The organism is Roseobacter sp. HKCCA0434, assembly GCF_032464675.1.
In the GTDB taxonomy this organism is placed as follows: Bacteria; Pseudomonadota; Alphaproteobacteria; order Rhodobacterales; family Rhodobacteraceae; genus Pontivivens.
Window position 1 is genome coordinate 109,127 of the sequence record NZ_JAWDKL010000001.1, and the last position, 56,011, is coordinate 165,137.

A 56,011-nucleotide genomic window follows, 5' to 3' on the forward strand; every position below is an offset into this window, starting at 1 on the left:
GGCGTGGAGATCACGCCCGAGACGCTGATGATCGCGGAGAACACCCCGCTGATCCTGCCGTTGCATGGCGAGCTCGACCGCGCGCGCGAGGAGGCGGCGTCGAAGGGCACCAAGATCGGCACGACGGGGCGCGGCATCGGCCCGGCCTACGAGGACAAGGTTGGCCGTCGTGCGATCCGTGTCGCGGACCTCGCGGATGAGGCGACGCTGGAGGCGCGGGTGGACCGCGCGTTGCAGCATCACGACCCGCTGCGCCGTGGCCTCGGCGTCGACCCGGTGGACCGCGACGCCCTGCTGGCCGCCTTGCGCGAGATCGCGACGCAGATTCTGCCCTTCGCCGCCCCGGTCTGGAAGGTGCTGAACGAGCGGCGCCGCGCCGGTCATCGCATCCTGTTCGAGGGCGCGCAGGGCGCGCTGCTCGACATCGACTTCGGCACCTATCCCTTCGTCACCTCCTCGAACGTCATCGCAGGGCAGGCGGCGACGGGCTCAGGGATCGGGCCGGGCTCCATCGACTTCGTGCTGGGCATCGTCAAGGCCTATACCACCCGCGTTGGCGAGGGGCCGTTCCCGACCGAGCTCGACGATGCAGACGGGCAGCGCCTGGGCGAGCGCGGGCACGAGTTCGGCACCACCACGGGCCGCAAGCGCCGCTGCGGCTGGTTCGATGCGTGCCTCGTGCGCCAGACCTGCGCGACCAGCGGCGTGAACGGTATCTCGCTGACCAAGCTTGACGTGCTCGACGGCTTCGAGACCCTGCGCATCTGCACCGGCTACGAGTTGGACGGAGAGCGGCTCGACTACCTGCCAACGGCTGCCGACCAGCAGGCCCGCTGCACGCCGGTCTACGAGGAGATGCCGGGTTGGTCGGAATCGACCGAAGGTGCGCGGTCCTGGGCCGATCTGCCCGCCAACGCGATCAAATACGTGCGTCGCGTCGAGGAACTGATCGGCTGCCCCGTGGCGCTGCTGTCGACCTCGCCCGAACGGGACGACACGATCCTGGTCACGGACCCCTTCTCGGATTGAGGCACCAAGGCCCGGCCTCGCGCCGGGACCCCGCCGAGGACGCCGGCGAGAGGCGTCCGAGGCACCTCACCGCTCGGGGAAAGACCGGCTGCCCTTGATCTGGTCCCAGGCCCAGACAACCTCCTGCAGCTTCTCCTCGTCGTCCCGCTTGCCGCCGTTCATGTCGGGGTGCAGATCCTTGACGAGACTCTTGTAAACCTTCCTTAACTCCGCCTTGCTAAGACTGTCCTCGGCGCCAAGGATATCGAGCGCCTTGCGCTCGGTCGGCGGCAACTTGCGCCGTCTCGGCCGGTCGGGGGAGGCGGCGGGATTGCGCGTGGCATTCTCACCGAGCACCTGCATCGGATCGTCGAAGCCGAAGCGGGCCCAGGCTCTTCCTTCGGCGTGGGAGGTGGTTTTGGCCTTCTCGGCGCCGGTCTTGAAGGACCAGGTGGGGCGTTCGCCGACGCGGTCCTTTTCCAGCTGGGCGTCGAATTCTTCCTCGGAGTGATACTCGAAGAAGTTCCACTTCTGGTTATACTCGCGGATATGCTCCTTGCAGAACCAGTAATACTCGTCGAGCCGGTCGCGTGACTTGGGCGCGCGGTAGAGGCCGGGCTTGTCGCAGCCCTCGTGATCGCACACGCGCGTGGAGGTGTGGACGGCGCCGCTCTGGCCGCGCGATTTCGCTCGTCTGCGCTTGTCGGCGGAGACGGAGATGTCGAAATCGAACGGGTTCTTGCGGGTCATGGCAACCTCTTGAAGCGGGGCTTTCCGAGTCGGAGCGCAGCAGTTTAGACTTCCTGTGCCCGAGGTGAAGGGCCAAAGGATAAAAGGAGCGGGGCCATGCGCGTTGCCAAGCAGATCGAACTGAAATTACAGGAGAATTTCGACCCGCGTGAACTGGAGGTCGTCGACGAGTCGCATCTTCACGTGGGCCATGCGGGCGCGCCCGAGGGGGGGCAGAGCCATTTTCGTGTCCGCATGAGATCGCAGGCGCTCGCAGGGATGTCGCGGGTTGCGCAGCATCGCAAGGTGAACGCGGCGCTGAGCGACGAGCTGGCGACGCAGGTGCATGCCCTCGCGCTCGACCTGGGCGCGTGAGGCGGCAAGAGGAACATGGTTAACATCGCAAGTCGCGACATTAATCTTTCAGCCGCGGCAGGGCCGAGAACGGCGGTCTGCGATGCGTATGCACCCCGTATGGCATGCGTATGGCGACTGAATGGCTCGGGTATTGGGCGAACGAACCGCCATCCGTCAACTTCGCGAGATGTTGGCGCGATCTGGAATTACTTGGCAAGCCCGGTCAGGCGGGCACAGTTGGCCCGGTTTGCGGTTCTCATGTCACTGGTAGTGTCCTCTCAATAATTGAAAGCGGACCGCCGGAAAGCGGCGAATATTGACACAGTCCGATCGAGTCCGACACCCTGAAGAAGGGGGCGCTTGGATGAAGAGGACGACTAACGATGTCACCCAATGAAGCAGAGACCCTCGAATGGCTTGGCACCAGCTACAAGACGATCCTGAAACCGGAGGACAGCGGCGGCGCGATCAGTATCGTGGACAGCACCTCGCCACCGCAGAGCGGCCCGCCGCGCCATATCCATCATGCGGAGGACGAGACCTTCGTGATCCTGACGGGCGAGTGTCGCGTCTGGATGGAGGGCAAGGAACGAACGTTGCAGGCCGGGCGAAGCGTCTTCATTCCGCGCGGCACGGAGCATACGTTCAAGGTCGGAGGGTCGGAGCCCTGCCGCCATCTGGTCATCCTGACACCCGGCGGTTTCGAGGGATTCTTCGCCGACATGGCGGCGGGTGCCTTCGCGATACCCGATCACATGCCGCAGATCGAGGACTCGGCCAAGCGTCACAAGATGTCCTTCACCGGACCGCCTCTCGACTGAGCAGCGGCGATCGGCGGGCGCGGCCATGAAGCCCGCGCTTCCCGCGACGATCCCCGTCTGGCTGCTGGTCGGGGCGCAGGGCGTGGTCAGTGCGGCGTCGCTGGTGGTGGAGATCGTGGCGGGGCGGATGCTGGCGCCGCATGTCGGGATGTCGCTCTATACCTGGACGGCGATCATCGCGGTGGTGCTGGCGGGCTTCTCGGTCGGGCACTGGTGGGGCGGGCGGCTGGCGGAGAAGACGCCTGCCGCCGCATTGCGCTGGACCGGTGGCGCGCTGCTGGCGGCGGCGATCACCACGGCGGGCGCGGTGCCGCTGCTGCCGCTGGTGGCGGGGCCAGTGCTGGGGGCAATCATCGCCCCGGTCTGGAGCATCACGGCGCTGACGCTGATCGTCTTCTTCCTGCCGTCCTTCTTCGCCGGAGTGCCCGCGCCGGTGCTGACGAAGATCGCGATCACGTCGGCCGATCGGACCGGACCCGCGCTCGGCGCGATGTTCGCCGCCGGGGCCATCGGCGCGATCGCGGGCACGTTGCTGGCGGGGTTCGTGTTCATCTCGTGGCTCGGATCGGCGCTGACGCTGGTCGTGGTGACGGTCGTGTACCTTGCTTGCGCGGCGCTGTTCGTGCGGCTGGGAGGGCAGGGCGCGCGGGCGGTGGGCGGTGCGGCGGTCCTGGGGCTCGGGCTCGCGGTGCTGGCGCTGGCCACGCCGAACCCCTGCGACCGGGAGAGCCAGTATTTCTGCCTGCGGGTCGAGGACGTGTCGGCAGATCCGGCGGAGCCGGTGCATCTGATGGTGATCGACCACCTCGCGCACGGGATCAGCGCGCAGAGCCTGCCGACGGTGCAGTTCACCGAGCATACCGCAATGCTCGACCACCTGTCGCGGCTGCGGGCGGTTCGGGACGATTTTACCAGCTTCCATATCGGTGGGGGCAACTTCGCGGTGCCGCGTGCCTTCGCCGCGCATGGCACGGGCGCGATCACGGTGGCGGAGATCGATCCGGCGGTCACGCAGATGGCGGCGGAGGCGTTCTGGTTCGACCCGGAGACGGCCACGGTGCTGCACGAGGACGGGCGGCGGGCGTTGCTGACCCGGCCCGAGGCGCTTTACGACATCATCCTCGGCGATGCGTTCACGGACGTGGTGGTGCCGGTGCACCTGGTCACGCGGGAGTTCTTCGCGCTGGCCGCCGGGCGGCTGGAACCCGGCGGCAGCTTCCTGATGAACGTGATCGACCACGAGGACCGGCTCTACGCGCTCGGCTCGATCGTCGCGACGATGGGGGAGGTGTTCGAGGTGGTGGAGGTCTGGACCCAGCAGGCGCAGCCCGATCCGGGGCAGCGCATGGTCTTCGTCGTGGTGGGGGGCGATGCGCCGACGCCCGTGGACAGCTTCACCGTGCCGGCCCCCGACGAGACGCGGTTCGGCGCGCTGTCGCCCCGGCTGGTCGAGGGATTGGCCGCGGGGCGCGGGACGGTGCTGACCGATGATTACGCGCCTATCGACCGGCTGATGGGGCTGAGCCTCTAGGCGCTTAGCTCCGCGATCAGGCGCTGCATGAAGCGCTCGCCCTCCGCCAGTTGCGAGGTCGCGAGATATTCGTCGGGCTGGTGGGCCTGCTCGATGGAGCCGGGGCCGCAGATGACGGCGGAAAAGCCGCCCTCCTGGAACTGCCCGCCCTCGGTGCCGTAGGAGACGCGGCCCGAGGCATTGTCGCCGGTCAGGCGGCGGACCAGCGCCTCGGCCGGGCCGTCCGGTTCGGGTTGCAGGCCGGGGACGCGGCCGCGCAGGTGCACGTCGATCCCGGCCTCGGGACGGATGGCCTGAATCTCGGCCTCCAGCCGCGCGGCCTCGGCACGGAAGCGGGTGTCCCAGTCGTCGACGCTCTCATGCGGAGCGACGCGGATGTCGGCGGTGAAGCGGCAATCCTTGGCGGTGATGTTGTGGGCGGTGCCGCCGTGGATGACGCCGGAATGGAGCGTGGTCCAGGCAGGCTCGAACCCGGTGCCCTCAGGGGCATTGCGCCGGTTCTCGGCCATCGTGTCGTGCATCCAGGTGATGAGGCGCGCGGCGGTCATCACGGCGGAGACGCCGGTGTGGACGAGGGAAGAATGCACCTCGAAGCCGCGGACATGCACCTCGAACCCGACCGAGCCCTTGTGGCCGCTGACGATCTTCATCAGCGAGGGCTCACCGACGATGCAGGCGGCGGCGGGGGGCAGCTCGGCGGCGATGCGGGCGATCATGGGGGGCGCGCCCAGGCAGCCGATCTCCTCGTCATAGCTCAGCGCGAGGAGGATGGGGCGTTTGAGATCGGCGGCGAGCATGTCGGGGACGGCGGCGAGGGCGAGGGCGATGAACCCCTTCATGTCGCAAGTGCCGCGCCCGTAGAGGCGGCCGTCGCGCTCGGTCAGGGTCCAGGGGTCGGTGGTCCAATCCTGGCCGTCCACGGGGACCACGTCGGTATGGCCCGAGAGGATGACCCCGCCCGCGACTTCGGGTCCGATCAGGGCGTGCAGGCTCGCCTTGGTGCCGGTGGCGTCGGGGGTGCGGATGGCAGTGACGCCGTGCCCGGCGAGGTAGTCCTCGACGAAGTCGATCAGGGGCAAGTTGCTGTCGCGGCTGACGCTGGGGAAGGCCACGAGCCGGGCCAGCATCTCCTGCGCGGTGTAGCGGTCGGGCATCGGTGTCTCCTGTCGAGCGGGGCGGCTGGCTCGACAGTCGCCGCGCGGGGCACGAGCGTCAAGCGGCGGAACATCCTCTTGCAAGCGGGGCGGAATCAGAGTCTTATTTTCTCCAGAAGCAGCGGGAATGGGGCCGTCAGAGCCGTTCAACCCGTCTGCACAGGGAAGATAGATGCGAGATGACAAGGCACCGCTGCTGGACGTGGCGGACCTCAAGACCGTGTTCCATACGCGATCGGGCGATGTGCACGCGGTCAATTCGGTTTCCTTCGAGGTTGCACCGGGTGAACTGGTCGGCGTCGTGGGGGAGAGCGGCTCGGGCAAGTCGGTGACGATGATGAGCCTGATGAACCTGCTGCCCCGCGCGGCGGAGGTCGTGTCGGGCGAGGTGCTGTTCGAGGGGCGCGACGTGCGCGCCATGTCCCGGCGGGAGCTGTTGCGGCTGAGGGGCCGCGACGTGGGCTTCGTCTTCCAGGACCCGATGACCTCGCTCAACCCGGTCTTCACCGTCGGCCGCCAGATCACCGAGCGGTTGCGCAAGCACATGGGCATGGGCAAGCGGGCGGCGCGCAAGCGGGCGGCGGAGCTGATCGCGCTCGTCGGCATCCCGGATGCGGAGCGGCGGCTGGGCGACTATCCGCACCAGTTCTCGGGCGGGATGCGCCAGCGGGTGATGATCGCGATGGCGCTGGCCTGCGATCCGAAGCTGCTGATCGCGGACGAGCCGACCACCGCGCTCGACGTGACGATCCAGGCGCAGATCATCGAGCTGGTGCGCAAGCTGCGCCATGAATTCGAGACCGGCATCGTCTGGATCACGCACGACCTTGGCGTCGTGGCGGGCATCGCGGACCGGGTGATCGTGATGTATGCGGGTCAGATCGTCGAGCAGGCGCCGGTGCGCGAGTTGTTCGCGCGGCCGCAGCATCCCTATACACGCGCGCTGCTGGAGACGCTGCCGCAGGTGACGGGGGAGCGGTCGGAGCGGCTGCGCACGATCGAGGGTCAGCCGCCACAGCTCGACGCGCATCCGACGTCCTGCCCCTTCGCGCCGCGCTGCGCCCACGCCTTCGGGCGCTGCCTGACGGAGAACCCGGTGCGCATCGACGTCGGCCACCGGCACGACGTCGCCTGCTGGTGGGATCCCGAGACGGGGGAGGCGCGCTTCCATGACTAGACCGCTGGTGGAGATCCGCGATCTGAAGATGTATTTCGACATCCACAAGGGTGTCCTGCGCCGCAAGGTGGGCGAGGTGAAGGCGGTCGACGACCTGAGCTTCGACATCCACGAGGGCGAGACGCTGGGCCTGGTGGGCGAGAGCGGCTGCGGCAAGTCCACGACGGGCCGGGCGATCCTGCGGCTCTACGACCCGACCGCCGGATCGGTGCGGATCGGCGGCGTGGACGTGGCGGGGCTGGGGCCGAAGGCGCTGCGAAAGGCGCGACCGCAGATGCAGATGATCTTTCAGGATCCGCAGGCGAGCCTGAACCCGCGCATGACGGTGGGGGAGATCATCTCCGAACCGCTGCGCGAGCACACGGACATGGACCGCAAGGCGCGCAATGCCCGCGTGCGCGAGCTGATGGACGCGGTGGGGTTGAACCGGCGCTATGCCGACCGCTATCCGCATGAGTTCTCGGGCGGGCAGCGGCAGCGGATCGGCATCGCGCGGGCGCTGGCGCTGAACCCCAAGTTCATCGTCTGCGACGAGCCGATCGCGGCGCTCGACGTGTCGATCCAGGCGCAGGTGGTCAACCTGCTCGAAGACCTTCAGCGCGATCTGGGCCTGACCTATCTGTTCATCAGCCACGATCTGAGCATGGTGCGCCACCTCGCGACGCGGGTCGCGGTGATGTATCTGGGCAAGATCGTCGAACTGGCGCCGCGCGACGCGCTCTATTCCGAACCGCGGCATCCCTACACGCAGGCGCTGCTGAGCGCCGTGCCGGTCGCCGACCCCGAGGTCGAGGCGACGCGCGAGCAGATCATCCTGACCGGCGACGTGCCGAGCCCGGCCAACCCGCCCAAGGGCTGCAATTTCTGCACGCGCTGCCCGAAGGTGATGGAGATCTGCCGCGAGGTGGTGCCGGAGTTTCGCGAACATACACCGGGGCGGTTCACCGCCTGTCATCTGGTGGATGAAGAACAAGACGCAAACCAATTGCGCGGCAACGATAAAATCATAATCCAACAAGGAGAGATCATATGAAACGCTTCGGTCTTCTGATGGGGGCGACCGCCCTCGTGACCGCGGGCATGGCTCATGCGGATGCGCATACCGAGCGCGGCGCGGACGGTCAGCTCAACATCATCTACTGGCAGGCGCCCTCGACGCTGAACCCGTATCTGTCGGGCGGCACCAAGGAGATCGAGGCCGCCTCGCTGATCCTGGAGCCTCTGGCCCGCTATGACGAAACGGGGACCATGGTGCCCTGGCTGGTCGACGAGATCCCCACGGTCGAGAACGGTGGCGTGTCCGAGGACCTGACCACGATCACCTGGACCATCTCGGACGGTGTGATGTGGTCGGACGGCACGCCGCTGACCGCCGCGGACGCGGTGTTCACTTGGGAGTACTGCACCGACCCCGAGGGCGGCTGCGCGCAGGTCTCGAACTACACCGATGTCGAGAGTGTCGAGGCGGTGGACGACCAGACCATCCGCATCACCTTCTCGGTCCCCAAGCCCTTCCCCTACGGGCCCTTCGTCGGCGCGCAGTCGCCAATCCTTCAGGCTGCGCAGTTCGCCGACTGCATGGGCACCAACGCGCCGACCTGCACGGACCAGAACTTCGGCCCGATCGGGACCGGCCCGTTCATGGTCAGCGATTTCCGCGCCAATGACGTGATCACCTACGAGGCGAACCCGAACTATCGCGACGCGGCCAAGCCGGCCTTCGCGACCGTCACGCTGAAAGGCGGCGGCGACGCGGCCTCCGCCGCGCGGTCGGTGCTGGAGACGGGCGAGTTCGACTATGCCTGGAACCTGCAGGTCGAGCCCGAGATCCTAAGCCAGATGCAGGCCGCGGGGCAGGGCATGGTCGTGTCCTCCTTCGGCACGAGCGTCGAGCGTCTGCACATGAACCAGACCGATCCCGACCCCTCGCTGGGCGAGGAGCGCTCGACGGTCGCCCATCCGCACCCGTTCCTGACCGATCCGATGGTCAACCGGGCGCTGTCGATCGCGATCGACCGCGAGATCCTGGTCGAGGCGGGCTACGGCGAGGCGGGTCAGCCGACCTGCAACGTGCTGCCCGCACCCGAGGTCTATGCCTCCACCAACAACGACTGGTGCCTGGAATACGACCCCGACGAGGCGAACCGCATCCTCGACGAGGCCGGCTGGGAGATGGGCGACGACGGCGTGCGCACCAAGGATGGCGAGCGTCTGAGCGTGCTGTTCCAGACCTCGACCAACTCGGTCCGTCAGGGCACGCAGGCCTTCATCAAGCAGATGTGGGAAGCGATCGGCGTCGAGACGGAGCTGCGCAATATCGACGCGTCGGTCTTCTTCGGCGGCGATCCGTCGAGCCCGGACACGTTCCAGAAGTTCTATGCCGATATCGAGATGTACACCAACAACTTCGACGGCACGGACCCGGAGCGGTACATGGCCAACTGGCTGTGCTCGGACATCCCGTCGCCCGACAGCGGCTGGCAGGGCTCGAACATCCAGCGCTTCTGCTCAGAGGAGTATGACGCGCTGGTCGCCCAGATGGCGAACACCGCGGCCATCGAGGACCGGGCGGCGCTCGCCATCCAGATGAACGACATGATCATGGAGTCGGGGTCGATCATCCCGCTGATCCACCGGGGTGGCGTCTCCGCCCATGCCAACAGCCTGGAAGGCGTGCGCATGAACGAGTGGGACAGCGAGCTGTGGAACGCGGCCGACTGGACCCGCGCCGAGTGAGGCGTGGCGGGGCGGCGAGGCGTGTCCTGCCGCTTCGTTCGGTCGAGGTTCCGGGTCTTCGCCCGGAACGGCGAGGTCTATAGCTTCGCCGTTCCCGCGAACGCGGGAACCTCGACGAAGATAGAGATCCGGGGCGGCGGGTGGCCGCCGTCCCGACACCAAGACAAGGCCACGAATGGCCGATGACCAGAGGCGTCCCATGTTCGCATTCACCATCAGACGATTGCTGTTCGCGATCCCGACGCTTCTGGCCATCAGCTTCATCATCTTCGCGATCCTCGACCTCGCGCCCAGCGATCCGACCGGCAACCTGCCGCTGACGATCCCGCCCGAGGTGCGCCAGCAGATCCGCGACAGCCTCGGGCTCGACGAGCCGTTCCCGGTCCGCTACGCGCTGTGGCTCAAGCAGTTCTTCATCAACGAGCCCATCAACCTGATCGAGGGCTGGACCGGCTGGACGATCGGCGAGGGCGATCGGCTGCGGGTGACGAGCTGGGCCACACGATCCCCGGTCGTGGACCTGATCATCGAGCGGATGCCGCAGACGCTGTGGGTCGTGGGCATGAGCCAAGTGATCGCCGTGCTGATCGCGGTGCCGATCGGCGTGATCTCGGCCTATCGGCAATATTCCTGGTTCGACCAGATCGGCACCTTCGTGTCGATGGTCGGCTTCTCTATCCCGACCTTCTTCACCGGGCTGGTGTTCATCGTCTTCTTCTCGGTCGAGTTGCAGTGGTTCCCGTCGATCTACGACACCAACCACCGGGTGACGGACTGGGAGAGCTTCGTCTTTCAGATCAAGCAGATGATCATGCCGACGATGGTGCTGGCGCTGGCGACGGCGGCGCAGCTGAGCCGCTACATGCGGGCCTCGATGCTCGACAATCTCAGCCAGGACTACGTGCGCACCGCGCGGGCCAAGGGGATGACCGAGCGGGTGGTGGTCTGGATCCACGTGCTGAGAAACTCGATGATCCCGGTGGTCACGGTGATCGCGCTCAACATTCCCACGATCTTCGGCGGGGCGATCATCACTGAGCAGATCTTCCGCGTGAACGGGATCGGACAGCTGCTGATCGTCGGCATCCAGGGGGCGGATATCCCGCTGGTGCAGACGCTGACCTTCATCTTCGCGGTGCTGATCGTGCTGTTCAACCTGATCGCCGACATCCTGTACGGCATTCTCGATCCGAGGATCCGCTATGAGTGACCAGGACCGCATCATGAAGGAAGCCGTCGTCGAGACGGTGGAGGATCGCCCGCGCACGCTGGCGCGCGACGTGTGGAGCCAGTTCACCTCGCACAAGGGGGCGATGGCGGGGCTGATCGTGTTCAGCTTCATCGTGCTGGCCGTGATCTTCGGCCCGTTCATCCACACGATCGACCCGACCTATAACGACTTCCGCGCGCGCAACCAGGGCATGAGCCTCGCGCATCCGATGGGGACGGACAACCTGGGCCGGGACATGTTCGCGCAGGTGCTGCAGGGCGGGCGCGTGTCGCTGCTGGTGGGCGTGACGGCGATGGCGATCGCCATGTTCTTCGGCACGCTGATCGGGGTGCTTGCGGGCTATTTCAGGCGGCTCGACGGCATCCTGATGCGGCTGACGGATCTGTTCCTGGCGCTGCCGATCCTGCCGCTTTTGCTTGTCATCATCATGCTGTTCCGCGATACGCTGCGTCAGGCCTTCGGGCCGGAGGCGGGGATCTTCCTGCTGATCGTGTTCATCATCGGGATCACGTCGTGGATGCAGACCGCCCGGATCGTGCGCGGGGACGTGCTGGCGCTGAAGGAGCGCGAATTCGTGCTGGCCGCGCGCTCGATCGGCACGCCGGCCTGGCGGATCATCCTGCGCCACATCCTGCCCAACGTGCTGAGCCCGATCATGGTGTCGGCGACGCTGGGCATCGCGACCGCCATCATCACGGAAAGCGCGCTGAGCTTCCTCGGGCTTGGCTTTCCGTCGGATTTCCCGACCTGGGGTCGGCTGCTCTACGACGGGGCGAACTTCATGACGCTGACGCCGAGCCGGGTGTTCTGGCCGGGGCTGGTGCTGTCGCTGACGGTCTTGAGCGTCAACTATATCGGAGACGGACTTCGCGACGCGCTCGACCCGCATATTCGCGGGCGCTGATCCTGATCGCGTGCCTGCTGGCGGGGCCGGTCCCCGCCCAGCAGATCGGGCTGTCGGTGGTCAATGCCGAACTGCGCCAGGAGCCCGAGGGCTGGACCTTCTACGGGATCGTCTACAATGTCGGGGACGTGCCCGTCACGCTCTACGGCATGGACGGGCCGGATGGCGAGGACGGCTATATCTACGCGCAGGCCGAGGCCGAGGTGGTCGAGCTGTTCGAAGTGGAGATCGCGCCGGGCAACGCGCTCGACCTCGTGCCCGCGACGCTGTTCCTGCGGTTCGAGGAGCTGGACGCGGTGCCGCCCGACGGGGTGGAGATCCGGCTCTATTTCGACGATTTCGAGATGCCGGTCGAGACGTTCGTGCCCGGCTAGGCCGGGCGTGGGTGGGCGGCGAGGGGCATCCCGCGCTTGTTGGCGACGAGCAGGGCGATCGCGACCAGTGCGCCGATCAGGTTGACGGCGAGGCCTGCGGGCCAGAGGCAGGCGAGGCCGGCGGCCCCCGCCACGATCCGCGCGGGCCAGCCCATCGGGCGTTCCATGCAGCCTTGCAGCGCGCCGGCCAAGGCGTAGGTGCCCACGACGCCGAACAGGAACACGACGAATGCGTCGCCCCAGTTGCCCGACAGGAAATCGGTATAGGCGAAGAGCACCGGCACGATGTAGAGGCCCTTGGCCAGTTTCCACGACGCCACGCCGGTCGCCATCGGCGGCGATTTCGCGATGGTCGCGGCGGTGAAGGCGGCCAGCGCCACGGGCGGGGTTACGTTCGAATCCTGGCTGAGCCAGAAGATGATCATGTGTGCGGAAAGCAGGGCGGCGAGCGCCGTCTCGGCCGGAACGACGGTGTCGCGCAGGGGGGCCGCGACCTCCAGCGGGAGGCTTCCGACGATGGCGCGCGCCTCGGCCACGGGCATGGGGGCGGAGAGCAGCGGCATGATGTCGGGGGCCGACAGCATGAACAGCGCCTGCGCGCCCATCGGCAGTTCTCCGTTCGCGATCATGTCGACGATGAAGCGGTCGGAGATCATGCCCGCGATGGCGGGGGCGGAGAGGGTGGCGAGCACGATATAGGCCGCCGTCACCGGCAGACCCATGCCGAGCACGAGGCTTGCCAACGCGACCAGCACGATGGCGAGCAGCAGGTTGCCCTGGCTCCAATCCGCGATCATCAGGCTGAACGTGTTGCCGACGCCGGCGGTGGCGATGACGTTGACGACGAGGCCGACGGCGCAGAGCAGGACGGCGGTCATCACCATCGAGCGCGCGCCCATGACGAGCGCCTCGAAGATCGCCTTCGGGCCCATCGGGTTCTGCGTGAGCCAGCTCGACACGATCACCGCGCCGATGCCGATCACGGCGGCATAGGTGGGGGTGAAGCCCGAGACGAGCAGGAAGATGAGCGTGGCGATGGGCAGGATGAAGCTGGCCCCGCCGGCCTTCACCGCGCTCCACAGCGTCGTGCCCTGCGCCTCCATCGGGGCGAGGTTCTGCCGCTTCGCCTCGATCCGCACGAAGAAGGCGACGGTGAGGAAGTAGAGCAGGGCGGGCAGGGCCGCGACGGCGACGATGGTCTCGTAGGGGATCTGGGTAAAGCTCGCCATGACGAAGGCACCGGCACCCATGATGGGCGGCATCAGCTGCCCGCCGGTGGAGGACGCGGCCTCGACCCCGCCCGCGAACTTGGCCGGGAAGCCCGCGCGCTTCATCAGCGGGATGGTGATCACGCCGGTGGAGGCGGTGTTGGCGATGGCGGAGCCAGAGATGGTGCCGGTCAGGCCGCTCGCGATCACGGCGACGAGGCCGGGGCCGCCCACGAGCTTGCCCGCGATGGCGCGCGCGAGGTCGATCACGAACTCCCCCGCGCCCGAGCGGATCAGGAAGCTGCCGAAAATGATGAAGAGGAACACATAGGTCGAGGAGATCGACGCGATGGTCCCGAACATGGCGTCGTCGCCATAGATCGAGCGGAAGAGCACGGTCTCCCAGCTGAGGCCGCGGAAGGCGAAGACGCCGCCGACCCACTGGCCCCAGAGGCCGACATAGGTCAGCGACAGGACGATGAGCACCGGGATCACAAGACCCGAGACGCGGCGCGTCAGCTCGGTCGCCGCGAGGATGGCGGCGATGGCGGCGATCCAGTCCATAGGCGCGAGGTTCACGCCCCGGTCGTAGATCGCGTCCTCGGCCAGCGCCATCCAGGTGGCGCCGCCCACGGCGATCAGTCCCAGCGCGATGTCGGAGGCGAGCGACGCGCGGCTGCGCTTCAACCGCTCGCGCGGCAGCACGGGATAGAGCAGCGCGGCGAGGAAGGCGAAGCCGGAGAAGTGGAAGACGTTGCGCTCGAATTCCGAGAGGACGGGGAAGAGCGCGAGGTAGAGGTGCCCGCAGGACAGGATCAGACAGACGGCGATGGACAGCCAGTGCAGCGGGCCGGTCAGCTCCCGCGTGGGGCTTTCGGTGACGATCTCGTCTGCAGCCGGGGTGGGGGCCTGGGTGGCGGCCTGGTCGGTCTCGGTCATGGCGTCGGCACTCTGTCAGATGCAAGCAGGGACGGGCCGATGACCCGGCGCCGCGCGGGCGCCGGGGGCAAGGGCCGTAAGGGCGGCCCCGGTCGGGAGACCGGGCCTTCTCAAGCAGGAAAGCGGCCCCGACGCGAGGTCGGGGCCGGATCCGTCACTCCGCGGGACGCAGGCGGTCGGGGATCTCGACGCCGACTTCCTCGTAGTAGCGGATCGCGCCGGGATGCAGCGGCAGCGGCAGGCCGGCGATGGCCTTCTCGATCGCCATCGCCTGCGTGGCCGGGTGGATCGCCTGCAGGAAGGGCAGGTTCTCGTAGATCGTCTTGGTGATCAGGTAGACGTTCTCATCCGGCAGGTCGGCCTGCGTGGCGAGGAAGTTGGGCTGCGCGATGGTGGTCACGGCCTCTTCCTGGCCGGGATAGGTGCCCGCCTCGATGGTGTACTCGGTCCACAGCTCACGCCCGCCATCGGCCTGCGCGATCTGGTCGGCATCGAAGTTCAGGAGGGTCACGCTGTCACCCGCCGCGGCGAAGAGCTGGCTGATCGCGCCGACCGGCACGCCCGCGGGGGTGGAGATGCCCGCGACCTGACCGTTCTGCAGCGCCTCGGCGGACGGGCCGTAGCCGCCTTCGACCAGTTCGTAATCCTCGTAGATGTCGACATCGAAGCCGTCGAGGATCGCGGCGTTGGAGCCGATGGTGCCCGAGTTGCGGCGGCCGAGCGCCATTGCCTGACCGGTCTGGCCGACGAAATCGGAGATCGTGCCGGTCTCGGCCAGGTCGCTGTCGATCACGAAATGCTCGACGTTCTGCCAGAGCATCGAGACGGAGCGCATGTTCTCCTGCGCGCCGGCTTCCTCCAGCGGGCCGGTGCCGGTCGCCGCGTAGTAGCCGTAGAGTCCCTGCATGATGGCGAACTGCGCCTCGTCCTCGCGCAGCAGGCGCACGTTCTCGCCCGAGCCGGCGGAGGAGATGGCGGACATGCCGATGCCGTCGCCCGGCTGCAGCTTGACCTTGACGAGCGTCGCGAGGGCGACGCCGACGGGGTAGTAGGTGCCGCCGGTCGAGGCGGTGGCGAGGATGTAGTCCGCGGCCTCCGCCTGCGCGGTCGCGGCGCCCGAGGACAGGCCGAGCGCGGTGGTCGCGGCGAGGATCAGCTTCATGCTGTGAAGGGTCATTTGGATGTCACTCCCTGTGCGTTGGATTTCGTCGGGCCGTCTTGCGGGCCCGCACCGGGATCATTGCAAGCATCGTGCCAGCCTGCATAGGGTTGATATGGCCGCTCACAGCACTATGGGTCTGCGGATTTCCGCAGGATGGGGCGGCTTGCCTGCGACGGCCCGCAGGGATCAGGGCCGGAAGGCGGCGCTGTCGAGGCCATGGCGCACCAGCTTCTCGTTCAGGGTGCGGCGGCCGATGCCGAGATCCTCGGCCACGTCGTCCATGCGCCCGTGGTGCCGCTCCAGCGCGGCGGCGATCAGGTTGCGCTCGTAGGCGGCCATCGCGTCGCGCAAGGTGGCGGCGGGGGCGTCGGGCTGGCGCAGCGCCGTTGCCATCGAGCCGCGGCCGCGACGGGCAGAGAGGATGCGCCGCTCGGCGATCTGGCGCAGTTCGCGGACGTTGCCGGGCCAGTCATGGGCGGTGAGGGCCGCGACCTCGTCGGGGTCGAGATCGGGCGCATCGACGCGGTATTCGGTGGCGAGCCGTTCGAGGAAATGGGTGGCCAGCAGCGCGATATCCTCGCGCCGCGACCGCAAGGGGGGCAAGCGCAGCTCGACGGTGTTGAGACGGTAGAGCAGGTCCTCGCGGAAGCGGCCTTCGGGGATGGCGGCGGCAAGATCCTCGTTGGTGGCGGAGACGACGCGCAGGTCGACGTCCACGGGCTTGGTGCCGCCGACCGGGACGACCTGCTGGGTTTCGAGCGCGCGCAGCAGCTTGGCCTGATGCTCGACCGGGCAGGCGCCGATCTCGTCGAGGAAGAGCGTGCCCCCCGAGGAGGCGCGGAAATAGCCCTCGGCCCCCTTCGCGGCCCCGGTGAAGGCGCCGGCGACATGACCGAACATGGAGGCCTCGAACAGTTCTCCCGGCACGGCGGCGCAGTTGACGGCGATGAAGGGCCCGTCCGCGCGGTCTGACATGTCGTGGAGCGCGCGGGCGACGACCTCCTTGCCGGTACCGGTCTCGCCCAGCACCAGCACGGGGGCGCGGGTGTCGGCGACGTCGAGGATGTCCTCGCGCAGTTCGGCGATGGCGGCGCTGCGGCCGATCAGGGTGCGGTCGAGGCCGGAGAGCCGCCCGAGCCGCCCGCGCAGGCGCGCGTTCTCGGCCCTCAGCTCCGCCTGTTCGAGTGCGTGGGAGAGGGCGGCGAGCAGGCGCGGGGTTTCGAAGGGCTTTTCGATCAGGGTATAGGCCCCTGCCTGCATCGCCTCCACCGCGAGCGGCACGTCGGCATGGGCCGAGAGCAGCAGCACGGGGGGCGGATCGGGCCGCGCAAGTACGGCGCGCATCAGTTCGATCCCGTCCATGACGGGCATGCGGATGTCGGTCAGCAGCGCGTCGCAGGGTCCAGCGTCGAGCGCGGCGAGCGCGGCGCGCCCGTCCGCGACCGTGCGGGTCTCGTAGCCCGCGCGGCCCAGCAGATGATCGAGCGCCGCGCGCATGTCGGCATCGTCTTCGGCGATCAGGATGTGCTTGGTCATGGCGAGCTCCTTCCTCCGGTCGTCTCGGCTGTCATGCACGGGCCGTGCCAGCGATCAGCGGCAGGCTTGCGATGAAGCGGGTGCCGCCGCCCTCGGCCGCCTCGGCGCGCAGGGTGCCACCATGCTCGGCCATGATGGTCGCGGAGATCGCGAGGCCGAGGCCCATGCCGCCGCCCGAGGGCTTGGTGGTGAAGAACGGCTCGAACACGCGGTCGGGCTGGTCGAGTCCGCGCCCGTGGTCGCGCACCTGAAGGAGCGCGGAAACGTCGGTCGTCTCGATCCGCAGCGTGACGGGCCGGTCGGTATGGCCCGCGCTCGCCTCGCGCGCGTTGCGCAGCAGGTTGATGAGCACCTGTTCGAGCCGCGCCGCGTCCGCGCGCGACAGGACCGGTGCGTCGGGCAGGTCGAGCGTGATCGCTTCGGGTGTGCCGGGGGCCGCGACCTCCGCCGCGCGGGTGGCGACGAGGCGCAGGTCGACCGGGCGCAGATCCGGCTTCTGCGGCTGCGCGAAATGGCGCAGCTGGCGCACGATGCCCTGCATCCGGTCGGTGATCGCGCCGAGCCGGTCGAGCAGCGCGCGCGTGTCGGGATCGTGCCCGCTGCCGGGCATGTCCGCCGCCCCGAGCCAGGTGCGCATCGCGGCGATGGGCTGGCCCAGCTCATGCGTGACGGAGGCGGAGAGCTGGCCGAGCGCCGCGAGACGGCTGGAGCGTTCGAGATCGGCCTGTGCCGCGGCGAGGGCGAGCTGGGCCTCGCGCCGCTCCTCGATCTCGGCGGCGAGGGCGGCGTTGGCGCGACTCAGCGCGCGGCGGGCCTCCTGCGAGATGCCGAGCGCGCGGCGCACCCGGCGTCCGCGCAGGATCAGCCACAGCGCGAAGCCCGACAGCGCAGCAAGGGCGAAGAGCCCCAGCGCGGTGTTCGCCCGCGCCAGGACACGGGCGCGCGGGGTGAAGTAGTGCAGCTGCCAGCCCAGCCGACCGACGGGCCGGGTCACGTGCAGCATCTCCTGCCCAGACAGGCGCGTCGTGGCCCCTCCGGTGAAGTCGTCGAGCGGGGTCAGGGGCTCGGTCCCGAACTGGCGCGCGAAGGCGAGGCGGTCGCGGTCGCGGGGGCCGAGCGGGCGCAGGGTGCGGTAGGTCAGCTCCGGCAGGGCGGAGAGCACGATGACCCCGCTCTCGTCGCTGACGAAGACCTGCTCGCCGCCCGCGATCCAGGCCTCGGTCAGGTCGGTCAGGTCCCGCTTCAGCGCGACGACGCCCAGCGGCAGCGGGTCGGCGCCGATCGGGGCGGAGAGGAAGAAGCCGGGGGCATTGGTGGTCGCGCCGATGGCGAAATAGGCGCCGCGCCCGCCCGCCAGCGCCTCGATGAAATAGGGGCGGAAGCCGTAGTTCTGTCCCTCGAAGCTGCCCGGCGTCCCCGCGTTCGAGGCGGCGATCGTCAGGCCGCTGCGGTCCATGAGGTAGAGCGCGTCGAGCCCGGCCTCCGCCGCGAAACGCGTCAGGCGCGCATTGGCAGCGGGGCGGGCCGCGGGATCGCTCAGCGCGCGGGTCAGCAGCGGGTCTTCGGACAGCACCGGCGGGAGGTGATCGAACTGTTCGAGCGCCGCGATGAGCGAGGCGCGGTAGAGCTCCGCCCGCTGGGCGGCGGCCTCCAGCGCCGCGTCGCGGGTCAAGAGGCGCGTGCCGTGCCAGACCGCGAAGGCCGTGACGAGCAGGACGAGGCCGATCAGGACGGCGCGCAGATCCGGGCGGGTGAAGGTCATGCGCCCATCCGCGCGGCGCGCCCGCGTCTTGTCAAGCGGGGCGCGGGGCGGCGCATGTCGGGATCGCGTATTTGAGGGAAGATGAAGGCCGGGGGTCAGCCCGCGGCCTCGGCCCGGATCGCGAGTGCCTCGGCCTGCGTGAGGCGGCTGCGGGTGGCCTGTGCGGGATCGGTGTCGGGCAGGTCGTCGCGGTAGTGGCCGCCGCGGCTTTCGGTGCGGATCAGCGCGGCGGCGGCGATCAGGGTGGCGGCGGTGGTCATGTTGAGAAGCGCGCGCGAGCCGGGAGCGTTGTCCGCCTCGATCCGGGCGAGGGTGGCGAGCGCCTCGGTCAGGCCGGCGCGGTTGCGCACGACGCCGACATGGCGGTCCATCACGGCGCGCAACTCGGCGATGGCGGTTTCCGGCTCCTGCCGGGGGGCGGGGCCGTGGGCGGGTGGCGGCAGGGCGATGCGGCGCGCGGCCGGGCGCGGGTCCCGGCCGGCGATGTCCTCGGCGATGCGGGCGGCGAAGACCACGGCCTCCAGCAGCGAGTTGGAGGCGAGGCGGTTCGCGCCGTGCAGGCCCGTGGACGTGACCTCGCCGCAGGCCCAGAGGCCGGGAAGCGTGGCGCGGCCGACCGCGTCGGTGAGGATGCCGCCCATGTGGTAGTGCTGCGCGGGGCGCACGGGGATCGGCTGCGTCACCGGATCGATGCCCGCGGCGATGCAGTAGCCCGCGACGGTCGGGAATTCCTCGAGGATCGCGGGGCCGATCGCCTCGCGCGTGTCGAGGAAGACGGGCTGCCCCGCGGCCACGCGCGCGTGGATGGCGCGGGCGACGATGTCGCGGGGTGCGAGCTCGCCCGCCGGGTCGACGTCGAACATGAAGCGGTGGCCGTCCGCGTCGATCAGGGTCGCGCCGTGGCCGCGCAGCGCCTCGGTGGCGAGCGGGCAGGGGTCGCGGTCGACGGCGATGCCGGTGGGATGGAACTGCACGAATTCGCTGTCGGCGATCACGGCGCCTGCACGCGCGGCCATGCCGACGCCCTGTCCGCGCACGCGGGCGGGATTGGTGGAGACGGCGTAGAGCCCGCCGATGCCGCCGGTGGCGAGCACGACCTGATCGGCGCGGAAATGGATCGGGCTCGCCATCGGGTCGGCGACGAGCCGCCCGAAGGCGCCAACGCAGATGCCTTCGGCCACGGCGAGATCGTCGACGACCACGCCTTCGAGCAGGGTGATGGAGGGCGTGTCGCGCACGGTTCGGATCAGCGCGTCCATGATGGCGCGGCCCGCGCCGTCGCCCGAGACGCGGACCACGCGGTTGGTGGAGTGGGCGGCCTCCTTCGATTGCAGCAGACGGCCTTCCTCGTCGCGGTCGAAGGGCGCGCCGTAGTCCAGCAGGTCGAAGATGCGCGCGGCCCCTTCGGAGGTGACGCCGAGGGCGATGTCCGCGTCGACGAGGCCCGCCCCTGCGGCAACCGTGTCGGCGGCGTGCGCCTCCGCCGTATCGCCGAGGCCCACCGCCGCCGCGATGCCGCCCTGTGCCCATGCCGAGGACGCGCCGACGCCGATCGGTTCGGGCGAGAGCACGGTGCAGGGGCGCGGTGCGAGCTTGAGCGCGGTGAACAGGCCCGCGAGGCCCGCCCCGACGATCAGGGTGCCGCCGGTGTCGAACTGGTTGTCGGGCATCGAGCCGCTCCTACTGGATCAGGACCTGCGTGACGAAGAGCCGTCCGCAGAGTTGGCCGCGATCGCCGGTGGCGAAGCCCGCGCCGTGGCGGGTCAGGTCCGGTGCCATGATGTTGGCGCGATGGCCGGGGGAGGCGAGCCAGTTGCCGACGATGCGCGCGCCCGCGCTGTCGTAGCTGTGGCGCGGGATGGGCTCCGCCGCGCGGCCCACGACCGAGCCGAGCGCGTCGCCGACCGGGGTGCCGCCCTCGTAGGTGAACTGGCAGTTGGCCGCATCGAGCGCGCGGTAGCGGCGTCCCGGCTCGTAATCCACGCCGAAGATCTGGCCGATATTCTCCGCCACCCGCGCCAGCGACAGGCCGGTCGGACGGACGCGGTCGACCAGCGTCTCGCGCCCCGCGACGGGCGAGATGTGATCGAAGAAGTCGAGGCGCACCATGTCCTGCGAATGGGCGGTCGCCACCGCGCTGAGCACGGGGAGCGGGGCGAGGGCGGTCAGCCCCGCCTCGCAGCGTGCGCGGTTGACGTGGTGCAGCACCGCCTGCCCGAAGAGCTGCGTGTCATGCGTGCCGTCGACGGGCAATTCGGCCTGGGCCGATTGCGGCAGCGGCTGCGCGGGGCAGGCCAGCGCCGCGCCCGGCAGGGCGAGGGCGGCGAGCAGGGTCAGGGTCCGCAGCATCAGCTGTTCGTGACCTCGATCATGCGCTGGACCGCGCGGGCCGCGGGTTCGAGATATTCCTCGGGCACGGTCACTTCCTCGGTGCCCGAATGCAGCGACCAGAGGATGTTCTCCAGGCTGATGCGTTTCATGTGCGGGCAGATGTTGCAGGGGCGCACGAACTCCACGTCCGGCGTCTCGGCCGCGACGTTGTCGGACATGGAGCATTCGGTGACCATCACGACCTTGGCGGGGCGGTTGGTCTTGACCCACTGGATCATCCCGGCGGTGGAGCCGGTGAAATCGGCCTCCTCCACCACCTCGACCGGGCATTCGGGATGGGCGATGATCGCCACGCCCGGATGCGCCTCGCGATAGGCGCGCAGCTCCTCCGCCGTGAACTGCTCGTGCACGATGCAGGCGCCTTCCCAGTAGACGATGCGCTTCTTCGCCTGGTTGGCGACGTTCTGCGCGAGGTAGCCGTCGGGGGTCATGATGACGGTGTCGCCCGGCTGCGCCTCGACGATGGCGAGCGCGTTGGACGAGGTGCAGCAGATGTCGGAGGCTGCCTTCACCTCGGCAGTGGTGTTGACGTAGCTGACGACCTGCGCGCCAGGATAGTCGGCGCGCATCCGCTCGATATCGGCGGCGGTGATCGAGGAGGCGAGCGAACAGCCCGCGCGGCTGTCGGGGATCAGCACGGTCTTTTGCGGGTTCAGGATCTTAGACGTCTCGGCCATGAAGTGCACGCCGCACTGGATGATGGTCTGCTGACGGACCTTCGTCGCCTCGATGGCGAGCTGGAGGCTGTCGCCTGCCACGTCCGACACACCGTGGAAGATCTCGGGCGTCATGTAGTTGTGGGCGAGGACGACGGCGTCCTTCTCCCCCTTCAGCTTGTTGATGGCGCGCACGTATGGGGCGAAGCGCATCCAGTCGGGCTCGGGGATCACGTCCTTCACGCGGGCGTAGAGATCCGCGGTGTCGCGCATCGCCGCCTCGGACACTTCGAGGTCGTAATGCGCCTCCATCTCGGCGCGGGCGGTGTCGGCCTTGGTCTGGGCATTGAGAAACATGGGTTTCTCCTTCCGGGCGTTATACTCACAGTGAGTATATATGGGCTCTCAAAAAAGGCGCAAGGGATGCGCCGTCGGGCGCGAATCTGTGGCGGTGCCCCGGTTTTGTCAAGGTCGCGGGCGGAGGCCCGCCTGCCGCTTGCGGACTTGTCGTGCAGGGGCGGGCAGGGTAGCGAGGCGTCGAGCATCCGGGTGGAGGGACCCATGACCGACGAGACCGCCATCGCCTTCGAACTGCCGCATGTGCGCGCGGCGGCCACTGCGGGCGGCGTGCCGCATGACCGCATCTCGGTCCGCGACTACGTGCGCGAGGTCGAGATCGGCGCATTTCTCAGCGAGCGGGGCGTCAAGCAGCGCATCCGGTTCAACGTCGTGCTGGAGGTGACGCCGCATGTCGCCGCACAGGACGACGACGTGGACAAGGTCATCAGCTACGACACGATCATCCACGCGATCGAGGCGCAGCTGAGCGCCGGGCGGATCAACCTGCTGGAGACGCTGGCAGAGCGTGTCGCGGAGCGGTGCCTGTCGGATGCGCGCTCGATCCGGGTCTTCGTGCGGATCGAGAAGCTCGACCGGATTCCCGGCGCGCTGGGGGTGGAGATCGTGCGGATGCGCAAGGGCGCGGAGGCCGTGGCGCTGCGCCCCGCCGAGCCGCTGCCCGACGAGGCGGTGCGGCCCGAGGTGCGGGTGGCCGGGGATCGGGCGGTGCTGGACGCGGTTGCGGGTCCGACCGTGCTGGTGGTGCCGCCGCTGGGCGAGATCGCGGAGCCCTTCGCGGATGAGGCGGCGCGGCGCATCGCGCTGCTGTCGCTCGATCAGGGGGCATGGGCCTTCGCGGGCAGCTACCCGCGCTGTACCGTGGTCGCGACGCGGACCGAGATGGACTGGGCGCTGCGGCAAGGGCTGATCTGCATCTGGGCGCCCTCGAAGATCGTGCTCGATGCGGTCGAGGGGCCGGAGGCGCTGACGCAAGGCGCGCTGGCGGAGTGGTTCGCGCGACAGGTCGGCTGAGGCGCCCGGAGGCGGGCCTGCGCCTCCGGCGGGGATATTTCGCGGAAGTGAAATCCGGGGCCTAGCGCCCGACGGGGAAGACGTGGGCGTGGTCGCGGCGCAGGCTCATCACGAGCTTGGTGCCCTGCGGCGGCATGAAGATGCCTGGCACGATCGCCTTCAGCCGCGCGTCGCCATCGTCCATCGCCAGCTCCACAAGGCTTTGATTGCCCATGAAGCGGGCGCGGGTGACGGTGCCGCGCGCGGGGATGCCATGCTCGACCGTGGGGCGCACGGGCGCATTGGGGCGGTCGAAGTCGAGGCGGCAATGCTGCGGGCGGAAGACGATCTCGACCTGCGTGCCGTCTACCATGTTCGGCGCGAGGAACGGGCCGAAGGGCGTGTCGGTCTGCCCGTCCTCGACCCGACCGGCGAGCACGTTGACATCCGAGAAGAAGGCGGCGGCGGCGGTGTCCGCGGGCTTGGTGTAGAGTGTGTAGGGCGCGCCGATCTGGACGATCCGGCCCGCGCGCATCAGCGCGATCTTGTCGGCCATGCGCATGGCCTCGTCCGGCTCATGCGTGACGAGGAGAACGGCGGTGCCTTCCTCGCGCAGGATGTCGAGGGTGGCGTCGCGGATCTCGTCGCGGAGGCGGTTGTCGAGGCCGGAAAACGGCTCGTCCATCAGCATGATCGCGGGGCGCGGGGCGAGCGCGCGAGCCAGCGCCACGCGTTGCTGCTCTCCCCCTGACAGCTCGTGCGGATATTTCGCGTGATGCGCGCCGAGGCCGACCCGGTCGAGCAGCTCGCCCACGCGGGCCTCCTCGCGCCGCGACAGGCCGAAGCCGACATTGCGCGCGACGTCGAGATGTGGGAACAGCGCGAAATCCTGGAACATCAGCCCGACCGAGCGTTTCTCGGGCGGCAGGGCGAAGCCGGGATCGGCCACGGGTGCGCCATCGATGGCGATGGTGCCTTCGCTGGGACGCTCCACCCCCGCGGCCATGCGCAGGGTCGTGGACTTGCCGCAGCCGGAGGGGCCGAGCAGGCAGGTGACCTCGCCCGCCGTGAGGTCGAGCGAGACGTCGTCCACCACCCGTCGCCCGCCATAGTCGCGGGCGATTCCGGTCATCTGGAGGCGGGGGGGCGGCAGGCTCACGCGAAATCCTTAGCGAAACGGTCGGATGCGCAGATAACCGTTCCCGCCGCCGGTCACAAGCCTCGGGCCACGACCCGCTGCCGCGCGGTGCCCGCGAGCGTGGCGGCGAAGCCGACGACCAGCACCATGATGCAGATGTAGAGCAGGCGCTCGTATTTATGGCCGTCGCCCAGCAGCGCCACGACCGGCGCGCTAGATTGGAAGAAATAGGTGACGGCACCGAGGATCGCGGCGGCGAAGCTGGTGAGGTAGGACCAGAGCGGGATGGGATGCCCGCCGAACAGCCCCACGACCAGCACCGGCACGAGGAACATCGAGGCGGTGCCCGAGATCGCGACGGCGGCGTAGAGGTCGGTCGTGTCGCCCAGCAGGAACGCGACGCCGCCCAGCATGAAGAGCGCCATCGCCGTGCGGCCCGACGCGACGGTGCGCTGGCCGAAGCCCATCTCGACCACCGCGAGGCGCGCGGCGCTCGCCAGCGCGCTGTCGAGCGTGGAGACGGCGGAGACGATCAGCGACAGCGAGATGCAGAACAGGATCGCGGGGCCGAACATGCGCGACCAGACGGCCTCCATCGCCTCGCCCTCGGCCGCCATGATGCCCGCCTGGATGCCGAAGAGGCCGAAGCCGAGAATGCACAGCGCCGAGATCCAGAACGCGTGGACGAAGCTGAGCGCGGTGGTGCGCCGGTCGGCGAGGAAGCCGCGATCCATCATCACCGGGTCATGCGCGGGGTAGGAGATCACCTGCAGGAAGGCGACGGCGAGCAGCAGCCAGCCCGGCCCGGTGCCCGACACGCCCTCGGCGGTCAGCAGCGCCCCGACCTCCAGCCCCGGCAGGGTGAAGAGCGCGATCAGCGCGACGGCGAAGACCAGGAGGAACAGCGCCATCTGCGCCACATCCGTGCGCAGGCTGGCGCGCAGGCCGCCCATCATGGAATAGCCCAGGCCTCCGAGGGCGAGCAGGACCATCGCCACGTCACCCGCGAATTCCGATCCGCCATAGGCGGCGGCGAAGACGATGCCGACCACCAGCAGGTTGGCGAAGACCTCGGACATCAGGCGCAGCGCGATCACCGCGTTGTAGGTCGTGGTGCCTGCCCGGCCGAAGCGGTCGCGCAGCCAGTCCTGCACCGAGCCCGCGCCGCCCGCGCGCAGCCGGGCGATGATGGCGCCGCCGGTCAGGAAGCTGAGGTAGTAGGCGGCATAGGCGAGCGTGCCGGGAAAGCCGTAATAGAAGCCCAGCACCGCCGCGTTCATCAGCGAGCGGGCGAAGATCCAGGTCGTCACCTGGCTGAAGACCAGCGTCCACAGTCCCGGCGCGCCGCCCGTGCGGTCCGCCCCGGCGAAGAACCCGTCCGCATCGGTCCCGCGCGGCGACAGGGCGAAGGCGAGGAAGGTCACGAGCAGCGTCGCCGCGACGAGGGCGAGCGGATCGGCGAGGAAGGACATGGGGCAGGCTCCGGGCAAGGGTGTCGCCCGATGGCTACATCATCGCCGCCCGCGCGCAAGTGTCGCGGCAGGTGACCTGACGCAAGCGTGATGCGGGTTGACAGCGACGCCCGATGTCGCCTCGGGGACAGAACGGGTCGCAAGCCGTTGACAGGCTTGGCGAAAGATCGGGAGGACCGCGATGTACGGCATGTCGATGGGAACGCGCATTCGCCGCAGCCCCTATTTCGAGGCGACCAAGGCGGCGGGCGTCACCAGCTTCACCACCTACAACCAGATGCTGATGCCCACGAGCTATGGCGACCCGCAAGCCGAATACCGGCGGCTGACGCAAGGGGTGGCGATGTGGGATGTGGCGGTCGAGCGGCAGATCGCGCTGACGGGACCGGACGCGCTGCGGCTGGCGCAGGCGATCTGCGTGCGCGACATGGGCAAGGTCGTGCCGGGGCAGGGCAAATACGTCGCGATGTGCGACCATCGCGGCGTGCTGATCAACGATCCGGTGCTGCTGTTGCACGAGGACGGGGAGGTCTGGCTGTCGATCGCCGACAGCGACGTGGTGCTGTGGGCGCGGGCGGTGGCGGCGGAGCGGTATTTCGACGTCGAGGTCCGCGAGGCCCGGATCGCGCCGCTCGCCATCCAGGGGCCGAAGGCGATGGAGGTGGCGGAGGCACTGCTGGGTGCTTGGGTGCGCGAGCTCAAGCATTTCGCCTTCCGGCCCGCGCGCGTGGACGGGATCGAGGTGATCGTCGCCCGTTCGGGCTGGTCGAAGCAGGGCGGGGTGGAGCTGTACCTCGCCGATCCTGACCGGGGCACGGACCTGTGGAACCGGGTGGCGGAGGCGGGCGCGCCCTTCGAGATCGGGCCGGGGGCGCCGAACCCGTCGGAGCGGATCGAGAGCGGCCTGCTGTCCTATGGGGCGGACACGGACGATGCGACCACGCCGCACGAGGTGCGCATGGGGAAGTTCCTCGATCTGGAGGTCGAGGCGGACGTGATCGGGCTCGCCGCGTTGCAGCGCGAGGCGCGGGAGGGCGCCCGGCGTCACCAGATCGGGGTGGTCTTCGCCTCGGGCGGGCCGGAGCATCACGACCGCTGGCTGCGGCTGTTCAATGATGCGGGCAAGGTCGGGCACGTGACGTCGAGCGCGCCGTCGCCGAAGATGGGCTGCGCCATCGGGCTCGCGCTGGTGCGGCGGGACGTCGAGCCGGGGACGGAGCTGCACGTGGAGCTGGAAGATGGCCGCCGCGTCCCGGTGGCGACGCGGGAGCTGCCTTTCTTCTGAGCCGCCCCGCTTCACTTCCTGCAAATATCCCCGCCGGAGGCTCCGACGGGGATGCCGCGCTCAGATGGTCGCGTTGGTGCCGCCACCGTCGTGCAGAATGTTCTGCCCGACGATGAAGCCCGCGTGGACCGAGCAGAGGAAGGCGCAGGTCGCGCCGAACTCGTCGGGCGTGCCGTAGCGGCGGGCGGGGATGGTGGCCTCGCGCCGCTTCTTCGCCTCCTCCATCGTGATGCCCTCGGCCTTCACCACGCCGCCGTCGAGCGATTTGGCCCGGTCCGTCGCGTGGATGCCGGGCAGCAGGTTGTTGATGGTCACGCCATACTCGGCCACCTGGCGCGAGGTGCCGGCGACATAGCCGGTCAGGCCCGCGCGGGCGGAGTTGGACAGGCCCAGCACCGGGATCGGGGCCTTCACGCTTTGCGAGGTGATGTTCACCACGCGGCCCCAGCCGCGATCGATCATCCTGGGCAGCGTGTGCTTCATCAGCATGATCGGGGTCAGCATGTTGGCGTGCAGCGCCGCCTCGAAATCGGCGATCTCCCAGTCCGACCATTTGCCCGGCGGCGGACCGCCCGCATTGGTGACGAGGATGTCGGGATCGGGCAGCTTGGCCAGCACCTCGGCGCGGCCCTCCTCGGTGGTGATGTCGCAGGCCACGGCCTCGACCTTCACGCCGTAGGCATCGCGGATTTCCTGCGCCGTCTGTTCCAGCGTCTCGGCCGTGCGGGCATTGAGGACGAGGTCCACGCCCGCCGCCGCCAGCGCCTCGGCGCAGCCGCGGCCGAGGCCCTTGGAGCTGGCGCAGACGATGGCGCGTTTTCCCTTGATTCCCAGATCCATGACGATCTCCTTTCAGGTGAATGTTCAGCCCGCGACGGCGCGGGCGATGCCGTCCACGACCTCGTCGAGAAGGCCGGGGTCCTCATGCTCGCCCATCACGCGGATGACGGGTTCGGTGCCGCTGGCGCGGATGACGAGGCGACCGTCCTTGCCGAACCGCTCCTCGCCCTCGGCGATGGCCTCCTTGACCGGGTCGGTCTTCAGTGGCTCGGTCCCGGCGGTGAAACGGACATTGGTCAGCTTCTGCGGCACCGGCTCGAAGACGCGGAGCATCTCGCTCGCCTTCCCGCCGGTCTCCTTGAGTGCCGCGAGCACCTGGAGGCCCGCCAGCAGGCCGTCGCCGGTCGTGACGTGGTCGAGCAGGACGATATGGCCCGACTGCTCCCCGCCCACAGTGGCACCCGAGCGGCGCATCTCCTCGACCACGTAGCGGTCGCCGACCTTGGTGCGGGTGGTGCCGATGCCGAGTTTGCCCAGATGCCGTTCCAGCCCGAGATTGGACATCACGGTGGTGACGAGGTTCTGGCCCTTCGACAGCCGCCGCGCGGCGATCAGCGCCATCAGCTGATCGCCATCGGCGACCTCGCCATTCTCGTCGAGCACGATGATCCGGTCCGCGTCGCCGTCGAGGCACAGGCCGATATCGGCGCGGGTGTCGCGCACTGCCTTGGCCGCCGCGCGGGTGTCGGTCGAGCCGCATTCGAGGTTGATGTTGAAGCCGTTGGGCGAGACGCCGAGCGGGATGACCTCCGCCCCCAGCTCCCACAGCACCTGCGGGGCGACCTTGTAGGCGGCGCCGTTCGCGCAGTCGAGCACGATGCGCAGGCCCGACAGGCGCAGGTCGCGCGGCAGCGAGGTCTTCACGAATTCGGCATAGCGCCCGATGCCGTCATCGACGCGGCGGGAGCGGCCGATTCCTTTGGGCTCTGCCAGCGGCGGAAGGTCGGCGACCAGGCGCTCGATCGCCATTTCGTCCTCGTCCGACAGCTTGAAGCCGTCGGGGCCGAAGAACTTGATGCCATTGTCCTCGAACGGGTTGTGGCTGGCGGAGATCATCACGCCGAGATCGGCGCGCATGGATCGGGTCAGCATCCCCACGGCGGGCGTCGGCAGCGGGCCCAGCATCAGCGTGGACATGCCCACGGCCGCGAAACCGGCGGTCATCGCGGTTTCCAGCATGTAGCCCGAGCGTCGGGTGTCCTTGCCGATGACGATCTGGTGCTGGTGATCGCCATTGCGGAAATAGGCGCCGGCGGCCATGCCGAGCTTCATCGCCATCTCGGCCGTCATCTTGCCTTCGTTGGCGCGGCCGCGCACGCCGTCGGTGCCGAAGAGGGTACGGGTCATGGGGACTCCTGTTCGAGGGTGAGGGCGCGCCACAGCGCGAGCGATTGCGCCGCCCCGGCGGTGTCGTGGACGCGCAGGATCTGGGCGCCCTGCCGTGCGGCGTCGAGCATGACGGCGTGGGAGCCGGGATCGCGGGCATCCGCCGCGTCGGCCCCGCCGATCGTGCCGATGAACCGTTTGCGCGAGGCACCGAGCAGGATCGGACAGCCGAGCCCGTGGAACAGCGACAGCCCGCGCAGGAGCGCGAGGTTGTGGGCCAGCGTCTTGCCGAAGCCGATGCCGGGATCGACCACGATGCGCGACCGGGGCAGGCCCGCGGCCTCGCAATTCGCGATCCGGTCGGCGAGCCAGTCATAGACGTCGAGCAGGACGTCGTCGTAGCGCGGCGCGTCCTGCATGGTGCGGGGGTCGCCCTGCGCATGCATCAGGCAGACCGGTGCGCCGGAGGCGACGGCGACATCGAGGCTGGCAACATCGTAGGACAGGGCGCTGACATCGTTGAACAAGTCCGCGCCTGCGTCGAGGGCGCGGCGGGCGATCTCGGCCTTGCGGGTGTCGATGCTGATCGGCGTTTTCAGGCCCGCGCCGCGCACGGCCTCGATCACCGGCAGGACGCGGGCGATCTCGGCCTTTTCGGGGACGGTGGCGGCGCCGGGGCGCGTGCTCTCGCCGCCGATATCGAGGATGGCGGCGCCGTCGGCGACCATCTGCCGGGCACGGGCCAGCGCGGCCTCGCCCTCGTGACGGCCGCCATCGGAGAAGCTGTCGGGCGTGACGTTGAGGATGCCCATGATCTGCGGACGGTCCATCGGCAGGCCCGCGATATCGGTGCGCGGGGACGTCAGCCGGTCGAGGAGGTCGTCAGGCAGATCGCGGGCGGGCACGATCCGGGAGGGGGCGTCGCGGTGCAGCAGTTCCGCCTGCGCGAACCACAGCGCGCCACCAGCTAGGGGCAGCGCCTCGGGCGGGCGGGGGCCGGACTGGACGAGGGGGCGGGCGCGGGTCATGCGGCGAGGCTCAGGGAGGCGAGGGCAGCGGGGAAGTCGCGCCAGTGGGCGAAGCGAGCGGCGACGGGCTCGGTCAGGGTCTCGCCGGTCGGGGCGAAGTGGAGGAAGGGCACGTCCGCGGCCGCCGCCGTCTGCGCATCGACGTCGCGGTCGCCGACCATGACGATGGGTGCATCGCCGGGCAACTGGCTTGCCGCGTGGCGCAGCATGGCGGGATCGGGCTTGAGCACGTCGAGCGTGTCGCCGCCGGTCAGGCCGGTGACGGGCGGCATCAGCGCAAGCCCTGCGAGCAGGGTGCGGGCCTGCGCTTCGGGCTTTTGCGTGCAGACGGCGAGGCCGTGACCCTCGGCGGCGAGCATGTCGAGCGTCTCGCGCACGCAGTCGAACGGTTCGGTGCCGGTGACGGGATCGGCACCGTAGATCTCGATCATGCGCGCCAAGTGCGGGCGCAGGTCGCCACCGGGGATGCCGCCGGTCGCCTCCAGCACGCGCTTGACCTGCTGACGCATGCCGTGGCCGACGAAATGCTTGTAGGTCTCGGGTGTTACGGGACCGCGTTCAAGCTCCGCCAGCATCCGGTTCGCCGCCGCCGCGAGGCTCGGTACGCTGTCGACCAGCGTCTCGTCGAGGTCGAAGACCAGGCGCATCAGCGCCACTTGATCGAGCAGCCGATGGAGGGGTGCTGCACCTCGGGCCCGCGTCCCGTCAGCGCCACCTGCTGCATGGCGAGCAGCAGCTCGGGCACGGTGTCGGCATCCGCCGCGCCTCGCCCCGCGCTGTCGAGCCGCCCGCGATAGCGCAGGTCGAGCATGGCGTCGAAGCCGAAGATGTCGGGGGTGCAGACGGCGCCGTAAGCCTTCGCGACCTCCTGCGTCTCGTCGTGCAGATAGGGGAAGGGGAAGGCGTGTTCGCGGGCGAAGGAGGCCATGTTCTCGAAGTTGTCGGCAGGATAGGCCTCGGCATCGTTGGAGCAGATCGCGGCGACGCCGTAGCCCCGCTCGGCCAACTCCGCCCCGGTGGCGGCGAGCCGGTCCGCGACGGCGATCACGTAGGGGCAGTGGTTGCAGATGAACATGAGCACCAGCCCGCGCACCCCGCGGAGGTCGCCCAGCGACCAGAGCCGCCCGTCCACGCCCTTCAGGCCGAATTCGGCGGCGGGCCAGCCCAGTTCGCCCTGCGGTGTTTCGAGTGCCGGCATGTCGCGGTCCCTTGTTCACGTCACAAGGGCGATATAGAAGCACCGGGCGGGGAGGGCAACGTGGGCGGATGTGCTTCGCGCCGCCGCATACCCAATCGCCGCAGCCGCGATTAAGGGGTTTGAACGGGTCCGCGAAACCTCATACATAAGGGTCAACGCACCGACCGGGGGCAAACCCGGCGCCGAGAACCAACGCTATGGAGGGGTCAACCCATGCTCAACAATATCGGTATTCCGGGCCTTTTGCTCATCGCCGTCGTCGTGCTCGTCCTGTTCGGGCGCGGCAAGATCAGCCAGCTGATGGGCGATGTCGGCAAGGGCATCACCTCGTTCAAGCGCGGCATGGCCGAGGGGCAGGAAGAGGACAAGCAGCTCGAGGAGCCGCGCGACGTGACCCCGGCGGAGGCCGCGACCACCCGCACGGCGGAGACCGCGCCCGCGGATGCGCGCGACCGGACCTGATCGCCTCTCCCTGACGACGTGACGGGGCGCAGCACGCGTCCCGACTGCCCCGGAAAGGCCGCGCATGTTCGATATCGGTTTCGCGGAAATGATGGTGATCGGCGTCGTCGCCCTCATCGTCGTCGGCCCCAAGGATCTGCCCAGGATGTTCCGCACCGTGGGCAAGTTCGTCGGGCAGGCGCGCGGCATGGCGCGGCAGTTCCAGTCCGCGATGAATGACGCGGCGCGCCAGTCCGAGCTGCAGGACGTGAAGAAGGCGATGGACGGCGTCGGCCAGACCATGCGCTCGGCCACGAACCCGATCGGCGAGGCGGCGAAATCGGCGCGGAAATACTCGCAGGACTGGATGAAGGATTTCGAGGAGAAGCCGGAGGGCGAGCGCCCGGCGCGCGACCCTGCCGAGGCGGCGCGCGAGGCCGCGGCCCAGGCGGAGGAGCCGCATTTCGACGAGATGCCCGATCCCGAGCCGGTGGATGCCCCGCGCGAGATGGACAATTCCATGATGCCGCCTGGCGCGGACGATCGCCGCCGGGACGAGGACTGACGCGATGGCCGAGCCGGAGAGCAACGACGTCGCCATGCCGCTGATCGAGCATCTCGCCGAGCTGCGGACCCGGCTGATCCGGGCCGTGGTGGCGCTGGTGATCGGGATCATCGTCACCTTCTATTTCGCGCCCGCCGTGATGCAGTTCATCTTCCACCCGGTGTCCGAGGTTTTGGCCGCGCGCGGTCTGCCGAACCAGTTGATCACTCTGTCGCCGCAGGAACAGTTCTTCGCCATGTTCCGGGTCTCGCTGCTGACGGGCCTCGCCGTGGCGTTTCCGGTGATCGCCTATCAGGTCTGGGCCTTCATCGGGCCGGGGCTCTATTCCAACGAGAAGGGGGCGTTCCTGCCCTTTATGATCGCCTCGCCCGCGCTGTTCGTGGCCGGGGCGGCCTTCGCACATTACGTCGTGACGCCGCTGGCGCTCGATTTCTTCATCAGCTTCTCGGACCTGCCGCGCCTGCTGGGTGCGCTGTTCGGAGAGGTGGAGACGGTCACCGAGGCGGCGGAGGAGGAGGGGATCAGCCTCGTATTCTCCGGTTCGGTGAAGGAGACGCTGGACCTCAGCCTCAAATTCATCTTCGCCTTCGGCATCTGCTTCCAGTTACCGGTGCTGCTGACGCTGATGGGCCTCGCCGGGCTGGTGTCCGCCGAGGGGCTTAAGGCCGTGCGGAAATATGCCGTGGTGGGCATTCTGGTGGTAGCGGCCCTCGTCACGCCGCCAGATGTCATCACGCAGGTGATCCTGTTCACCGTGGTCTACGCGCTCTACGAAGTGTCGATCTGGCTGGTCTGGATGGTGGAGCGCCGCCGCGCGCGCGAAGAGGCCGAGGAGGCGTGAGCGACCCGCTCGCCCGGATCGCGGCGGCGCTGGAGCGGATCAGCCCGCCGCCCGCCGATGCCCCGGACTGGCAGGCCGACGCCTATCTCTGGCAGGTCGAGCCGGACCGGCTGGTCGCGGTCGAGGAGGTCTCGCGCGTGCCGCTCGACCTGCTGGTCGGGGTGGGGCGTTCGCGCGATACGCTGGTCGCCAACACGCGGCAATTCGCGAGCGGTCTGCCCGCGAACAACGTCTTGCTGTGGGGCGCACGCGGGATGGGGAAATCGAGCCTCGTCAAGGCCGCCCATGCCGAGGCGGGGCAGGGCACCGTCCTCATCGAGATCCTGCGCGAGGACCTGCCGTCGATCGGGCGGCTGTTGCGGTTGCTGCGGGGGTCGGAGCGACGCTTCATCCTGTTTTGCGACGACCTGTCGTTCAGCCATGACGACGCGCATTACAAGTCGTTGAAGGCGGTGCTGGACGGCGGGATCGAGGGGCGGCCCGAGAACGTGATCTTCTATGCCACGTCCAACCGGCGGCACCTGATGCCGCGCGACATGATCGAGAACGAGCGCGGCTCGGCCATCAATCCGGCGGAGGCGGTGGAGGAGAAGGTGAGCCTGAGCGACCGGTTCGGGCTGTGGCTGGGCTTCCACCCATGCTCGCAGGACGAGTATCTGGAGATGATCCGTGGTTATTGCGATCGCTACGGGCTGGAGATCGACGACGAGACCCTGCGGGCCGAGGCGATCGAATGGCAGCAGACGCGCGGGGCGCGCTCTGGCCGGGTGGCGTGGCAATATGTGACCGATCTGGCGGGGCGGTTGGGGACGCGGCTCAAGTAGGCCCTGTTGGGCAAGCGCGGGATCAAGGGCGAAGCCCGCCGCGCATCGGTCGTGCCGCAGGCACGCTTCCAGCGTGACCCGCCCCCCGGCACGGCGATTTGGTTGATCTAGCGCGCCGCGGTTAGTTCACACGGATTTGGCTGGCATAAAGCGCCATGCTCGACCCGTGGATCGCCGCACCGCGGCCCGACGCTGCGCGGCTCCTGAAACAAAGAAGTTCCGACTAGAAGAAATCCGCGGGATCGGTCGGGTTCATGCCGCGGCGGACCTGGAACTGCACCGACGGCTCGTCGCGGCTGGCCACGACACCGATCTGCTGGCCCTGGCGCACACGGTCGTTCGCGCTGACCGTGACGCCGGTCAGGCGACCGTAGACCGTGGTGATCCCGTCCGGGTGGCCGATCATCACGATGGTGTCGAGATCGCCGATGGAGCGGGAGACGAGCCGCACCTCGCCATCCGCCGAGGCGACGACGGGGGTGCCCGCGGGTGCACCGAATTCCATGCCCTTGTCCACGGCCGAGCCGCTGGCGGAGAAGGGGCGCAGGACGGGGCCGCTGACCGGCGGGATGAAGGCCGCGCTGCTGGCCGGGGCAGGCGTCTGGAACTGGCCGAGATCCGGTCCCTCGGGCGTCGCAACGTCGAGCGTCGTGTCCTCGGGCAGCGGCTCGGCGGAGGAGGGCGGCGGGGTCAGGGTCGCACCGACGCCCGGCACGACATCGGCGAGGCCGGGGATCGGATCGCTCGTCGCCGTGGTCGTGGTGCCGGGCAGCGGGTCGGCCGCGATGGTGGCCGTAGGCGGCGTAGTGGGGGCCGCGGCGGGCGTCACCATACCGAAGGGGATCTCGATGCGCTGACCTGCCGAAAGGGCGAAATCGGCGCCGAGCCCGTTCCAGTCGGCGATGGAGGTGACGGGAATGTCATATTGCCGCGCAATGGAGAACAGCGTCTCCCCCGGCTCGACCACATGGACGAGCGGCTGCGCCTGACCGGCGGGTTGCACGGCGGGCGCAGGCTCGGCACCGAGACCCGGAAGGTTCGACCGTTCGATGGCGGCGGCGGCGATGTCGGGCGTCCAGCCGCCCGGCCGGGTGCCGGCATAGCGGTCGGGACGGGGCGGCAGGACCAGCTCCTCGTTCTGGTCGGGCTCGTAGGTCACGGGCACGCCGTTGTAGTTGGCGAGCTCCGCCGGGGAGAGGCCGACGCGCGTCGCCATGTCGATCAGGTTGTCGTCGGGCGAGGTCGGCGCGATGGCCTGGTAGCTGCCCCGATCGATGATGCCGCGCGCGTCGGCTTGCGGTGCGACGGGCGTGACGGGCGCAGGCGCCGGTGCGGCCGCCACGACCGCAGGGCGTTCGGCCGTCGGCTCACGAAAGATGACGGGGGCTGCGGTGTCCTGCAACGGCGTGCAGGCGGATACGAGAAGCGCGCCCCCCAGCGTCAGCCGGAAAAGGGGGGACCACGGGATAAGCGACGCGGACATGGGCTGGTCTCTCTACTTGGTGCTCGATCTTTCACGCGGTCTCGTGGCGGACCACTGTTTCTCTGCCTTGGGGTCTATCCGTCCGCGAGATCGTCCGCTATCCCTTCCAGAAGCGGTACGAAACGGACGTCGCCGAGTTCAGTATAGTCCAGACCGTGCGGCGTTTTCACGACTTTTATGATCTGCTGCACGGTGTCGGACTGCCCCACCGGGGTGATCATGATGCCGCCCTCACGCAATTGTGACAGCAGGATCGCGGGCGGGTCCTCCGCCGCGGCGGTCACGATGATGCGGTCGAACGGGGCCTGCTCGGGCAGGCCGGAGGTGCCGTCGCCGGTCACGACCGTCACGTTCGCCGCCCCGATGGAGGCGAGCGCCGCGCGGGCCTGCCGCGCCAGCGGGCGGTGCCGCTCGATCGTGTAGACGCGGCGGGCGAGATGGCTGAGCACCCCGGCCTGGTAGCCGGAGCCTGCGCCGATCTCCAGCACCTTGCAGCGATTGTCGACCTCCAGCGCCTCGGTCATCAGGCCGACGACCGATGGCTGGCTGATCGTCTGCCCGCAGGAGATCGGCAGCGCGATATCCTCGTAGGCGCGCGCACGGAAGATGCCGTCGAGAAAGGCCGCGCGCGGTGTCGCCTCGATGGCGTCGAGCACGCGCTTGTCACGGATGCCCGCCTGCTGAAGCTGCCAGACCAGCGACCAGCGGGCTTCGTCCTCCGACAGGTCGGGGCCCTCGTTCATGCCAGGATCGCGCCCAGATCGTTCACCAGATCGCGCGCGGTCAGATCGGCGCGCAGCGGCGTGACGGTGATATTGCCTTCGGACGCCTCGCGCGCATCGGTGCCGGGCGCGCAGGTCTGGTTGCCCATGCCGTGCTTGATCCACAGGTAGCGCCGCCCGTTCGGGGCGTCCTGTGGCGAAATCCCGAAGGGCGAGCCGCCGCGTTCGCCCTGCAACGTCGCGACGGTGGCCTTGACCTCCGCTGCCGGAACGGCCGGGAAATTGACGTTGTAAAAGACGCCGTAGCGGCCCTCCGTCTCCCACGTCGCGCGGTCGAGCAGCTTGCGCACCACGCCCGCGCCATGCGCGCGCGCTGCCTCGAACGTGTCGGCGAGGTCGACATTGCCCGGCCCGTAATATTGCGACATCGCGATGGCGCGCGTGCGGTGCAGCGCCGCCTCCATCGCGCCGCCGATCGTGCCGGAATAGAGCGTGTCCTCCGCCACGTTGTGACCGCGGTTGACGCCCGAGAGCACGAGATCGGGCGGCGTGTCCTTGAGGATGTCGAAGAGCCCGGCCATCACGCAGTCGGCGGGCGAGCCAGCAACGGCGAACCGCCGCTCGCCGTACCGCTCCACCCGCATCGGTGTCACGTAGCTGATGCAGTGCCCGACGCCCGATTGCTCGGTCGCGGGGGCGACGGTCCAGACCTCGCCGTCGGGGCCGGCCAACTCGCCTGCGATGGCCTCCGCCACGGCGAGGCCGGGGGCCATGATGCCGTCGTCATTGGTGATGAGAATGCGCATGACCGTCCCCGCCGCTATCGTCCCGCGCCCTGTCTAGAATCGCGCGTGCATCTGGTCCAGCGGTCAGGCGGATTTCCGCGACCGCGTTGCGACAATGACACCCGCGACCACGACGATGCCGAGGATCGCCGCCGCGGCCAGCAGGGGTGCGGGGCCGAGATTGCGCGCCGAGATGCCGAACAGGCCCCAGGCGACCGCAATCCCGTAGAAGGGCGAGACGCCGACCCGCCACTGCACGAAGGCGGCGAAGGCCACCGCGAGCGGCAGCATGATCCACGCCCAGCCGGTCGCACCCGGCCCGATGCCCCAACCCGCGCCGAGCAGGGCGAGGCTGACGAAGCTCGCCGCACTGAGCCACCCGGCATAGAGGCCGACGGGCAGGTCGAAGGACCACAGATCGCCGCGCCCGCCGTCGCGCAGCAGGGCAGCGACAGCGCCGATCAGCATGACCCAGATCAGGATCGTCGCCCAGACCGGGCTGCCCCCCGCCACCGGCAGCCAGATCACGCCCACGGCGAGACTGATCGCGAGGGGCAGGCGGCTCGCCTGCCACCGCTCGTGACGCAGGCCGAGGAGGCCGTGGACGATGAGGGCGAGATAGATCACGCCCCAGATCGAGAAGGCCCAGCCCGCGGGCTGGATCGGCGGGTTCTCCTGCGGCACGGGGTAAAGGTCGGGATCGAAGCCGTTGAAATCCGAGAAGAACGGCGACACGGCGAAGGCGATCGCGAGGAGGAGGATGGCGAGGCGCATGGTTCGAGGCTCCCTTTGCCTGCTGGACATGCGCCGCCGCCGTGCGTGGTCAATGCTCAGGCCCGGGTGATGCGGGTCTGGAAGCAATTGTTGCGGGCGGAACGGACATCGACGAAGGCGATCTCCGGGTCGGCCAGGAGAGCCTCGGCCCGCGCGGGAATTTCCGGCGTCGGCACGATCGCTCCAGTGCCGTAGCGGATGCGGTGATCGGCGGTGTAGCCTTTCAGAAGGTATTCGGGACTGGCCAGGAAAGACGGAATCGCGTCCGTAGCCTCGGGCGCGGCGCATTCGTCGGCGCAGAGGAAGATCGGCCCGACCTCGGCATAGGGCTGGTCGGCGGGGAAGGGCCGCCAGGCGAGGATCAGGTAGTCCCGACCCGCGGGCACGGTGCGCAGGCAGTGGCGGCAGGGGATGCCCGCGCCGTCGCTGGTCGCGCGCTCGGGGCTGTGGCCGTAGAAATCGGGGCCGCCGCGCTGGACGGCGCGGACGGCTTCGGTGGGCAGGGGGTGGAAGGCGATGGGCATGGTTGGTCTCCTCTCCCGCCCATCGCTATCGCGCCTCATTTCACGCCGACACCCGGATCCTGCGGTCGCGCCGGAGTATTTGCGCCAATCCGAAGCTCAGGCGAAGGCGCCCTCCGCCGTGATCCGCGTCTTGCCGCCCAGATAGGATGCCAGCACCTCGGGCAGCACGACCGAGCCGTCCGCCTGCTGGCCGTTCTCCAGCACCGCGATCAGGCAGCGGCCCACGGCGAGGCCGGAGCCGTTGAGCGTGTGGACGAACTCGGGCTTGCCGCCGCCCGCGGGCTTGAACCGCGCGTTCATGCGGCGCGCCTGGAAGGCCCCGGTGGTCGAGCAGGAGGATATCTCGCGATAGGTGTCCTGACCGGGCAGCCAGACCTCGATGTCGTAGGTACGCCGCGCGCCGAAGCCCATGTCGCCGGTGCAGAGCGCCATCGTGCGGTAGGGCAGGCCGAGCCGTTCGAGGATGCCCTCGGCGCATCTGGTCATGCGCTCCAACTCCGCATCGCTTTCGTCCGGGTGGGTGATCGAGACCATCTCGACCTTCTCGAACTGGTGCTGGCGCAGCATCCCGGCGGTGTCGCGGCCCGCGCTGCCGGCCTCCGAGCGGAAGCAGAGCGTGTGCGCGGTCATGCGGCGGGGCAGGCTCGCCTCCTCCAGCACCTCGCCCGCGACGGAATAGGTCAGCGTGACCTCCGAGGTCGGGATCAGCCACCAGCCATTGGTGGTCTGGTAGCTGTCATCGCCGAATTTCGGCAGCTTGTCGGTGCCGGTCATCGCGTCGTCGCGCACGAGGACGGGGGTGGCGGTCTCCTCCAGCCCGTTCTCGGTCGTGTGCACGTCCAGCATGAATTGCGCGAGCGCCCGGTGCAGCCTGGCCATCGCGCCGCGCAAGACGACGAAGCGCGCGCCCGAGAGCTTGGCCGCCGTCTCGAAGTCGAGGCCGGTGGCGGCGGGAAGCTCGTAATGCTCCTTCGGGGTGAAGTCGAAGGCGGGGGGCGTGCCCCAGCTGCGCAGCTCCACGTTGTCCGCCTCGTCCGCGCCGTCGGGCACGTCCGCGTAGGGGAGGTTCGGCAGGCGCATCAGCCGGTCGTCGAGTTCCTCCTGCGCGGATTTCGCCTCCGCCTCCAGCCGGGCGATCTCGTCCTTCTTGGCAGCCACGAGGGCGCGCAGGCGCTCGAATTCGGCGTCGTCGCCCTTGGCCTTGGCGGCGCCCACCTGCTTGGAGGCGGCGTTGCGCTCCTGCAAGGCGGCCTCGGCGGCGGTGATGGCGGCCCGGCGGCGGGCGTCGATGTCGAGAAGCTCGGCGGAGACGGCCTGCTCCCCCCGGCGCGCGAGGGCGGCATCGAACGCGGCGGGATCGTCGCGGATGAGGCGGATGTCGTGCATGGGGAAGGGCCTCTTGCTGATTGCGAGGGCGTTATGGGGGATGGGGGGGATTAGCGCAATCCGGCTTCTTCGAGGGCGGCGTGCCAAGCGACGTAAAATGCTTGATGAGTTTTGTAGCTTTGCCAATGTGCCGGGATGGGCATGTCGTCTGGTAAGATCGTTGTGTCATCTCCAAATGCTGTCTCGATTTTTTCAATGCTCAAATTTTTGGCGCTATTTAGTTGCGTATGCCTCATCGCAGATAGAAAAATTATGCAAAAATTCATATCTGATTTTGAGAAGTTTGTTCTATTTAGCTTTGCCGCAGTTAAGTCCGCTTTAAATAAATTCGCTCTCACTAATTTTGCAGAGTATAGATTGGCATTATAAAATTTTGTTTGTAGCAATCGGGCCTCTGTAAGGTTCGCTCTGTCTAAGTGTGCCGACGTGAAATTTGTTGAAAACATATTAGATTTTTGAAGATCTGCTCCAAGCAAAAGAGCTGATGTGAAGTCTGCATCTCCCAGTTTGCTGTTTATTAAGCAGGCTTCCCGAAGGTCTGCTTGAATGAGTATAGAGTTTTCGAGCCTAACGTTTCCAAGCTCGGAGCGTCTCAGATCTGCTCGCGCCAACCAGCATTCTCGAAGATCAAGTATGTATGAGGCTTTGTCTCCCGATAGTTTCATTTCGTATGCAATGCGATCCCTTGGACGCCGACCAATGACGGTGAGAGCGGCTTGAATATCGACCCGAGGCGGCAACAGAACGTCGTTGCCATCCTCATCCTTCATGAACGTATCCGGCTTCTTCGCGTTCTCCCGCAGGTAAGCACACAGCACCTCCATCACCGTGATGTGGTCGCGCAGACTGTCCTGCGAGATGCGTTCCAGCGCGTAGATGCCGCCGAGGCGAACTTCGAGGTTAGGTTCTGTTTTCTCGACTTCTTTACCGTCCACTACGGTCTTGATGGTGCGTTCCGCGCCGAGCTGCTCCACGGCCTTGGTGAAGCGGTCCGTCAGCAGGCCCTGTTCCGCCGTCGTAGCCTGTTTCTGTGCAACGACCGCGCGCCAGATGACGAAGGGCAGGCCGATCAGGGCGATAAGGAAGTAGAGGTAGCTGCGCAGGTCTCCGGTGCCGCTGAGCAAGGCGTCGAATGTGCGCAAGAGCACAGCGATCAGCAGCGCTGCGCCGATAAGGACAACGAGGACTAACAGGATAGGCCCCAGCCAGCGCGCGTCTTCGTAGCGGGGGTACGCCTTCAGCCCGATCCATTCCCTGAACGTCATTCCGCCCCTCACCTGCTTGCGTGGCTCCGACCCAAGCTATAGGTATCGCCGGACTTCGCAATTCCGGACCCGGAGAGACCCATGTTCGTGACGCCCGCCTATGCGCAGGCCGCCGGTGGCGGCGGTGCCGCCATCGCGCAGTTCCTGCCCATTATCCTGATCTTCGCCATCGTCTATTTCCTGATGATCCGCCCGCAGCAAAAGCGCGTGCGCGAGCATGCCGCGATGGTCGAGGCGCTGCGCCGGGGCGACCAGGTGGTCACCGCGGGCGGGCTGATCGGCAAGATCTCGAAGGTCATGGAGGACAACGAGGTGCAGGTCGAACTGGCCGAGGGCGTCAAGGTGCGCGTGGTCAAGTCGACCATCACCCAGGTGCTCAGCAAGACCGAACCGGCCAAGGACTGATCCCGACATGTTGTCCTTTCCGCTCTGGAAGAAGCTCGCGGTGCTGGGGGTCTGCCTGCTGGCGATCCTCTTCGCCGCGCCCAACCTGTTCTATGGCCGGGTCGAGGCGTCGAACGACGCGGTGGCCGCTGGCGAGGCGGGCGACTGGCCGGGGGTGCTGCCCTCGGGCCTCGTCAATCTCGGGCTCGATCTGAGGGGCGGTGTGCACCTGCTGGTCGAGGTGCAGGTCGAGGACGTCTACCAGGAGCGGATGGAGGGGCTGTTCCCCGAGACGCTGCGCGTGCTGCGCGCCGAGCGGGACACGGTCGGCACGGTGCGCCGGGTCGAAACGGAGACGGGCGAGCTGCTGCTGCGCATCGGCGAGCCGTCGGGCCAGCAGGCCGCGGTCGCGGCGCTGCGCGAACTGGCGCGGCCCCTGCAGACGCTGACCGATGTCGGCTCCACCGATATCGAGGTGGTGGCCGAGGGCGACGATCGCGTGCGTCTTCGACTGAGCGAGGCGGAGAAGGCTGCGACGGACGACCGCACCGTCGCGCAGGCGGTCGAGATCGTGCGCCGCCGCATCGACGAAAGCGGCACGCGCGAGCCGACGATCCAGCGGCAGGGCGCGGACCGCATCCTGATCCAGGTGCCGGGCGCGGGCTCGACGCAGGAGGTGCTGGACCTGATCGGCACCACGGCGCAGCTGAGCTTCCATCACGTTGTCAGCGTGACCTCCGATCCCGACGCGCGGGCCGGGGCAGGCAACATGGTGCTGCCTTCGCGCGACAATCCCGGGGAGTTCCTGATCGTGGAGCGGCGGGCCATCGTATCGGGCGACCAGCTGGTCGATGCGCAGGGCGCCTTCGACCAGAACAACAACCCGGCGGTGAACTTCCGCTTCAACGCGCAGGGCGGGCGGCTGTTCGGAGAGCATACGCGTACGAATGTCGGCAATCCCTTCGCCATCGTGCTCGACGACGAGGTGATCTCGGCCCCGACGATCCAGAGCTACATTCCCGGCGGCTCGGGCATCATCACCGGGCGCTTCACCACCGAGGAGACCAACAACCTCGCCATCCTGCTGCGCGCGGGTGCGCTGCCGGCGGAGATCGTGGTGCTGGAGGAGCGGACGATCGGGCCTGAGCTGGGGGCGGATTCGATCTCGGCGGGCAAGATCGCGACCATCGTCGCCTTCGTTGCGGTGCTGGTCTTCATGGCGCTGAGCTACGGGCTGTTCGGGATCTTCGCCAATATCGCGCTGATCGTGAACGTCGCGATGATCTTCGCCGTGCTCTCGGCGCTGGGAGCGACGCTGACGCTGCCGGGCATCGCGGGCATCGTGCTGACCGTCGGCATGGCGGTGGACGCCAACGTGCTGGTCTTCGAGCGGATCCGCGAGGAGCTGAAATCGGCCAAGGGCCCGGCGCGCGCCATCGAGCTGGGCTACGAGAAGGCGGTGTCGGCGATCATCGACGCCAACATCACCACCTTCATCGCCGCGGTGATCCTGTTCGCCATCGGATCCGGCCCCGTGCGCGGCTTCGCCGTGACGCTGGGGATCGGCATCGTCACCTCGGTCTTCGCCGCGCTGCTGATCACGCGCCTGCTGGTGGTAGCCTGGTACGACCGGGCCCGCCCCAAGACGATCGAATTGTGAGGCTGCCATGCGTCTGAAACTGGTTCCGAGCGAGACCTCGTTCGATTTCTTCAAGCTGCAGAACCTGACATTCGGGCTGTCGCTGCTGGGCGTCATCGCCTCCATCGTGCTGTTCGCGCTGGTCGGGCTCAATTACGGGATCGATTTCCGCGGCGGCTCGGTCATCATGGTCGAGACGCCCGAGCCCGTGGCGACCGAGGAGTACCGCACGCTGATCGGCACGCTCGACGTGGGCGATGCCACCGTGACGGAGATCAGCGATCCGGCGGCCGAGCTGACGGGGGCCGCGCAGAATGCCGCGCTGATCCGCATCGAGCAGCAGGGCGAGGGCGATGCGAGCCAGACCGAGATGCTGCAGGGCGTCCGCGCGGCGCTGGAGGCCGAGTTCGAGGGGCTGGAAGTGCTGTCGACCGAGAGCGTCGGGGCCAAGGTCTCGGGCGAGCTGGTGCAGGCGGGCATCCTCGCCGTCGCGCTCGCCGTGGCGGCGGTGCTGTTCTACATCTGGCTGCGCTTCGAATGGCAGTTCTCGGTCGCTGCGGTGGCGGCGCTGGTGCACGATGTGATCCTGACGATCGGGGTGTTCAGCCTGATCGGGCTGGAATTCAACCTCGCCATCATCGCGGCGATCCTGACGATCGTGGGTTATTCGCTCAACGATACCGTGGTCGTGTTCGACCGGGTGCGCGAGAACCTGCGCCGCTACAAGCAGCTTCCCTTGCGCGAGGTCTTGAACCTGTCGCTGAACGAGACGCTAAGCCGGACGATCATGACCTCGGTCACGACGCTGATCGCGCTGGTCTCGCTCTACGTGCTGGGCGGCGAGGTGATCCGCGGCTTCACCTTCGCGATGATCTGGGGCATCGTGATCGGGACCTATTCCTCGGTCTTCGTTGCGGCGCCGATCCTGCTGCGCCTCGGGGTGAAGCGGGACTGGTCGACGACGGACGAGGACGGCAAGCCCAAGCGGACCGGGACCGGCAAGTACGCACATATCGACGCGTGATCCGGTGCGGGCGCGGGCGATCGACATCGCGATCTGCGTCCTCGCCACCTTGCTGATCTGGGCGATCGCCGAACGGTGGGGCAACCCGGATCCGTTCGTGGTGCCTTCGGATGTGGCGGAATAGGAGCGCGTCATGGAACTGAACGAATTGACCTTCGCCAGCGCGCAGCCCGTGGACGGCTACGGTCCCGGATTCTTCCGCGTCGGGGGCGAGGTGATCGAGGGGGCTGCGTTCCTGCTGCCCGAGCGGGCACGCCGCTGGGACGGGGACAGCGCCGCCATCGTCGCGGCGGCGGGGGAGATGGACGTGCTGCTGCTGGGGATGGGGGCCGACGTCGCCGTGCCCGACGACGATTTCGTCGCTGCGATCGAGGCTGCCGGCATCGGGGTGGAGATCATGTCCTCACCCTCGGCCTGCCGCACCTACAACGTGCTGCTGAGCGAGGGGCGCCGGATCGGGGCTGCGCTGCATCCGGTCACGGAATGATCTGCGCCTATTGCGCATCGCGCATCCCGGACGGCTCCGTCCGCTGTCCGTCCTGCGGTGCGGCGCTTCCGGCTCCTGCCAGCGTCGAAGCCATCGAATCGAAGCCTGCGCAGGCCAGCGCTCCGGACACGGGCTCGCCCGGTGGGGGCGGTTCGGACGTTGTCGCCGTTCGTCGCCGGTTCCGCCGGTCGCTGCTGAAGATCCTCGCGATCAGCGCGGTCTGCGGCGGGATCGGGGCGCTCGGCGGGGCTTCGCGGGACGAGGTTCCCATTCTCACGGCCCTGATCCTGGTGGGCTGGAGCTTCCTGGGCTTGCCGATCGCGATCGTCAGGGCCGTAGTGAAGTACGGGCCGCGACCGGGGCAGGGCTTGCTGGTCGGCCTGCTGCTTGCGCTCGCCACGTTCCCGCTGGGCTTTCTGCTGTCCTTCATCGGTGCGGTGGCGGGCGACGGCGGAAACTGACGCGCGCCCCCCTTTCCGTCGGGCGATGCCATTACATATGTGGTGGGACGGCGGACGTATTTTCCGCACTTGACGCATTCGAGCAAAGGAGCCCGATCATGGCATTCGAACTTCCCGATCTTCCCTATTCCCACGACGCGCTGGCCGACAAGGGCATGAGCCGCGAGACGCTGGAATACCACCACGACATCCACCACAACGCTTACGTCACCAATGGCAACAAGGCCATCGAGGGCACCGAGTGGGAAGGCAAGTCGCTGGAGGAGATCATCAAGGGCACCTATGACCCGAACGCGGTCGCGCAGTCGGGGATCTTCAACAACATCTCGCAGCTGTGGAACCACAACCAGTTCTGGGAGATGATGGGTCCGGGCGAGAACCCGATGCCGTCCGAGCTGGAGAACGCGATCAAGGAGAACTTCGACTCGGTCGAGGAATTCAAGACGCAGTTCGCCTCCGCCGGCGGCGGTCAGTTCGGCTCCGGCTGGGCGTGGCTCGTCAAGGATACCGATGGCAGCCTCAAGATCACCTCGACCGAGAACGGTGTGAACCCGGTCTGCTTCGACCAGACGGCGCTTCTGGGCTGCGACGTGTGGGAGCATTCCTACTATATCGACTTCCGCAACAAGCGTCCCGACTACCTCAAGAACTTCCTGGACAAGCTGGTGAACTGGGAAAACGTCGCCTCGCGCATGTGATGCGGAGACGTTTGCTGAAAGCCTATGCCAAGGGCACCCGACCGGGTGCCCTTCGGCGTTTCGCCCGCTGGGCCGTCGATCCGTCGATCCGGCTGGAGGTCGCGAAATACGAAGTTTCGGCGCCGCGCTGGACGGGCGCGCCGCTGCGCATCGCGATGGCCTCGGACCTGCATGTGATCGAGCCCTTCGTGCGCCTCGACTACCTCAAGCGGGTGGTGGCGCGTCTGAATGCGCAGGGCGCCGACATCATCCTGTTGCCGGGCGATTTCACCTATGGTGTCCGGCTGATGCCGCACCGCCCCTCGCGCGATGCGATTGCGGAGGTTCTGGGCGGGCTGCATGCGCCGCTCGGGGTCTGGGCCGTCATGGGCAACCACGACTGGAACGAGGACGAGGAGGCGATGCGCGACGCGCCACCGCTGCCGCGGATCGGCGAAGCACTGAGGCGTGTAGGCATCCGCGTGATGGAGAACGAGGCGGTCTGGATCGACCGCCCCGAGGGCGGCTTCTGGCTGGGCGGGGTTGGCGACCGCCGCGTCTTCGGCGACGGGCGGCTGAACCCGGGGACCGGCGACATCGCCGAGACCATGCGCCAGATCGGCCCGGAGGGTCCGGCGCTTTTGATGATGCACGAGCCCGACGAGATCGAGACGGTGCCCGAGCGGATCGCCCTGACGGTCTGCGGCCATACGCATGGCGGGCAGGTCACCTTCTTCGGCTGGGTGCCGGGGACATCCTCGCCCGCCGGACGGCGCTACGCGCGCGGGCTGGTCGCGGATGGTGACGCGCGGACGCTCGTGTCCTCCGGCATCGGGTTCGCGACCATTCCGTTGCGCCTCGGCGTGATCCCGGAGATCCTGCGGATCAATTTAAGCGGCTAGGCCGACGGGGCGGGAAGCCGCGCGCGCAGGACGTCCATCGCCGCGGCGGGTGTCTCGACCACGGTCAGGAATCCCAGGAAAGGCGCGTCGGCGAAGCCGCGCGCGACGATCTGATCGAGCAGCGCGATCAGCGGATCCCAATAGCCGTTTGTGTTCAGCAGCACGACCGGCTTCGCGTGCAGGCCAAGCTGGCGCCAGGTCAGCACCTCGAACAACTCGTCCAGCGTACCCGGGCCGCCGGGCAGCGCGACGACGGCGTCGGAATTGGCGAACATCACAGTTTTGCGCGTATGCATGTTGTCGGTGACGACGAAGCGGTGCGCGTCCTGCCGCCCGACCTCGAGGTCGACCAGATGCTGCGGGATGACGCCGAACAACTCGCCCCCGGCCTGCTGCGCCGCGTCCGCCACGGTTCCCATCAGGCCGATATCGCCCGCGCCCCAAACCACGCGCCAGCCTTCCTGCGCGATCGCGCGGCCCAGTGTCGTCGCATCCTCGGCGAAAGCCGGGTCGTCGCCAGGGCGCGACCCGCAGAAGACGCAGATACCCGTCATTCGGTCCGTTCCTTGCATGTGACCTGCATGCCGCAGGTCGGTTGCGGATCGCGATGATCCATCGGCAAGAATTTGCCTATCGGGGTCTCTCGTATAACAGTGGTGGGGGAATGCAAACCGAAGGCGCGCGCGATCCTTCGGGCACGGGAGAGAGTGCAGATGCGTGGTGTTCGAGTCGTGGCGGGAGCGATCGCCGTCCTCGTGATCGTCGGGGGGGCATATTGGGCCGTGCAGCCGGACCGGACCGTGCCCGCTCGCCAGTCCACGGAGCAGGTTTCGGCAGAGCAAGACACCGCGGAGCAAAGCGTATCGCAGGAAACACGCGAGGCGGCCTTCGAGCCTTCGCGCTCCACCATCGCCGCGGAGGACGCGCCGCGTGTCGCGGGCTCGGCCCCGGAAGTATCGGCCCCCGATCCGGACGGTCTGGCGTCGCCGAACGTGTCGGCCGGTCCGCAGGCCGCGCCCGACGCACCTGCAAGACCGGCGGCGATCGACCGGCAGGGTGGCGCGACGACGGCGGCACCGCAGGTGGACACGGCCGCGCTCGATCCCACGGCGATCTCGGGCACCCCCGATGTCGCATCCTCGACCCCGGCGCCGGCCGATCGGCCCGCGGACCTCGCCGAAACCGCCGATGCGGCGCCGCCAAGCCCGCAGCGCAGGCCCAGCTTCGATTTGGTGAGGATCGAACCCGATGGCGCGACCCTGGTGGCCGGGCGGGCCGCGCCCGGCGCCGATGTCGAGATCACCGCGGACGGAGAGGTCATCGGCTCGGCCATCGCGGGGCCATCGGGTGAGTTCGTGGCGATGCTCGAAACCCCGCGGACCGGGGAGGCGCAGGAATTGCGCCTGCGCGAACCGGTGACGAATACCGTGTCCGAGGAAACCGTGATCGTGCTGGTGGAGCCCGACCGGACCGAAGCGCCGCGAACCGGCAACGTCGCGGAACCCCAGGCGGAGGAGACGGCGGCCGCCCCCGTGGTCCTCGTCAGCACGCCGGATGCGGTGGACCTCGTGCAACCGGCCGAAACGGCGGCAACGGATCAGGTCGTGCTCGACGCGATCAGCTATTCCGATGTCGGCGACGTGAAGGTGGAGGGGCGCGGCGAGCCGGGGCGCACCGCACGCGTCTATGCCGACCAGTCACCAGTGGCGGAGGCCGATATCCGGCCCGACGGCAACTGGTCCGCCTTCCTCGACGACATGCCGGCCGGCGACTACACGTTGCGCGTGGACGAGCTGGACGCGGAGGGCGTCGTCACCAGCCGCGCGGAAAGCCCGTTCCGGCGCGAGGAGCCGGAATTCGTCATCGCCACCGTTGACCAGGCCGACCCGCTGGACCAGATCGTCGTCCAGCCGGGAAACAACCTGTGGACCATCGCGCGCGAGCGATATGGCGAGGGCACATTGTTCACGCAGATCTTCACGGCGAACGCAGATCAGATACGCAATCCGGACCTGATCTATCCGGGTCAGATCTTCTCCCTGCCGGGTCAGTGATGAAAGTGCCGCGATGTCTTCACAGGAAATAGAGAAACTGATCGCGCGACTGACGCTTCGCGACCGGGCGGCGTTCGACGAGCTGTTCGAACGCTGCTCCGCGAAACTCTTCGGCACCTGTCTCCGTGTCTTGCAGGACAGGGCAGAGGCCGAAGAGGCAACGCAGGAGGCATTCGTGAAGATCTGGCGCAACGCAGACAAGTATCGCAGCGGGGGATATTCCCCGATCAGCTGGATGGTGGCGATCGCGCGCAACACCGCGATCGACCGTCTGCGGCGTCAGCGCGGCGGCCATGTCGAGATCGACGAGGCCGTGCAGATTCCCGACGGGCATCCGGGACCGGAGGCACAACTGCTCGCCGGTGACACCGCGCGCCAGATTTCCGACTGCCTTGGCAAGCTGCCCGAGGAGCGGGCGGATGCGGTCAGGCGGGCCTATCTCGAAGGTTACAGCTACGCCGAGCTGGCCGAGCGTCATTCCGTTCCGCTCAACACGATGCGGACGTGGCTGCGGCGCAGCCTGATCGCCCTGCGAGAGTGCATGGGCGGCGCGGCCGAGACGGAGGGCGCATGACCGATCGCGACGACATCAATGTGCCGGGCGAGCGGAACTGGCGTGCGGGAGAATTCGCGCTCGGCCTGCTCGACGGCGACGAACTGGTGCAGGCGGCCGAGGACATGCGCCGCGATCCCGCCTTCGCGTCGGAGGTCGCCGCCTGGCGGATGCGTTTCGCAGGGTTCGACGATGAATTCGCCGAGGAGACCGTGCCGAGCGGGCTGCACGCCGCGGTCAACCGCGAATTGTTCGGCCCGCCCCCCAGCCTCGCGCAGCGGCTGTGGACGAGCACGCCGTTCTGGCGCGGTGCAACCGCGGCGGGTGTCGCCGCCGCGGCGGTCTTCGCCGTCATCGGCCTGACCAGCGCGCCCCCCGCCGGGCCGGTATCGACCTCCGACATGCAGCTGATTACCGCACTCGTCTCGGAACTGGAGGAGCTGTCGGTCATCACGCGCTACGACGCGCAGAACGCGGTGCTGCACGTCAACCGTATCGCGGGCGAGGCACCCGAGGGCGGGGATCTGGAGCTGTGGTTCGCCCCGACGGCCGATGGCGCGCCCACGTCGCTGGGGGTCATGCCGACGGACACGCAGAGCTTCCAGGTGCCGCTGTCGCCCGATCTGGCCGAACAGATCTCGACCGAGGGACATTTCGGCATCTCGCAAGAGCCGGCCGGAGGGTCGCCGACCGGGGCACCGACCGGGCCTGTCATCGCCGTCGCGGACATCTACGAGATCTGACGCGGGGCGACCGCAAGGCGGCGCGAGGGCGGCCTCGGCCCGCATCTGGATTTATTTCGCAAATGCGTCGGTTGCGTGGAACCCGTGCGGCTCGCCATCCGTTTCGAGAGCAGGTGAAAGCCGAAAGTTCGACATCTTGTTCGCAAGGTGTCGCCAGAGGTGAGGCGGCTACGTTGCGTTCTGTGCTGCCTCGGCGGCGGCCCGATTGACAGTTTCATCCCCGATCGGGCCGTCGCCCACCCATATCTCGCCCATGCGAGTGGTATTCCCCCGCGACCGTGGCTATCTGTGACGCTCACGAACGAGCGAGCGAAGATGCCAGCAGACCAGGTCGACACCCCTCCCGACAATATCAGCGAACGTGCGGTGCTGCCGAAGGTGGTCCCCTATCTCTGGCCCGATGGCGAACCTGCGCTGAAGGCGCGCGTGGTACTGGCGATCGTCCTCCTGGTGCTGGCCAAGATCGTCACGCTGGTCACGCCGCTGTTCTTCGCGGCGAGCGTCGATGCGCTCGCCCCGCCGCAGGAGCAGGAGAGCGCCGCCTGGCTGCTGGCGCTCGGTCCGGTGGCGCTGGTGATCGGCTATGGCCTTGCGCGGTCGGGTCAGGTGCTGTTCGCGCAGCTGCGCGACGCGGTCTTCGCGCGTGTCGGTCAGCGCGCGCTGCGCAAGCTGGCGCTGGAGACCTTCGAGCACATCCATGCGCTGTCGCTGCGCTATCACATCAGCCGCAAGACCGGCGGGTTGAGCCGCATCATCGAGCGCGGCGTGAAGGGCGTCGATTTCCTGCTGCGCTTCGTGCTGTTCTCCATCGGGCCGCTGATCGTCGAGCTGACGCTGATGGCGGGGATCTTCTGGTGGTTGTTCGGGTTCTGGTATGCCGTGATCGTGGTCGCCACCATCGTCGTCTACACAGTCTTCACCTTCAAGGTCACCGAGTGGCGCGTCGCCATACGTCGTCGCATGAACGAGCGCGACACTGACGCGAACCAGAAGGCGATCGACAGCCTGCTGAACTTCGAGACGGTCAAGTATTTCGGGGCCGAGGCGCGCGAGGCCGCCCGCTACGACGACTCCATGCGCGGCTACGAGGTCGAGGCGATCCGCACGCAGCTCAGCCTCGCGGGCCTCAATTTCGGCCAGTCGGTCATCATCACGGCCGGTCTGGTCAGCGTGCTGGTTATGGCCGCGCTAGACGTGCAGAGCGGTGAGCTGAGCGTCGGTCAGTTCACGGCGGTGAACCTCTACATGATGCAAATCACCATGCCGCTGAATTTCCTGGGCACGGTCTACCGCGAGATCCGGCAGGCCCTGGTCGACATGGGCGAGATGTTCGGCCTGCTCGAACAGCCCGCGGAGGTCAACGACAAGCCGGGGGCGAAGGCGCTCGACGTGCGGGGCGGGCGGGTCGAGCTCGACGACGTCCGCTTCGCCTATGACAGCGACCGACAGATCCTGAAGGGCGTATCGCTGATCGCCGGCGCCGGGCAGACGGTGGCGCTGGTCGGTCATTCGGGCTCGGGCAAGTCGACCATCGGTCGGCTGCTGTTCCGATTCTACGATGTGACGGGCGGCGCGATCCGCATCGACGGGCAGGATCTGCGCGACGTGACGCAGGAATCGCTGCGTGCCGCCATCGGCGTGGTGCCGCAGGACACGGTGCTGTTCAACGACACGATCGGCTACAACATCGCCTATGGCCGCCCCGATGCGACCCGTGCCGATGTCGAGGAGGCCGCGCGGGCCGCGCGCATCCACGATTTCATCATGTCGCTGCCCGATGGCTACGAGACCACTGTGGGCGAGCGCGGGCTGAAGCTGTCGGGTGGTGAGAAGCAGCGCGTCGGCATCGCCCGAACCATCCTGAAGAACCCGCCAATCCTTCTGCTGGACGAGGCGACCTCGGCGCTCGATTCGGAGACGGAGCAGGGCATCCAGGAGAGCTTGCGCGAGATGGGCGAGGGCCGCACCGTCCTGACGATCGCGCACCGGCTGTCCACCGTCGTCCACGCCGACCGCATCGTGGTGCTCGAAGCGGGCGAGGTCGTCGAGAGCGGAACGCATGAGGAGTTGCTTGCGCTGCATGGCCGCTATGCCCGCATGTGGGCGCGCCAGGCGGCGGAGGACGAGGACGAGACCGCCACGCCCGCGACCTGAACCTTCGGGCACCGCGGCGAGGCGTTTCGTTAATCCTTTCGGACCGGTGGACAAGCCACTGTCATGCCCCGATTTTGCCCGATTCAATCCTGAGTTGCGGCGCCCGGTTCGAATCGCAGCCGTAGCGAAGGAGGGGCGGGGCAAGCACAATATCTGGTAGCGCTCGCCAAAAAACCCGTTGACCGGCCTGCGACCTCGCCGCATGTTGTGTGACATCGACGGACGGACACAAGATGCGGCGCAGGCATCAACAACCGATCCGCACTCCAACATCAGACCCATTGCCGGGCCGTACGAGGATCGAAGCTGCATTTCAGCGGACCCCTCCTTGCGCGCTCCGCCCAAGGACGAGGGACAGTGCCATGAAGATCGACCGCCGCTTCACCACCGCCTCCAAGGACGCCTACGCGTCGCTGGAGTTCCGCACCACGTCGAGCGAGATCCGCAATCCCGACGGCTCGGTCGTCTTCTCCCTCGACGGTGTCGAGGTGCCCTCGAGCTGGAGCCAGGTCGCTTCCGACGTTCTCGCTCAGAAGTACTTCCGCAAGGCTGGCGTCCCCGCGCGGCTCAAGCGCGTGAAGGAAAAGGGCGTGCCCTCCTTCCTGTGGCGCTCGGTCCCCGACGAGAAGGCGCTGGCGGAGCTGCCCGAGGAGGAGCGTTTCGGCGGCGAGACCTCGTCCAAGCAGGTCTTCGACCGGCTGGCCGGTGCCTGGGCCTATTGGGGCTGGAAGGGCGGCTACTTCTCGACCGAGGCCGATGCGCAGGCTTACTATGACGAGATGCGCTTCATGCTCGCCGCGCAGATGAGCGCGCCGAACTCCCCGCAATGGTTCAACACCGGCCTGCACTGGGCCTATGGCATCGACGGGCCGGGGCAGGGGCACTTCTATGTGGATTTCGAGAGCGGCAAGCTGACCCGCTCCACCTCCGCCTACGAGCATCCGCAGCCCCACGCCTGCTTCATCCAGTCCGTCACCGACGACCTGGTGAACGAGGGCGGGATCATGGACCTGTGGACCCGCGAGGCGCGTCTGTTCAAGTACGGCTCGGGCACCGGCACCAACTTCTCCAGCTTGCGCGCGGCGAACGAGCCGCTGGGCGGCGGCGGCAAGTCGTCGGGTCTGATGTCCTTCCTCAAGATTGGCGACCGCGCAGCGGGTGCCATCAAGTCGGGCGGCACCACGCGCCGCGCGGCCAAGATGGTGATCTGCGACATGGATCACCCCGATATCGAGGCCTTCATCAACTGGAAGGTCGTGGAGGAGCAGAAGGTGGCGAGTCTCGTCGCCGGCTCCAAGTCGCACGAGGCGAAGCTCAACGACATCTTCGCCGCGATCCGCGGCTGGGACGGGCGCGAGGACGCCGCCTTCGACCCCAAGCAGAACGGCGCGCTGAAGGCCGCCATCAAGGGGGCGAAGAAGGCCGCGATCCCCGAGACCTATGTCAAGCGCGTGCTGGACTACGCCAAGCAGGGCTATTCCTCGATCGAGTTTCCGACCTATGACACCGATTGGGACAGCGAGGCCTACAACACCGTCGCGGGCCAGAACTCCAACAACTCGGTGCGCGTCACCGACGCCTTCCTCAAGGCGGTGAAGGACGATGCGGAGTGGGAGCTGCTGCGCCGCACCGACGGCAAGGTCGCCAAGACCGTGAATGCCCGCGAGCTCTGGGATCAGGTCGGCCACGCCGCCTGGGCCTGCGCCGATCCCGGCATCCAGTTCCACGACACCGTGAACGCCTGGCACACCTGCCCCGAGGACGGGCAGATCCGCGGCTCCAACCCGTGCTCGGAATACATGTTCCTCGACGACACGGCGTGCAACCTCGCCTCGATGAACCTGCTGACCTTCCTCAAGGATGGCGAGTTCGACGTGGACGGCTATGTGCATGCCACCCGCCTGTGGACCGTGACGCTGGAAATCTCGGTCCTGATGGCGCAGTTCCCGTCCGAGGCGATCGCGCGTCGGTCCTACGAGTTCCGCACGCTGGGCCTGGGCTACGCCAATATCGGCGGCCTTCTGATGAACATGGGTCACTCCTATGACAGCGACGAGGGCCGGGCGCTCTGCGGTGCGCTGACCGCGATCATGACCGGGGTTAGCTACGCCACCTCGGCGGAGATGGCGGGCGAGCTGGGGCCGTTCCCCGGCTATGCCAAGAACGCCGACCACATGCTGCGCGTCATCCGCAACCACCGCCGCGCCGCCTATGGCGAGACGGCGGGCTACGAGGGCCTGGCCGTGGCGCCGGTCCCGCTCGACCACGAGAACTGCCCGGACGGGCGTCTGATCAACATGGCGCACGCCGCCTGGGACGAGGCGCTGGCCGAGGGGGAGAAGTCGGGCTACCGCAATGCGCAGGTCTCGGTCATCGCGCCGACCGGCACGATCGGCCTGGTCATGGATTGCGACACCACGGGCATCGAGCCGGACTTCGCGCTGGTGAAGTTCAAGAAGCTGGCCGGCGGCGGCTACTTCAAGATCATCAACCAGTCGGTCCCCGCGGCGCTGGCCAAGCTCGGCTACGGCTCGGCCCAGATCGAGGAGATCACCTCCTACGCGGTCGGCCACGGCTCGATCGGCAACGCACCCGCCATCAACCACACCGCGCTGATCGGCCACGGTTTCGGCGAGGAGGAGATCGCGAAGGTCGAGGAGGCGCTCGCCACCGCCTTCGACATCCGCTTCGTGTTCAACCAGTGGACGCTGGGCGCCGATTTCTGCACCGGAATGCTCGGCATCCCGGCGGAGAAGCTGACCGACCCGACCTTCGACCTGCTGCGGCATCTGGGCTTCACCAAGCAGCAGATCGAGGCGGCCAACGCCCATGTCTGCGGGACCATGACGCTGGAAGGCGCGCCGCACCTCAAGGAAGAGCACTACGCCATCTTCGATTGCGCCAACCCCTGCGGCAAGATCGGCACGCGCTACCTGAGCGTGGAGAGCCACATCACCATGATGGCGGCGGCGCAGAGCTTCATCTCCGGCGCGATCTCCAAGACGATCAACATGCCCAACGACGCGACCATCGAGGACTGTCTTGCGGCCTACGAGCTGTCGCACTCCCTCGGCGTGAAGGCGAACGCGCTCTATCGTGACGGCTCCAAGCTTAGCCAGCCGCTCTCGGCCGCGCTGATCGACGACGAGGACGAGGACGATCTGGAGGAAGCGCTGATCGAGGCCCCCGCGGCCGAGAAGGCGGGCATCCTCGCCGAGAAGATCGTCGAGAAGATCATCGTCAAGGAGGTGGCCAAGGGCCGCTCCAAGCTGCCCGAGCGGCGCAAGGGCTACACCCAGAAGGCCATCGTCGGCGGGCACAAGGTCTACCTGCGCACCGGCGAGTACCAGGATGGCGCCCTCGGCGAGATCTTCATCGACATGCACAAGGAAGGCGCCGCCTTCCGCGCGATGATGAACAACTTCGCCATCGCCGTGTCGGTCGGGCTGCAATACGGCGTCCCGCTGGAGGAGTTCGTGGAGGCCTTCACCTTCACCCGCTTCGAGCCGGCGGGCATGGTTCAGGGCAACGACTCGATCAAGAACGCGACCTCGATCCTCGACTACATCTTCCGCGAACTGGCGGTCAGCTATCTCGACCGGACGGATCTGGCGCATGTGAAGCCGCAGGGCGAGGCCTTCGCCGATCTGGGTCGCGGGGTCGAGGAGGGCGTGTCCAACGTCCGTTCGGCCGACGAGGAGACGACGGCGAGCTCGATCGACATGATCCGCCAGATCTCCTCCACCGGCTATCTGCGCAAGCGCCTGCCGCAGGAACTGACGGTCCTGCAGGGCGGCGTGGCCGAGGTCACGATGACCCCCGCCCAGCAGCCCCAGGCCTCCACGGCCATCGGCACGGCGATGGACGCGCGGACCAAGGCCAAGATGCAGGGCTACGAGGGCGACCCGTGTGGCGAGTGCGGCAACTTCACCCTGGTGCGCAACGGCACCTGCATGAAGTGCAACACCTGCGGCGGCACGTCGGGCTGCAGCTGAGGAACATGGGGGCGC

At 68.2% G+C, this 56,011-nt stretch carries 52 protein-coding genes (1 of these 52 only partly in view); 28 read left to right on the forward strand and 24 right to left on the reverse strand.

The window, feature by feature from the left end; translation table 11 throughout:
- A protein-coding gene (locus RX333_RS00565) for an adenylosuccinate synthase (protein ID WP_316012953.1) crosses the window boundary here: on the forward strand, positions 1–1,029 show its 3' portion. The gene continues 267 nt to the left of window position 1, outside the view; only the last 1,029 of its 1,296 coding nucleotides appear in the window; the start codon falls outside the window, past its left edge; the stop codon is at positions 1,027–1,029.
- 66 nt (positions 1,030–1,095) lie between these two features.
- Here RX333_RS00565 and RX333_RS00570 read toward each other — a convergent pair whose 3' ends face one another.
- Positions 1,096–1,758 (reverse strand): J domain-containing protein, encoded by a 663-nt coding sequence (locus tag RX333_RS00570; protein WP_316012954.1) that lies wholly within the window; start codon positions 1,756–1,758, stop codon positions 1,096–1,098.
- A gap of 96 nt (positions 1,759–1,854) precedes the next feature.
- Between RX333_RS00570 and RX333_RS00575 the strand changes: the two genes are divergently transcribed.
- The 3 genes from RX333_RS00575 to RX333_RS00585 all read left to right on the forward strand — a co-directional run bounded on the left by RX333_RS00575 (position 1,855) and on the right by RX333_RS00585 (position 4,446).
- Positions 1,855–2,112, forward strand: a complete 258-nt coding sequence (locus RX333_RS00575; RefSeq protein WP_316012955.1) for a BolA family protein — start codon at positions 1,855–1,857, stop codon at positions 2,110–2,112.
- A 365-nt stretch (positions 2,113–2,477) separates the two neighbouring features.
- On the forward strand, positions 2,478–2,915 hold the full coding sequence (locus RX333_RS00580; protein WP_316012956.1) for a cupin domain-containing protein: 438 nt from the start codon (positions 2,478–2,480) through the stop codon (positions 2,913–2,915).
- A 25-nt stretch (positions 2,916–2,940) separates the two neighbouring features.
- Entirely contained in the window at positions 2,941–4,446 is a 1,506-nt protein-coding gene (locus RX333_RS00585; RefSeq protein WP_316012957.1) for a fused MFS/spermidine synthase, read from the forward strand.
- On the opposite strand, the gene argE is transcribed toward RX333_RS00585, so the two are convergent.
- The gene (gene argE / locus RX333_RS00590) at positions 4,443–5,600 is read right to left on the reverse strand and encodes an acetylornithine deacetylase (RefSeq protein ID WP_316012958.1); all 1,158 of its coding nucleotides are present in this window, start codon (positions 5,598–5,600) and stop codon (positions 4,443–4,445) included. The genes RX333_RS00585 and argE overlap by 4 nt on opposite strands.
- 172 nt (positions 5,601–5,772) lie before the next feature.
- Between argE and RX333_RS00595 the strand changes: the two genes are divergently transcribed.
- The 6 genes from RX333_RS00595 (at position 5,773) to RX333_RS00620 (ending at position 12,022) form a co-directional block, all read left to right on the forward strand.
- Entirely contained in the window at positions 5,773–6,777 is a 1,005-nt protein-coding gene (locus tag RX333_RS00595) for an ABC transporter ATP-binding protein (RefSeq protein ID WP_316012959.1), read from the forward strand.
- Positions 6,770–7,810 (forward strand): dipeptide ABC transporter ATP-binding protein, encoded by a 1,041-nt coding sequence (locus tag RX333_RS00600; protein WP_316012960.1) that lies wholly within the window; start codon positions 6,770–6,772, stop codon positions 7,808–7,810. Before RX333_RS00595 ends, RX333_RS00600 begins: the two co-directional genes overlap by 8 nt.
- On the forward strand, positions 7,807–9,513 hold the full coding sequence (locus tag RX333_RS00605) for a peptide ABC transporter substrate-binding protein (RefSeq protein ID WP_316012961.1): 1,707 nt from the start codon (positions 7,807–7,809) through the stop codon (positions 9,511–9,513). The genes RX333_RS00600 and RX333_RS00605 overlap by 4 nt, the downstream gene beginning before the upstream one ends.
- Positions 9,514–9,712: 199 nt before the next feature.
- Positions 9,713–10,723: an ABC transporter permease gene (locus RX333_RS00610; protein ID WP_316012962.1), complete on the forward strand. Its 1,011-nt coding sequence runs from the start codon at positions 9,713–9,715 to the stop codon at positions 10,721–10,723.
- Positions 10,716–11,648: an ABC transporter permease gene (locus RX333_RS00615; protein WP_316012963.1), complete on the forward strand. Its 933-nt coding sequence runs from the start codon at positions 10,716–10,718 to the stop codon at positions 11,646–11,648. Before RX333_RS00610 ends, RX333_RS00615 begins: the two co-directional genes overlap by 8 nt.
- A 56-nt stretch (positions 11,649–11,704) precedes the next feature.
- A complete protein-coding gene (locus RX333_RS00620) occupies positions 11,705–12,022 on the forward strand; it encodes a hypothetical protein (protein ID WP_316012964.1) in 318 nt (105 codons plus the stop codon).
- Here the strand turns inward: RX333_RS00620 and RX333_RS00625 are convergent.
- From RX333_RS00625 to nadA, 7 genes are all read right to left on the reverse strand, one after another.
- Positions 12,019–14,169 (reverse strand): TRAP transporter fused permease subunit, encoded by a 2,151-nt coding sequence (locus tag RX333_RS00625; RefSeq protein WP_316012965.1) that lies wholly within the window; start codon positions 14,167–14,169, stop codon positions 12,019–12,021. The two genes, RX333_RS00620 and RX333_RS00625, sit on opposite strands and share 4 nt — an antisense overlap.
- A gap of 154 nt (positions 14,170–14,323) precedes the next feature.
- The gene (locus RX333_RS00630; protein ID WP_316012966.1) at positions 14,324–15,346 is read right to left on the reverse strand and encodes a TAXI family TRAP transporter solute-binding subunit; all 1,023 of its coding nucleotides are present in this window, start codon (positions 15,344–15,346) and stop codon (positions 14,324–14,326) included.
- A gap of 171 nt (positions 15,347–15,517) precedes the next feature.
- Positions 15,518–16,867, reverse strand: a complete 1,350-nt coding sequence (locus tag RX333_RS00635; protein WP_316012967.1) for a sigma-54 dependent transcriptional regulator — start codon at positions 16,865–16,867, stop codon at positions 15,518–15,520.
- Between the two features lie 31 nt (positions 16,868–16,898).
- On the reverse strand, positions 16,899–18,629 hold the full coding sequence (locus RX333_RS00640) for an ATP-binding protein (protein WP_316012968.1): 1,731 nt from the start codon (positions 18,627–18,629) through the stop codon (positions 16,899–16,901).
- 95 nt (positions 18,630–18,724) lie between these two features.
- Entirely contained in the window at positions 18,725–20,299 is a 1,575-nt protein-coding gene (locus RX333_RS00645; RefSeq protein ID WP_316012969.1) for an L-aspartate oxidase, read from the reverse strand.
- A gap of 10 nt (positions 20,300–20,309) precedes the next feature.
- Positions 20,310–20,978 (reverse strand): CAP domain-containing protein, encoded by a 669-nt coding sequence (locus tag RX333_RS00650; RefSeq protein ID WP_316012970.1) that lies wholly within the window; start codon positions 20,976–20,978, stop codon positions 20,310–20,312.
- A complete protein-coding gene (nadA, locus tag RX333_RS00655) occupies positions 20,978–22,033 on the reverse strand; it encodes a quinolinate synthase NadA (RefSeq protein ID WP_316012971.1) in 1,056 nt (351 codons plus the stop codon). The genes RX333_RS00650 and nadA overlap by 1 nt, the downstream gene beginning before the upstream one ends.
- Before the next feature lie 204 nt (positions 22,034–22,237).
- Here nadA and RX333_RS00660 point away from each other — a divergent pair, with 204 nt between their 5' ends.
- Complete coding sequence (locus RX333_RS00660) at positions 22,238–23,047, forward strand: dihydroneopterin aldolase (RefSeq protein WP_316012972.1); 810 nt, start codon at positions 22,238–22,240, stop codon at positions 23,045–23,047.
- A 61-nt stretch (positions 23,048–23,108) separates the two neighbouring features.
- Here RX333_RS00660 and RX333_RS00665 read toward each other — a convergent pair whose 3' ends face one another.
- Together RX333_RS00665 and RX333_RS00670 are read right to left on the reverse strand one after the other, a co-directional pair.
- On the reverse strand, positions 23,109–24,158 hold the full coding sequence (locus tag RX333_RS00665) for an ABC transporter ATP-binding protein (protein ID WP_316013233.1): 1,050 nt from the start codon (positions 24,156–24,158) through the stop codon (positions 23,109–23,111).
- Between the two features lie 80 nt (positions 24,159–24,238).
- Positions 24,239–25,636, reverse strand: a complete 1,398-nt coding sequence (locus tag RX333_RS00670) for a sodium:proline symporter (RefSeq protein ID WP_316012973.1) — start codon at positions 25,634–25,636, stop codon at positions 24,239–24,241.
- Between the two features lie 181 nt (positions 25,637–25,817).
- Here RX333_RS00670 and RX333_RS00675 point away from each other — a divergent pair, with 181 nt between their 5' ends.
- Positions 25,818–26,921: a glycine cleavage T C-terminal barrel domain-containing protein gene (locus tag RX333_RS00675; RefSeq protein ID WP_316012974.1), complete on the forward strand. Its 1,104-nt coding sequence runs from the start codon at positions 25,818–25,820 to the stop codon at positions 26,919–26,921.
- A gap of 60 nt (positions 26,922–26,981) precedes the next feature.
- On the opposite strand, the gene RX333_RS00680 is transcribed toward RX333_RS00675, so the two are convergent.
- Genes RX333_RS00680 through RX333_RS00700 form a run of 5 tightly spaced genes read right to left on the reverse strand, consistent with a single transcriptional unit; the run spans position 26,982 to position 31,313 of the window.
- A complete protein-coding gene (locus tag RX333_RS00680; protein ID WP_316012975.1) occupies positions 26,982–27,761 on the reverse strand; it encodes an SDR family oxidoreductase in 780 nt (259 codons plus the stop codon).
- Between the two features lie 24 nt (positions 27,762–27,785).
- Positions 27,786–29,108 (reverse strand): phosphoglucosamine mutase, encoded by a 1,323-nt coding sequence (glmM, locus tag RX333_RS00685; protein ID WP_316012976.1) that lies wholly within the window; start codon positions 29,106–29,108, stop codon positions 27,786–27,788.
- Positions 29,105–30,115, reverse strand: coding sequence for a dihydropteroate synthase (folP, locus tag RX333_RS00690; RefSeq protein WP_316012977.1), 1,011 nt, complete (start codon positions 30,113–30,115; stop codon positions 29,105–29,107). Before folP ends, glmM begins: the two co-directional genes overlap by 4 nt.
- Positions 30,112–30,762, reverse strand: a complete 651-nt coding sequence (locus tag RX333_RS00695; RefSeq protein WP_316012978.1) for an HAD-IA family hydrolase — start codon at positions 30,760–30,762, stop codon at positions 30,112–30,114. Before RX333_RS00695 ends, folP begins: the two co-directional genes overlap by 4 nt.
- The gene (locus RX333_RS00700) at positions 30,762–31,313 is read right to left on the reverse strand and encodes a thioredoxin family protein (protein WP_316012979.1); all 552 of its coding nucleotides are present in this window, start codon (positions 31,311–31,313) and stop codon (positions 30,762–30,764) included. The genes RX333_RS00695 and RX333_RS00700 overlap by 1 nt, the downstream gene beginning before the upstream one ends.
- 213 nt (positions 31,314–31,526) lie before the next feature.
- Between RX333_RS00700 and tatA the strand changes: the two genes are divergently transcribed.
- The 4 genes from tatA to RX333_RS00720 all read left to right on the forward strand — a co-directional run bounded on the left by tatA (position 31,527) and on the right by RX333_RS00720 (position 33,984).
- Positions 31,527–31,775 (forward strand): twin-arginine translocase TatA/TatE family subunit, encoded by a 249-nt coding sequence (gene tatA / locus RX333_RS00705; RefSeq protein ID WP_316012980.1) that lies wholly within the window; start codon positions 31,527–31,529, stop codon positions 31,773–31,775.
- A gap of 64 nt (positions 31,776–31,839) precedes the next feature.
- Positions 31,840–32,319 carry a Sec-independent protein translocase protein TatB gene (tatB, locus tag RX333_RS00710; RefSeq protein ID WP_316012981.1) on the forward strand — a complete coding sequence of 160 codons (480 nt, stop codon included), beginning with the start codon at positions 31,840–31,842 and terminating at the stop codon, positions 32,317–32,319.
- A 4-nt stretch (positions 32,320–32,323) separates the two neighbouring features.
- Positions 32,324–33,160 carry a twin-arginine translocase subunit TatC gene (gene tatC / locus RX333_RS00715; protein ID WP_316012982.1) on the forward strand — a complete coding sequence of 279 codons (837 nt, stop codon included), beginning with the start codon at positions 32,324–32,326 and terminating at the stop codon, positions 33,158–33,160.
- Complete coding sequence (locus RX333_RS00720) at positions 33,157–33,984, forward strand: ATP-binding protein (RefSeq protein WP_316012983.1); 828 nt, start codon at positions 33,157–33,159, stop codon at positions 33,982–33,984. Before tatC ends, RX333_RS00720 begins: the two co-directional genes overlap by 4 nt.
- A 223-nt stretch (positions 33,985–34,207) precedes the next feature.
- On the opposite strand, the gene RX333_RS00725 is transcribed toward RX333_RS00720, so the two are convergent.
- The 7 genes from RX333_RS00725 to RX333_RS00755 form a co-directional block, all read right to left on the reverse strand.
- Entirely contained in the window at positions 34,208–35,467 is a 1,260-nt protein-coding gene (locus tag RX333_RS00725; RefSeq protein WP_316012984.1) for a M23 family metallopeptidase, read from the reverse strand.
- Between the two features lie 74 nt (positions 35,468–35,541).
- Entirely contained in the window at positions 35,542–36,210 is a 669-nt protein-coding gene (locus RX333_RS00730; protein ID WP_316012985.1) for a protein-L-isoaspartate(D-aspartate) O-methyltransferase, read from the reverse strand.
- Positions 36,207–36,995, reverse strand: coding sequence for a 5'/3'-nucleotidase SurE (surE, locus tag RX333_RS00735; protein WP_316012986.1), 789 nt, complete (start codon positions 36,993–36,995; stop codon positions 36,207–36,209). The genes RX333_RS00730 and surE overlap by 4 nt, the downstream gene beginning before the upstream one ends.
- Before the next feature lie 63 nt (positions 36,996–37,058).
- The gene (locus RX333_RS00740; RefSeq protein WP_316012987.1) at positions 37,059–37,748 is read right to left on the reverse strand and encodes a TspO/MBR family protein; all 690 of its coding nucleotides are present in this window, start codon (positions 37,746–37,748) and stop codon (positions 37,059–37,061) included.
- 56 nt (positions 37,749–37,804) lie between these two features.
- On the reverse strand, positions 37,805–38,272 hold the full coding sequence (locus tag RX333_RS00745) for a DUF1203 domain-containing protein (protein ID WP_316012988.1): 468 nt from the start codon (positions 38,270–38,272) through the stop codon (positions 37,805–37,807).
- Positions 38,273–38,368: 96 nt separating this feature from the next.
- Entirely contained in the window at positions 38,369–39,658 is a 1,290-nt protein-coding gene (serS, locus tag RX333_RS00750; protein ID WP_316012989.1) for a serine--tRNA ligase, read from the reverse strand.
- Positions 39,659–39,708: 50 nt separating this feature from the next.
- Positions 39,709–40,923, reverse strand: a complete 1,215-nt coding sequence (locus tag RX333_RS00755) for a pentapeptide repeat-containing protein (protein WP_316012990.1) — start codon at positions 40,921–40,923, stop codon at positions 39,709–39,711.
- Between the two features lie 81 nt (positions 40,924–41,004).
- Here RX333_RS00755 and yajC point away from each other — a divergent pair, with 81 nt between their 5' ends.
- The 7 genes from yajC (at position 41,005) to RX333_RS00790 (ending at position 46,497) form a co-directional block, all read left to right on the forward strand.
- Positions 41,005–41,328, forward strand: a complete 324-nt coding sequence (gene yajC / locus RX333_RS00760) for a preprotein translocase subunit YajC (RefSeq protein ID WP_316012991.1) — start codon at positions 41,005–41,007, stop codon at positions 41,326–41,328.
- A 7-nt stretch (positions 41,329–41,335) separates the two neighbouring features.
- Positions 41,336–42,967, forward strand: coding sequence for a protein translocase subunit SecD (gene secD / locus RX333_RS00765; RefSeq protein WP_316012992.1), 1,632 nt, complete (start codon positions 41,336–41,338; stop codon positions 42,965–42,967).
- 7 nt (positions 42,968–42,974) lie between these two features.
- Entirely contained in the window at positions 42,975–43,970 is a 996-nt protein-coding gene (secF, locus tag RX333_RS00770; protein ID WP_316012993.1) for a protein translocase subunit SecF, read from the forward strand.
- A 133-nt stretch (positions 43,971–44,103) separates the two neighbouring features.
- Positions 44,104–44,457, forward strand: a complete 354-nt coding sequence (locus tag RX333_RS00775) for an Mth938-like domain-containing protein (protein WP_316012994.1) — start codon at positions 44,104–44,106, stop codon at positions 44,455–44,457.
- Positions 44,454–44,918, forward strand: coding sequence for a hypothetical protein (locus RX333_RS00780; RefSeq protein ID WP_316012995.1), 465 nt, complete (start codon positions 44,454–44,456; stop codon positions 44,916–44,918). The genes RX333_RS00775 and RX333_RS00780 overlap by 4 nt, the downstream gene beginning before the upstream one ends.
- A 98-nt stretch (positions 44,919–45,016) precedes the next feature.
- Complete coding sequence (locus RX333_RS00785) at positions 45,017–45,616, forward strand: superoxide dismutase (RefSeq protein ID WP_316012996.1); 600 nt, start codon at positions 45,017–45,019, stop codon at positions 45,614–45,616.
- Positions 45,616–46,497: a metallophosphoesterase gene (locus RX333_RS00790; RefSeq protein ID WP_316012997.1), complete on the forward strand. Its 882-nt coding sequence runs from the start codon at positions 45,616–45,618 to the stop codon at positions 46,495–46,497. The genes RX333_RS00785 and RX333_RS00790 overlap by 1 nt, the downstream gene beginning before the upstream one ends.
- On the opposite strand, the gene RX333_RS00795 is transcribed toward RX333_RS00790, so the two are convergent.
- Complete coding sequence (locus tag RX333_RS00795) at positions 46,494–47,051, reverse strand: TIGR00730 family Rossman fold protein (protein WP_316012998.1); 558 nt, start codon at positions 47,049–47,051, stop codon at positions 46,494–46,496. The genes RX333_RS00790 and RX333_RS00795 overlap by 4 nt on opposite strands.
- A gap of 159 nt (positions 47,052–47,210) precedes the next feature.
- Here RX333_RS00795 and RX333_RS00800 point away from each other — a divergent pair, with 159 nt between their 5' ends.
- The 5 genes from RX333_RS00800 (at position 47,211) to RX333_RS00820 (ending at position 55,996) form a co-directional block, all read left to right on the forward strand.
- Complete coding sequence (locus tag RX333_RS00800; protein WP_316012999.1) at positions 47,211–48,551, forward strand: LysM peptidoglycan-binding domain-containing protein; 1,341 nt, start codon at positions 47,211–47,213, stop codon at positions 48,549–48,551.
- Positions 48,552–48,564: 13 nt separating this feature from the next.
- Positions 48,565–49,125 carry a sigma-70 family RNA polymerase sigma factor gene (locus RX333_RS00805; protein WP_316013000.1) on the forward strand — a complete coding sequence of 187 codons (561 nt, stop codon included), beginning with the start codon at positions 48,565–48,567 and terminating at the stop codon, positions 49,123–49,125.
- Entirely contained in the window at positions 49,122–49,847 is a 726-nt protein-coding gene (locus RX333_RS00810; protein ID WP_316013001.1) for an anti-sigma factor domain-containing protein, read from the forward strand. The genes RX333_RS00805 and RX333_RS00810 overlap by 4 nt, the downstream gene beginning before the upstream one ends.
- Before the next feature lie 315 nt (positions 49,848–50,162).
- A complete protein-coding gene (locus RX333_RS00815) occupies positions 50,163–52,001 on the forward strand; it encodes an ABC transporter ATP-binding protein/permease (RefSeq protein ID WP_316013002.1) in 1,839 nt (612 codons plus the stop codon).
- 362 nt (positions 52,002–52,363) lie between these two features.
- Positions 52,364–55,996 carry a vitamin B12-dependent ribonucleotide reductase gene (locus tag RX333_RS00820; RefSeq protein WP_316013003.1) on the forward strand — a complete coding sequence of 1,211 codons (3,633 nt, stop codon included), beginning with the start codon at positions 52,364–52,366 and terminating at the stop codon, positions 55,994–55,996.
- Positions 55,997–56,011 lie beyond the last annotated feature (15 nt).

What these genes read in the sequence shown, in the direction of transcription:
- RX333_RS00675 (WP_316012974.1), top strand. Translation starts at nt 25,818, where the DNA reads ATGTACGGCATGTCGATGGGAACGCGCATTCGCCGCAGCCCCTATTTC.
- RX333_RS00665 (WP_316013233.1), bottom strand. Translation starts at nt 24,158, where the DNA reads ATGACCGGAATCGCCCGCGACTATGGCGGGCGACGGGTGGTGGACGAC.
- RX333_RS00795 (WP_316012998.1), bottom strand. Translation starts at nt 47,051, where the DNA reads ATGACGGGTATCTGCGTCTTCTGCGGGTCGCGCCCTGGCGACGACCCG.
- folP (WP_316012977.1), bottom strand. Translation starts at nt 30,115, where the DNA reads ATGACCCGCGCCCGCCCCCTCGTCCAGTCCGGCCCCCGCCCGCCCGAG.
- RX333_RS00650 (WP_316012970.1), bottom strand. Translation starts at nt 20,978, where the DNA reads ATGCTGCGGACCCTGACCCTGCTCGCCGCCCTCGCCCTGCCGGGCGCG.
- surE (WP_316012986.1), bottom strand. Translation starts at nt 36,995, where the DNA reads ATGCGCATTCTCATCACCAATGACGACGGCATCATGGCCCCCGGCCTC.
- RX333_RS00775 (WP_316012994.1), top strand. Translation starts at nt 44,104, where the DNA reads ATGGAACTGAACGAATTGACCTTCGCCAGCGCGCAGCCCGTGGACGGC.
- RX333_RS00745 (WP_316012988.1), bottom strand. Translation starts at nt 38,272, where the DNA reads ATGCCCATCGCCTTCCACCCCCTGCCCACCGAAGCCGTCCGCGCCGTC.
- RX333_RS00640 (WP_316012968.1), bottom strand. Translation starts at nt 18,629, where the DNA reads ATGACCTTCACCCGCCCGGATCTGCGCGCCGTCCTGATCGGCCTCGTC.
- RX333_RS00615 (WP_316012963.1), top strand. Translation starts at nt 10,716, where the DNA reads ATGAGTGACCAGGACCGCATCATGAAGGAAGCCGTCGTCGAGACGGTG.
- RX333_RS00755 (WP_316012990.1), bottom strand. Translation starts at nt 40,923, where the DNA reads ATGACGTTCAGGGAATGGATCGGGCTGAAGGCGTACCCCCGCTACGAA.
- RX333_RS00820 (WP_316013003.1), top strand. Translation starts at nt 52,364, where the DNA reads ATGAAGATCGACCGCCGCTTCACCACCGCCTCCAAGGACGCCTACGCG.
- RX333_RS00695 (WP_316012978.1), bottom strand. Translation starts at nt 30,762, where the DNA reads ATGCGCCTGGTCTTCGACCTCGACGAGACGCTGGTCGACAGCGTACCG.
- RX333_RS00585 (WP_316012957.1), top strand. Translation starts at nt 2,941, where the DNA reads ATGAAGCCCGCGCTTCCCGCGACGATCCCCGTCTGGCTGCTGGTCGGG.
- RX333_RS00610 (WP_316012962.1), top strand. Translation starts at nt 9,713, where the DNA reads ATGTTCGCATTCACCATCAGACGATTGCTGTTCGCGATCCCGACGCTT.
- tatA (WP_316012980.1), top strand. Translation starts at nt 31,527, where the DNA reads ATGCTCAACAATATCGGTATTCCGGGCCTTTTGCTCATCGCCGTCGTC.
- RX333_RS00740 (WP_316012987.1), bottom strand. Translation starts at nt 37,748, where the DNA reads ATGCGCCTCGCCATCCTCCTCCTCGCGATCGCCTTCGCCGTGTCGCCG.
- secD (WP_316012992.1), top strand. Translation starts at nt 41,336, where the DNA reads ATGTTGTCCTTTCCGCTCTGGAAGAAGCTCGCGGTGCTGGGGGTCTGC.
- RX333_RS00570 (WP_316012954.1), bottom strand. Translation starts at nt 1,758, where the DNA reads ATGACCCGCAAGAACCCGTTCGATTTCGACATCTCCGTCTCCGCCGAC.
- RX333_RS00700 (WP_316012979.1), bottom strand. Translation starts at nt 31,313, where the DNA reads ATGCCGGCACTCGAAACACCGCAGGGCGAACTGGGCTGGCCCGCCGCC.
- RX333_RS00605 (WP_316012961.1), top strand. Translation starts at nt 7,807, where the DNA reads ATGAAACGCTTCGGTCTTCTGATGGGGGCGACCGCCCTCGTGACCGCG.
- RX333_RS00575 (WP_316012955.1), top strand. Translation starts at nt 1,855, where the DNA reads ATGCGCGTTGCCAAGCAGATCGAACTGAAATTACAGGAGAATTTCGAC.
- RX333_RS00670 (WP_316012973.1), bottom strand. Translation starts at nt 25,636, where the DNA reads ATGTCCTTCCTCGCCGATCCGCTCGCCCTCGTCGCGGCGACGCTGCTC.
- RX333_RS00815 (WP_316013002.1), top strand. Translation starts at nt 50,163, where the DNA reads ATGCCAGCAGACCAGGTCGACACCCCTCCCGACAATATCAGCGAACGT.
- RX333_RS00680 (WP_316012975.1), bottom strand. Translation starts at nt 27,761, where the DNA reads ATGGATCTGGGAATCAAGGGAAAACGCGCCATCGTCTGCGCCAGCTCC.
- RX333_RS00800 (WP_316012999.1), top strand. Translation starts at nt 47,211, where the DNA reads ATGCGTGGTGTTCGAGTCGTGGCGGGAGCGATCGCCGTCCTCGTGATC.
- nadA (WP_316012971.1), bottom strand. Translation starts at nt 22,033, where the DNA reads ATGTTTCTCAATGCCCAGACCAAGGCCGACACCGCCCGCGCCGAGATG.
- RX333_RS00625 (WP_316012965.1), bottom strand. Translation starts at nt 14,169, where the DNA reads ATGACCGAGACCGACCAGGCCGCCACCCAGGCCCCCACCCCGGCTGCA.
- yajC (WP_316012991.1), top strand. Translation starts at nt 41,005, where the DNA reads ATGTTCGTGACGCCCGCCTATGCGCAGGCCGCCGGTGGCGGCGGTGCC.
- RX333_RS00635 (WP_316012967.1), bottom strand. Translation starts at nt 16,867, where the DNA reads ATGACCAAGCACATCCTGATCGCCGAAGACGATGCCGACATGCGCGCG.
- RX333_RS00730 (WP_316012985.1), bottom strand. Translation starts at nt 36,210, where the DNA reads ATGAACGAGGGCCCCGACCTGTCGGAGGACGAAGCCCGCTGGTCGCTG.
- RX333_RS00600 (WP_316012960.1), top strand. Translation starts at nt 6,770, where the DNA reads ATGACTAGACCGCTGGTGGAGATCCGCGATCTGAAGATGTATTTCGAC.
- RX333_RS00645 (WP_316012969.1), bottom strand. Translation starts at nt 20,299, where the DNA reads ATGCCCGACAACCAGTTCGACACCGGCGGCACCCTGATCGTCGGGGCG.
- RX333_RS00805 (WP_316013000.1), top strand. Translation starts at nt 48,565, where the DNA reads ATGTCTTCACAGGAAATAGAGAAACTGATCGCGCGACTGACGCTTCGC.
- tatC (WP_316012982.1), top strand. Translation starts at nt 32,324, where the DNA reads ATGGCCGAGCCGGAGAGCAACGACGTCGCCATGCCGCTGATCGAGCAT.
- RX333_RS00580 (WP_316012956.1), top strand. Translation starts at nt 2,478, where the DNA reads ATGTCACCCAATGAAGCAGAGACCCTCGAATGGCTTGGCACCAGCTAC.
- RX333_RS00785 (WP_316012996.1), top strand. Translation starts at nt 45,017, where the DNA reads ATGGCATTCGAACTTCCCGATCTTCCCTATTCCCACGACGCGCTGGCC.
- secF (WP_316012993.1), top strand. Translation starts at nt 42,975, where the DNA reads ATGCGTCTGAAACTGGTTCCGAGCGAGACCTCGTTCGATTTCTTCAAG.
- RX333_RS00630 (WP_316012966.1), bottom strand. Translation starts at nt 15,346, where the DNA reads ATGACCCTTCACAGCATGAAGCTGATCCTCGCCGCGACCACCGCGCTC.
- RX333_RS00790 (WP_316012997.1), top strand. Translation starts at nt 45,616, where the DNA reads ATGCGGAGACGTTTGCTGAAAGCCTATGCCAAGGGCACCCGACCGGGT.
- RX333_RS00780 (WP_316012995.1), top strand. Translation starts at nt 44,454, where the DNA reads ATGATCTGCGCCTATTGCGCATCGCGCATCCCGGACGGCTCCGTCCGC.
- RX333_RS00810 (WP_316013001.1), top strand. Translation starts at nt 49,122, where the DNA reads ATGACCGATCGCGACGACATCAATGTGCCGGGCGAGCGGAACTGGCGT.
- RX333_RS00725 (WP_316012984.1), bottom strand. Translation starts at nt 35,467, where the DNA reads ATGTCCGCGTCGCTTATCCCGTGGTCCCCCCTTTTCCGGCTGACGCTG.
- tatB (WP_316012981.1), top strand. Translation starts at nt 31,840, where the DNA reads ATGTTCGATATCGGTTTCGCGGAAATGATGGTGATCGGCGTCGTCGCC.
- RX333_RS00660 (WP_316012972.1), top strand. Translation starts at nt 22,238, where the DNA reads ATGACCGACGAGACCGCCATCGCCTTCGAACTGCCGCATGTGCGCGCG.
- glmM (WP_316012976.1), bottom strand. Translation starts at nt 29,108, where the DNA reads ATGACCCGTACCCTCTTCGGCACCGACGGCGTGCGCGGCCGCGCCAAC.
- argE (WP_316012958.1), bottom strand. Translation starts at nt 5,600, where the DNA reads ATGCCCGACCGCTACACCGCGCAGGAGATGCTGGCCCGGCTCGTGGCC.
- serS (WP_316012989.1), bottom strand. Translation starts at nt 39,658, where the DNA reads ATGCACGACATCCGCCTCATCCGCGACGATCCCGCCGCGTTCGATGCC.
- RX333_RS00595 (WP_316012959.1), top strand. Translation starts at nt 5,773, where the DNA reads ATGCGAGATGACAAGGCACCGCTGCTGGACGTGGCGGACCTCAAGACC.